At 67.6% G+C, this 55,885-nt stretch carries 58 protein-coding genes (1 of these 58 only partly in view); 25 read left to right on the forward strand and 33 right to left on the reverse strand.

Going from position 1 to position 55,885, the window contains the following annotated elements:
- Window positions 1-93: 93 nt before the first annotated feature.
- The 5 genes from fahA to NI2_RS00610 are packed head-to-tail and all read right to left on the reverse strand — an operon-like array spanning window position 94 to window position 4,922.
- Window positions 94-1,239 carry a fumarylacetoacetase gene (fahA, locus tag NI2_RS00590; protein WP_243749822.1) on the reverse strand — a complete coding sequence of 382 codons (1,146 nt, stop codon included), beginning with the start codon at window positions 1,237-1,239 and terminating at the stop codon, window positions 94-96.
- A 38-nt stretch (window positions 1,240-1,277) separates the two neighbouring features.
- On the reverse strand, window positions 1,278-2,471 hold the full coding sequence (locus NI2_RS00595; RefSeq protein WP_067484545.1) for a homogentisate 1,2-dioxygenase: 1,194 nt from the start codon (window positions 2,469-2,471) through the stop codon (window positions 1,278-1,280).
- A 57-nt stretch (window positions 2,472-2,528) separates the two neighbouring features.
- On the reverse strand, window positions 2,529-3,344 hold the full coding sequence (locus tag NI2_RS00600) for an exodeoxyribonuclease III (protein WP_067484548.1): 816 nt from the start codon (window positions 3,342-3,344) through the stop codon (window positions 2,529-2,531).
- Between the two features lie 44 nt (window positions 3,345-3,388).
- Complete coding sequence (locus NI2_RS00605) at window positions 3,389-4,342, reverse strand: N-acetylglutamate synthase, CG3035 family (protein WP_067484551.1); 954 nt, start codon at window positions 4,340-4,342, stop codon at window positions 3,389-3,391.
- Entirely contained in the window at window positions 4,335-4,922 is a 588-nt protein-coding gene (locus NI2_RS00610; RefSeq protein WP_067485806.1) for a peptide deformylase, read from the reverse strand. Before NI2_RS00610 ends, NI2_RS00605 begins: the two co-directional genes overlap by 8 nt.
- Before the next feature lie 181 nt (window positions 4,923-5,103).
- Between NI2_RS00610 and napA the strand changes: the two genes are divergently transcribed.
- The 5 genes from napA to NI2_RS00635 all read left to right on the forward strand — a co-directional run bounded on the left by napA (window position 5,104) and on the right by NI2_RS00635 (window position 9,348).
- Complete coding sequence (gene napA / locus NI2_RS00615; protein WP_067484553.1) at window positions 5,104-5,406, forward strand: nucleoid-associated protein NapA; 303 nt, start codon at window positions 5,104-5,106, stop codon at window positions 5,404-5,406.
- A 42-nt stretch (window positions 5,407-5,448) separates the two neighbouring features.
- Window positions 5,449-6,012: a LytR C-terminal domain-containing protein gene (locus tag NI2_RS00620; RefSeq protein WP_067484555.1), complete on the forward strand. Its 564-nt coding sequence runs from the start codon at window positions 5,449-5,451 to the stop codon at window positions 6,010-6,012.
- Between the two features lie 88 nt (window positions 6,013-6,100).
- Complete coding sequence (gene sodC / locus NI2_RS00625) at window positions 6,101-6,799, forward strand: superoxide dismutase[Cu-Zn] (protein ID WP_067484557.1); 699 nt, start codon at window positions 6,101-6,103, stop codon at window positions 6,797-6,799.
- A 12-nt stretch (window positions 6,800-6,811) separates the two neighbouring features.
- Window positions 6,812-7,954 (forward strand): glutamate--cysteine ligase, encoded by a 1,143-nt coding sequence (locus NI2_RS00630; protein WP_067484560.1) that lies wholly within the window; start codon window positions 6,812-6,814, stop codon window positions 7,952-7,954.
- Window positions 7,955-8,004: 50 nt separating this feature from the next.
- A complete protein-coding gene (locus NI2_RS00635) occupies window positions 8,005-9,348 on the forward strand; it encodes a phosphatase PAP2 family protein (RefSeq protein ID WP_067484563.1) in 1,344 nt (447 codons plus the stop codon).
- On the opposite strand, the gene mnhG is transcribed toward NI2_RS00635, so the two are convergent.
- The 8 genes from mnhG to NI2_RS00675 form a co-directional block, all read right to left on the reverse strand.
- The gene (gene mnhG, locus NI2_RS00640; RefSeq protein ID WP_067484566.1) at window positions 9,349-9,681 is read right to left on the reverse strand and encodes a monovalent cation/H(+) antiporter subunit G; all 333 of its coding nucleotides are present in this window, start codon (window positions 9,679-9,681) and stop codon (window positions 9,349-9,351) included.
- Window positions 9,678-9,938, reverse strand: a complete 261-nt coding sequence (locus NI2_RS00645; RefSeq protein ID WP_067484569.1) for a monovalent cation/H+ antiporter complex subunit F — start codon at window positions 9,936-9,938, stop codon at window positions 9,678-9,680. The genes mnhG and NI2_RS00645 overlap by 4 nt, the downstream gene beginning before the upstream one ends.
- Window positions 9,935-10,468, reverse strand: coding sequence for a Na+/H+ antiporter subunit E (locus NI2_RS00650; RefSeq protein ID WP_084475837.1), 534 nt, complete (start codon window positions 10,466-10,468; stop codon window positions 9,935-9,937). Before NI2_RS00650 ends, NI2_RS00645 begins: the two co-directional genes overlap by 4 nt.
- A 17-nt stretch (window positions 10,469-10,485) precedes the next feature.
- The gene (locus tag NI2_RS00655; RefSeq protein WP_067484574.1) at window positions 10,486-12,084 is read right to left on the reverse strand and encodes a Na+/H+ antiporter subunit D; all 1,599 of its coding nucleotides are present in this window, start codon (window positions 12,082-12,084) and stop codon (window positions 10,486-10,488) included.
- Window positions 12,081-12,467 carry a Na(+)/H(+) antiporter subunit C gene (locus tag NI2_RS00660; RefSeq protein ID WP_067484576.1) on the reverse strand — a complete coding sequence of 129 codons (387 nt, stop codon included), beginning with the start codon at window positions 12,465-12,467 and terminating at the stop codon, window positions 12,081-12,083. The genes NI2_RS00655 and NI2_RS00660 overlap by 4 nt, the downstream gene beginning before the upstream one ends.
- Window positions 12,464-15,247: a Na+/H+ antiporter subunit A gene (locus NI2_RS00665; RefSeq protein WP_067484578.1), complete on the reverse strand. Its 2,784-nt coding sequence runs from the start codon at window positions 15,245-15,247 to the stop codon at window positions 12,464-12,466. Before NI2_RS00665 ends, NI2_RS00660 begins: the two co-directional genes overlap by 4 nt.
- A gap of 108 nt (window positions 15,248-15,355) precedes the next feature.
- Entirely contained in the window at window positions 15,356-16,630 is a 1,275-nt protein-coding gene (locus tag NI2_RS00670) for a hypothetical protein (protein WP_133733865.1), read from the reverse strand.
- A 57-nt stretch (window positions 16,631-16,687) separates the two neighbouring features.
- Window positions 16,688-18,886 carry an AAA family ATPase gene (locus NI2_RS00675; RefSeq protein WP_067484584.1) on the reverse strand — a complete coding sequence of 733 codons (2,199 nt, stop codon included), beginning with the start codon at window positions 18,884-18,886 and terminating at the stop codon, window positions 16,688-16,690.
- 138 nt (window positions 18,887-19,024) lie between these two features.
- On the opposite strand from NI2_RS00675, the gene NI2_RS00680 reads away from it, so the two are divergent.
- On the forward strand, window positions 19,025-19,387 hold the full coding sequence (locus tag NI2_RS00680; protein ID WP_067484587.1) for a hypothetical protein: 363 nt from the start codon (window positions 19,025-19,027) through the stop codon (window positions 19,385-19,387).
- 2 nt (window positions 19,388-19,389) lie between these two features.
- On the opposite strand, the gene NI2_RS00685 is transcribed toward NI2_RS00680, so the two are convergent.
- The 5 genes from NI2_RS00685 to NI2_RS00705 all read right to left on the reverse strand — a co-directional run bounded on the left by NI2_RS00685 (window position 19,390) and on the right by NI2_RS00705 (window position 24,336).
- Window positions 19,390-19,734 carry a UBP-type zinc finger domain-containing protein gene (locus tag NI2_RS00685; RefSeq protein WP_067484589.1) on the reverse strand — a complete coding sequence of 115 codons (345 nt, stop codon included), beginning with the start codon at window positions 19,732-19,734 and terminating at the stop codon, window positions 19,390-19,392.
- A 59-nt stretch (window positions 19,735-19,793) separates the two neighbouring features.
- Window positions 19,794-21,233: an ATP-binding protein gene (locus NI2_RS00690; RefSeq protein ID WP_067484605.1), complete on the reverse strand. Its 1,440-nt coding sequence runs from the start codon at window positions 21,231-21,233 to the stop codon at window positions 19,794-19,796.
- Window positions 21,234-21,241: 8 nt separating this feature from the next.
- Window positions 21,242-22,909 (reverse strand): NAD(P)/FAD-dependent oxidoreductase, encoded by a 1,668-nt coding sequence (locus tag NI2_RS00695; RefSeq protein ID WP_067484608.1) that lies wholly within the window; start codon window positions 22,907-22,909, stop codon window positions 21,242-21,244.
- Between the two features lie 26 nt (window positions 22,910-22,935).
- Complete coding sequence (locus tag NI2_RS00700; protein WP_067484612.1) at window positions 22,936-23,115, reverse strand: hypothetical protein; 180 nt, start codon at window positions 23,113-23,115, stop codon at window positions 22,936-22,938.
- A gap of 189 nt (window positions 23,116-23,304) precedes the next feature.
- On the reverse strand, window positions 23,305-24,336 hold the full coding sequence (locus NI2_RS00705) for a beta-ketoacyl-ACP synthase III (RefSeq protein ID WP_067484615.1): 1,032 nt from the start codon (window positions 24,334-24,336) through the stop codon (window positions 23,305-23,307).
- Between the two features lie 240 nt (window positions 24,337-24,576).
- Between NI2_RS00705 and NI2_RS00710 the strand changes: the two genes are divergently transcribed.
- The 5 genes from NI2_RS00710 to NI2_RS00730 all read left to right on the forward strand — a co-directional run bounded on the left by NI2_RS00710 (window position 24,577) and on the right by NI2_RS00730 (window position 28,680).
- Window positions 24,577-24,849: a GlsB/YeaQ/YmgE family stress response membrane protein gene (locus tag NI2_RS00710; protein WP_067484617.1), complete on the forward strand. Its 273-nt coding sequence runs from the start codon at window positions 24,577-24,579 to the stop codon at window positions 24,847-24,849.
- Window positions 24,850-24,918: 69 nt separating this feature from the next.
- Window positions 24,919-25,632 (forward strand): phosphatidylserine decarboxylase, encoded by a 714-nt coding sequence (locus NI2_RS00715; RefSeq protein WP_067484619.1) that lies wholly within the window; start codon window positions 24,919-24,921, stop codon window positions 25,630-25,632.
- Window positions 25,629-26,507 carry a CDP-alcohol phosphatidyltransferase family protein gene (locus NI2_RS00720; RefSeq protein WP_067484621.1) on the forward strand — a complete coding sequence of 293 codons (879 nt, stop codon included), beginning with the start codon at window positions 25,629-25,631 and terminating at the stop codon, window positions 26,505-26,507. Before NI2_RS00715 ends, NI2_RS00720 begins: the two co-directional genes overlap by 4 nt.
- A gap of 85 nt (window positions 26,508-26,592) precedes the next feature.
- Complete coding sequence (locus NI2_RS00725; RefSeq protein ID WP_067484623.1) at window positions 26,593-27,465, forward strand: RNA polymerase sigma-70 factor; 873 nt, start codon at window positions 26,593-26,595, stop codon at window positions 27,463-27,465.
- Between the two features lie 81 nt (window positions 27,466-27,546).
- On the forward strand, window positions 27,547-28,680 hold the full coding sequence (locus tag NI2_RS00730) for an NAD(P)/FAD-dependent oxidoreductase (RefSeq protein WP_067484625.1): 1,134 nt from the start codon (window positions 27,547-27,549) through the stop codon (window positions 28,678-28,680).
- A gap of 3 nt (window positions 28,681-28,683) precedes the next feature.
- On the opposite strand, the gene NI2_RS00735 is transcribed toward NI2_RS00730, so the two are convergent.
- A complete protein-coding gene (locus NI2_RS00735) occupies window positions 28,684-29,922 on the reverse strand; it encodes a hypothetical protein (RefSeq protein ID WP_067484627.1) in 1,239 nt (412 codons plus the stop codon).
- A gap of 74 nt (window positions 29,923-29,996) precedes the next feature.
- On the opposite strand from NI2_RS00735, the gene NI2_RS00740 reads away from it, so the two are divergent.
- Window positions 29,997-30,725: a Clp protease N-terminal domain-containing protein gene (locus NI2_RS00740; RefSeq protein WP_067484629.1), complete on the forward strand. Its 729-nt coding sequence runs from the start codon at window positions 29,997-29,999 to the stop codon at window positions 30,723-30,725.
- Window positions 30,726-30,966: 241 nt separating this feature from the next.
- Complete coding sequence (gene groL / locus NI2_RS00745) at window positions 30,967-32,589, forward strand: chaperonin GroEL (RefSeq protein WP_067485808.1); 1,623 nt, start codon at window positions 30,967-30,969, stop codon at window positions 32,587-32,589.
- A gap of 195 nt (window positions 32,590-32,784) precedes the next feature.
- Here the strand turns inward: groL and NI2_RS00750 are convergent, their stop codons facing one another.
- The gene (locus tag NI2_RS00750) at window positions 32,785-33,582 is read right to left on the reverse strand and encodes a DUF6585 family protein (RefSeq protein WP_243749767.1); all 798 of its coding nucleotides are present in this window, start codon (window positions 33,580-33,582) and stop codon (window positions 32,785-32,787) included.
- A gap of 158 nt (window positions 33,583-33,740) precedes the next feature.
- On the opposite strand from NI2_RS00750, the gene NI2_RS00755 reads away from it, so the two are divergent.
- Window positions 33,741-34,232, forward strand: coding sequence for a hypothetical protein (locus NI2_RS00755; protein ID WP_067484633.1), 492 nt, complete (start codon window positions 33,741-33,743; stop codon window positions 34,230-34,232).
- Here NI2_RS00755 and NI2_RS00760 read toward each other — a convergent pair whose 3' ends face one another.
- Complete coding sequence (locus NI2_RS00760; RefSeq protein WP_208115321.1) at window positions 34,233-34,787, reverse strand: TetR/AcrR family transcriptional regulator; 555 nt, start codon at window positions 34,785-34,787, stop codon at window positions 34,233-34,235.
- Window positions 34,788-34,825: 38 nt separating this feature from the next.
- Between NI2_RS00760 and NI2_RS00765 the strand changes: the two genes are divergently transcribed.
- The gene (locus NI2_RS00765; protein ID WP_166655735.1) at window positions 34,826-35,599 is read left to right on the forward strand and encodes an alpha/beta fold hydrolase; all 774 of its coding nucleotides are present in this window, start codon (window positions 34,826-34,828) and stop codon (window positions 35,597-35,599) included.
- Here the strand turns inward: NI2_RS00765 and NI2_RS00770 are convergent.
- Complete coding sequence (locus NI2_RS00770) at window positions 35,579-36,538, reverse strand: SMP-30/gluconolactonase/LRE family protein (RefSeq protein WP_067484642.1); 960 nt, start codon at window positions 36,536-36,538, stop codon at window positions 35,579-35,581. The genes NI2_RS00765 and NI2_RS00770 overlap by 21 nt on opposite strands.
- Window positions 36,539-36,652: 114 nt before the next feature.
- On the opposite strand from NI2_RS00770, the gene NI2_RS00775 reads away from it, so the two are divergent.
- Window positions 36,653-37,102 (forward strand): MarR family winged helix-turn-helix transcriptional regulator, encoded by a 450-nt coding sequence (locus tag NI2_RS00775; RefSeq protein WP_133733863.1) that lies wholly within the window; start codon window positions 36,653-36,655, stop codon window positions 37,100-37,102.
- 51 nt (window positions 37,103-37,153) lie between these two features.
- On the opposite strand, the gene NI2_RS00780 is transcribed toward NI2_RS00775, so the two are convergent.
- The gene (locus NI2_RS00780) at window positions 37,154-37,603 is read right to left on the reverse strand and encodes an SRPBCC family protein (protein ID WP_067484645.1); all 450 of its coding nucleotides are present in this window, start codon (window positions 37,601-37,603) and stop codon (window positions 37,154-37,156) included.
- Between the two features lie 239 nt (window positions 37,604-37,842).
- On the opposite strand from NI2_RS00780, the gene NI2_RS34830 reads away from it, so the two are divergent.
- The 3 genes from NI2_RS34830 (at window position 37,843) to NI2_RS00790 (ending at window position 39,572) form a co-directional block, all read left to right on the forward strand.
- Window positions 37,843-37,965 (forward strand): hypothetical protein, encoded by a 123-nt coding sequence (locus tag NI2_RS34830; protein ID WP_255283991.1) that lies wholly within the window; start codon window positions 37,843-37,845, stop codon window positions 37,963-37,965.
- A 105-nt stretch (window positions 37,966-38,070) separates the two neighbouring features.
- Window positions 38,071-38,703 carry a TetR/AcrR family transcriptional regulator gene (locus tag NI2_RS00785; RefSeq protein ID WP_243749766.1) on the forward strand — a complete coding sequence of 211 codons (633 nt, stop codon included), beginning with the start codon at window positions 38,071-38,073 and terminating at the stop codon, window positions 38,701-38,703.
- Window positions 38,703-39,572 (forward strand): alpha/beta hydrolase family protein, encoded by an 870-nt coding sequence (locus NI2_RS00790; protein WP_067484651.1) that lies wholly within the window; start codon window positions 38,703-38,705, stop codon window positions 39,570-39,572. Before NI2_RS00785 ends, NI2_RS00790 begins: the two co-directional genes overlap by 1 nt.
- Before the next feature lie 18 nt (window positions 39,573-39,590).
- On the opposite strand, the gene NI2_RS00795 is transcribed toward NI2_RS00790, so the two are convergent.
- Both NI2_RS00795 and NI2_RS00800 read right to left on the reverse strand, forming a co-directional pair.
- Window positions 39,591-41,648: a prolyl oligopeptidase family serine peptidase gene (locus tag NI2_RS00795; RefSeq protein ID WP_067484653.1), complete on the reverse strand. Its 2,058-nt coding sequence runs from the start codon at window positions 41,646-41,648 to the stop codon at window positions 39,591-39,593.
- A gap of 23 nt (window positions 41,649-41,671) precedes the next feature.
- Complete coding sequence (locus NI2_RS00800) at window positions 41,672-42,202, reverse strand: AMIN-like domain-containing (lipo)protein (RefSeq protein WP_067484654.1); 531 nt, start codon at window positions 42,200-42,202, stop codon at window positions 41,672-41,674.
- A gap of 137 nt (window positions 42,203-42,339) precedes the next feature.
- Here NI2_RS00800 and NI2_RS00805 point away from each other — a divergent pair, with 137 nt between their 5' ends.
- On the forward strand, window positions 42,340-43,305 hold the full coding sequence (locus NI2_RS00805; RefSeq protein WP_084475768.1) for a dipeptidase: 966 nt from the start codon (window positions 42,340-42,342) through the stop codon (window positions 43,303-43,305).
- A 79-nt stretch (window positions 43,306-43,384) separates the two neighbouring features.
- Here the strand turns inward: NI2_RS00805 and NI2_RS00810 are convergent, their stop codons facing one another.
- Complete coding sequence (locus NI2_RS00810; protein WP_067484658.1) at window positions 43,385-44,392, reverse strand: NADP-dependent oxidoreductase; 1,008 nt, start codon at window positions 44,390-44,392, stop codon at window positions 43,385-43,387.
- Between the two features lie 236 nt (window positions 44,393-44,628).
- Between NI2_RS00810 and NI2_RS00815 the strand changes: the two genes are divergently transcribed.
- The gene (locus NI2_RS00815; RefSeq protein WP_067484659.1) at window positions 44,629-45,216 is read left to right on the forward strand and encodes a dihydrofolate reductase family protein; all 588 of its coding nucleotides are present in this window, start codon (window positions 44,629-44,631) and stop codon (window positions 45,214-45,216) included.
- A gap of 51 nt (window positions 45,217-45,267) precedes the next feature.
- On the opposite strand, the gene NI2_RS00820 is transcribed toward NI2_RS00815, so the two are convergent.
- Both NI2_RS00820 and NI2_RS00825 read right to left on the reverse strand, forming a co-directional pair.
- Complete coding sequence (locus NI2_RS00820) at window positions 45,268-45,972, reverse strand: YczE/YyaS/YitT family protein (RefSeq protein ID WP_067484660.1); 705 nt, start codon at window positions 45,970-45,972, stop codon at window positions 45,268-45,270.
- Window positions 45,973-46,005: 33 nt separating this feature from the next.
- Window positions 46,006-47,766 carry an adenine deaminase C-terminal domain-containing protein gene (locus tag NI2_RS00825; protein ID WP_133733862.1) on the reverse strand — a complete coding sequence of 587 codons (1,761 nt, stop codon included), beginning with the start codon at window positions 47,764-47,766 and terminating at the stop codon, window positions 46,006-46,008.
- A 123-nt stretch (window positions 47,767-47,889) separates the two neighbouring features.
- On the opposite strand from NI2_RS00825, the gene NI2_RS00830 reads away from it, so the two are divergent.
- A complete protein-coding gene (locus NI2_RS00830; protein ID WP_084475769.1) occupies window positions 47,890-48,879 on the forward strand; it encodes a LysR family transcriptional regulator in 990 nt (329 codons plus the stop codon).
- On the opposite strand, the gene NI2_RS00835 is transcribed toward NI2_RS00830, so the two are convergent.
- The 5 genes from NI2_RS00835 to NI2_RS00855 all read right to left on the reverse strand — a co-directional run bounded on the left by NI2_RS00835 (window position 48,784) and on the right by NI2_RS00855 (window position 52,779).
- Window positions 48,784-49,809: an AraC family transcriptional regulator gene (locus NI2_RS00835; protein ID WP_067484665.1), complete on the reverse strand. Its 1,026-nt coding sequence runs from the start codon at window positions 49,807-49,809 to the stop codon at window positions 48,784-48,786. The genes NI2_RS00830 and NI2_RS00835 overlap by 96 nt on opposite strands.
- A gap of 120 nt (window positions 49,810-49,929) precedes the next feature.
- Window positions 49,930-50,433 carry a hypothetical protein gene (locus NI2_RS00840; protein ID WP_133733861.1) on the reverse strand — a complete coding sequence of 168 codons (504 nt, stop codon included), beginning with the start codon at window positions 50,431-50,433 and terminating at the stop codon, window positions 49,930-49,932.
- A gap of 71 nt (window positions 50,434-50,504) precedes the next feature.
- Window positions 50,505-51,152: a hypothetical protein gene (locus NI2_RS00845; protein WP_067484673.1), complete on the reverse strand. Its 648-nt coding sequence runs from the start codon at window positions 51,150-51,152 to the stop codon at window positions 50,505-50,507.
- Window positions 51,153-51,172: 20 nt separating this feature from the next.
- Window positions 51,173-52,435, reverse strand: a complete 1,263-nt coding sequence (locus NI2_RS00850; RefSeq protein ID WP_067484678.1) for a hypothetical protein — start codon at window positions 52,433-52,435, stop codon at window positions 51,173-51,175.
- The gene (locus NI2_RS00855) at window positions 52,432-52,779 is read right to left on the reverse strand and encodes a DUF6317 family protein (protein ID WP_067484683.1); all 348 of its coding nucleotides are present in this window, start codon (window positions 52,777-52,779) and stop codon (window positions 52,432-52,434) included. The genes NI2_RS00850 and NI2_RS00855 overlap by 4 nt, the downstream gene beginning before the upstream one ends.
- Before the next feature lie 245 nt (window positions 52,780-53,024).
- On the opposite strand from NI2_RS00855, the gene lpdA reads away from it, so the two are divergent.
- The 3 genes from lpdA to NI2_RS00870 all read left to right on the forward strand — a co-directional run.
- Entirely contained in the window at window positions 53,025-54,428 is a 1,404-nt protein-coding gene (lpdA, locus tag NI2_RS00860; RefSeq protein ID WP_067484686.1) for a dihydrolipoyl dehydrogenase, read from the forward strand.
- Between the two features lie 432 nt (window positions 54,429-54,860).
- Window positions 54,861-55,175 carry a L,D-transpeptidase gene (locus tag NI2_RS00865; RefSeq protein WP_225278427.1) on the forward strand — a complete coding sequence of 105 codons (315 nt, stop codon included), beginning with the start codon at window positions 54,861-54,863 and terminating at the stop codon, window positions 55,173-55,175.
- Between the two features lie 151 nt (window positions 55,176-55,326).
- A protein-coding gene (locus tag NI2_RS00870) for a polysaccharide deacetylase family protein (RefSeq protein ID WP_067484689.1) crosses the window boundary here: on the forward strand, window positions 55,327-55,885 show its 5' portion. Its footprint extends 140 nt past the window's final position; 559 of the gene's 699 nt are visible here — the first part of the coding sequence; the start codon lies at window positions 55,327-55,329; its stop codon lies beyond the right edge, outside the window.

Raw genomic sequence — 55,885 nt, forward strand, 5'->3', positions numbered from 1 at the left:
CCCGATACCGCCTCAGGGCGGACGCCGACGGAGTACCATCTCCGCCCCTGGGTGGATGCCTCGGCCGCAGAGGTGCCGACTACCTGTCTCCCCTCATGCCTGGCGCGCGGGCAGGATCCGTCCGCTGACCTCGCCCAATCCGATGGGGCGCCCGGCGGTGCCGAGGGCGGTGGCGGTGATGGTGACTTCGTCGCCGTCGGCGAGGAACGTTCGGGTTTCCTCGACCACGGAGATGGGTTTTCTTCCGCCCCAGGACAATTCGATGAACGAGCCGCGCTGGGTCGGTTCCGGACCCGAGATGGTGCCGGAGGCGAACAGGTCGCCGGGGCGGATCGAAGCGCCGTTGGCGGTGAGGTGGGCCAGCATCTGCGCCGGTGACCAGTACATTCGTGCGTACGGCGGTCGGCTGACGACGTGCCCGTTCCACGACACCGCCAGGTCGATATCGAGCCCGTGGTCGGCGGTCCCCCGCAGGTACGGCAGCGGTTCCGGCTCCTGGGTCGGTAGCGGCATCCGCGCCTGTTCCAACGCGGCCAACGGGGTGACCCACGCCGACAGCGAAGTCGCGAAGGACTTCCCGAGGAACGGTCCGAGCGGCTGGTACTCCCAGGCCTGGATATCGCGCGCGGACCAGTCGTTCACCAGGGCGACCCCGAAGACGTGCTCGGTGAAATCGTCGACACCCACCGGAACGCCGAGTGTCGACCCGGTGCCGACCACGAACCCCAATTCCGCCTCGATATCGAGCCGCTGTGACGGGCCGAATTCCGGTGCACTCGAATCGGTCCGGCGTTGCCCCTGTGGCCGGATCACCGGGGTTCCGGAAACCACGACGGTGCCCGCCCGCCCGTGATATCCCACCGGCAGATGACGCCAATTCGGCAGCAACGGTTCACTGTCGGGCCGGAACAGCCTGCCAAGATTCGTCGCGTGGTCGATGCTCGCGTAGAAATCGACGTAATCGCCGATCGTCACCGGCAAGGCCATCCGCACCGAACGCATGGGATGCACGACCTCGACCGGCAACGCGGTATCGGCTGATTCGCGCAACCGCGCACGAACAGCGCCCCACCGAGCGGGCCCGGCGGCGAGAAAGGCATTGAGATCGGGGCGGGCGAAGACCGGATCGCCGAGCAGTGCGGCGAGATCCAGGACCATATCGCCGAGACGCACACCGACCCGGAAGGATTCACCCGGCGGGGCGAATACCCCGTAGGGCATGTTCTCCGGCCCGAACAGCGAGTCCGGCGCCACTTCGACGCGAAGCAACCGCCCGCTCACCGCGGCCCACGCCCCGACCAGGTCCACGCGTATCCGGGATCCTCGCAGGCCAGCGCACCTTCACCGAGCTGCAACGGCCGGAAGGTATCCACCATCACCGCCAACTCGTCGAAGAATTCGGCACCGATACTGCGCTCGTAGGCGCCGGGTTGCGGCCCGTGCGCGTAGCCGCCGGGATGCACCGACACCGAACCCTGCGCGATCCCGGAACCCTTGCGCGCCTCGTAGTTTCCGCCGCAATAGAACATGATTTCGTCGGAGTCCACATTCGAGTGGTAATAGGGCACCGGAATCGAGAGCGGGTGGTAATCCACCTTGCGCGGCACGAAATTGCAGATCACGAAATTGGCACCCTCGAATGCCTGATGCACCGGCGGTGGCTGATGCACCCGCCCGGTGATCGGCTCGAAATCGGCGATGTCGAAAGTGAACGGATACAGGCACCCGTCCCAGCCGACCACATCGAAAGGATGAGTGGCATAGGTCAACCTGGTGCCGATCACCTCCGCTCCGGCGCGATGTTTGACCAGCACCTCCACATCGGTGCCCTCGGCGAGCAACGGTGTGGTCGGTCCGTGCAGATCCCGCTCGCAGTACGGTGAGTTCTCCAGCAGCTGACCGAATTTCGACAGGTACCGCTTGGGCGGGGTGATGTGGCTCGACGCCTCGATCACATACGCGCGCAAGGGTGCTCCACCCGTCGGCAGCCAGCGGTGCGTCGTCGCTCGCGGCATGAGCAGCTGGTCGCCCTGGTGCACCGGCACCGTGCCGAACACGCTCTCCACCACCGCCGCACCGGATTCCACGTACACCAGTTCGTCGCCGATGGCATCGCGGTACAGCGGCGACGCCGCCTCGGCGACCACATACGAGATCCGCACATCGGCATTCGCCAGCAGCAGCCGCCGGCCCGTCACCGGATCGGTCGCGGCGGGTGTGTCGCCGGGGAACAGGTCGGGCAACCGCAGATGACGGTGGCGCAGTGGATGATTCGGTGTGAGCGACTGATCGCCCAGCTCCCACACCGTCGAGTCGACGATGGCGGGTGGCAGGCCCCGGTGATAGAGCAGCGAGGAGTCGCCGGAGAACCCCTCCTCGCCCATGAGCTCCTCGTAGTAGAGGTTGCCCCGCTCATCGCGATGCTGCGTGTGCCGCTTGGGCGGCACAGCCCCAACACACCGGTAGAACATGCACAACCTCCCGCGGGTCGGATATTCCTGACCCCACGGTACCGCTGTGGATAAGTCTCAGTCGGTGAACTCGGCGATCACGGGAGCGTGGTCGCTGGCGCCCTTGCCCTTGCGTTCCTCGCGGTCGACGAGGGCGTCCTTGGTGCGGTCCGCCAGCGCGGGCGAGGCGAGGACGAAGTCGATGCGCATGCCCTCCTTGCGGGGAAAACGCAGCTGGGTGTAGTCCCAATAGGTGTAGACGCCGGGGCCGGGCGCGAACGGGCGCATCACGTCACGGAAGCCGGTGTCGAGCATCGCCTGGAAGGCGGCGCGCTCGGGCGCGGAGGTGTGGGTCTTGCCCTCGAAGAGCTTCGGATCCCACACGTCGTCGTCGGTGGGCGCGATATTCCAGTCGCCGACCAGGGCGATCTGGGCCGAGGGGTCCTCGGTGAGCCAGCGGGCGGCATCGGCGCGCAGCGTCGAGAGCCATTCGAGTTTGTAGGCGTAGTGCGGGTCGCCGAGCGAGCGGCCGTTGGGGACGTAGAGGCTCCACACCCGCACCCCACCGCAGGTCGCGCCGATCGCCCGCGACTCGACCACCGGCGAGTCGAGCAGCGAGTCGCCCGCGTTCTTGTCGAAACCGGGCTGATCGGGGAACGCCACCTCCACGTCGTCGAGCCCGACCCGCGACACGATGGCCACACCGTTCCACTGATTGAGCCCGATATGGGCCACCTCGTACCCGGCCGCCTCGAACTGCTCGAACGGGAACTGATCGTCGCGGCACTTGGTTTCCTGCAGCGCGAGCACGTCGATGTCGTGGCGGTCGAGCAACGCCGTCGCCCGGTCGACGCGGGAGCGGATCGAGTTCACATTCCAGGTGGCCAGACGCACGTGCGAGGTCCTTTCCGGGTGGTATCTACCGAGGTTACCGGGGGTTATCCCTGCGGCGCGGCGTAGCGATACGAGTGGTGTTCGATGAAGCCGAGTTCGCGGTAGAGGGCCAGTGCGGTGGCGTTGCCGACTTCGACTTGGACGTAGGCGTGAGTGGCGCCCTGGTCGGCGCCCCAACGGATCAGCTCGGCGCAGACCAGGGTGGCCAGGCCGTTGCGGCGGTGCGCGGCGGCCACGGCGACGCAGGTGAGGCCGACCCAGCGCCGGCCGTCCGGCGCCGTCGTCACCGCGCCGCGCCCGATGGCGAGGGCTTCGGGCACGCCGAGGGTGGCGAAGCCGACGGTGCCGTCGAGGACGGAGGTGAGTACGTCACGGTCGGGTTCGCGAACGACCGGATCGAGCGGGATCTCGCCACGGTAGCGGTGGGTGCGCAACCAGCCCTCGTCCGGTCGCGCGGCGATGCGAACCATCGAAGGGCCCTGGGGCAGCACGAAGTTCGAGATGTCCAGGCCGAGCACCACGGTCTCGCTCCAGCTGTTCCAGCCGGGCGGAACCGGGGCGAGCCGGTCGGGTAGTTGCAGCAGCAGCGGCAGACCGCGCACGGTGTACCAGTCGGCGATCCGGTGCATCGTCTCGATCGACAAGGTGGCGGGCACGCCCGACTCACCGAGCGGCACAGCCGAATTCGCCCGGCCGGTGTATCCGTTGCCCGCGCGGACCAGCCAGCCGTCGATCCACGTGTGCTCGACACCGGGCCAGCCGCCTGCCGCCGCTGTCTCCAGCGAGCGGATCTCCTTGGTCCGAATCGGCCTCGGCCCCAACGCCTTCAGCGCGACGACCCGATCCGGCGCGACCGAAACCACCTCGCCCTCGGCGGTGCGCACCGAGGGCGGAGTCATCGACACCAGCTCGCCGATCACATCGGTGAGCGGTTGTGGATAACCCGCGGGCAGCTGATACCGCATCACCACCCGGCGGCCGAGAGGGATTTCAGTCATTGCCGAAGGGGTCCGGGACAGTGCCCGGCACCCAGCTCAAACCCGGCTTGCCCCAACCGTTTCGCTTGATCGCCTTCTTGGCGGCGCGGGCGTTGCGACCGATCAGCACGTCGACGTAGAGGAAGCCGTCGAGGTGGCCCACCTCGTGCTGCAGCATGCGCGCGAAGAACCCCGTGCCCTCGATGTCGACCGGTTCACCGTGCTCGTCGGTGCCCGTGACGCGCGCCCAGTCGGCGCGGCCGGTGGGGAACTGCTCACCGGGCACCGACAGGCAGCCCTCTTCGTCGTCGTCGGGATCGGGCATGGTCTCCGGGATCTCGGAGGTCTCGAGCACCGGGTTGACGACGGCGCCCTTGCGGCGGATCTGGTTGCCCTCGGCGTCGAAATCGGGGCAGTCGTAGACGAACAGCCGCTTGCCGACCCCGACCTGGTTGGCCGCGAGGCCGACACCCTTGGAGGCCTCGAGCGTTTCATACATGTCCGCGATCAGCCCGGCCAGCTCCGCCGGGGTCTCCGTCACCGGGGCGGTAGCGGTGTGGAGAACGGGGTCACCGACGATCACGATCGGGAGAATTGCCATGGTGGCCATTATCGCCGCAGGATCGCCCGCGCGAGCGGCGGCCCCTGTGCGCCGCGACACTCCTACTGGCCCGCAGTCAACACGCCGGGGCAGCGGTCGAAGGATCGGGCGGGCCCATGGTTGAATGATCCGCGACGTGCAAGCGTCATTTTCATCTCGTGATACTCGGCGAGGGAGCAAGATGGACGGCGCAGCGGCTCGGCACATCCCCCAGGATTCGGCCGACGATGGCTCCGGTCTCAGTCGGCGTGAACTCGACATCCTCGACTTCGAACGCAAATGGTGGAAGTACGCGGGCGCCAAGGAAGACGCGATCCGCGAACTGTTCTCGATGTCGGCCACCAGGTACTACCAGGTGCTCAATGCCGTCGTCGACAAGGAAGAAGCACTCGCGGCCGACCCGATGCTGGTCAAGCGACTGCGCCGGTTGCGCGCGAGCAGGCAGAAGGCCCGCGCCGCCCGCAAACTCGGGTTCCAGGTCTGAGATGCGAGCGACATCGCGGCCGATGCGACTAGGGTTGCGCGGGTGAGCAACCCGAATCCCACCCCCGGCGGCCCACCGCTGCGCGCGCTGGCGATGGTGTTGATCGCGCTGGCCATCGTCTTCGCCGGCCTGGGTGCGATGTCGTTGTCGAATTCCGGTGCCGAGGCGGCCGATCCGGTCGAGCAGACCGAGACCACCACCTCGAGCGCGGTGGCGCAGGCCCCGGCGACCACGGCCGCCCCGACCACCACCAGCGCGGCCGCCGCCCCGACGACGACAACCACCGTCGCGCCGACGACCACGACCACGACCACCACGCAGGCCGCGGCGACGAGCGACAAGGACATCCCCGTCCGCGTCCTGAACAACAGCCTCGTCGCGGGTCTGGCGGCGCGCACCGCGAGCGAACTCGGCGCGGCGGGCTGGACCAATGTGAGCACCGGCAACTACAGCGGTTCGAACCTCACGACGACCACGGTGTACTACGGCACCGCACCGGGCGAAGAGGCCGCGGCCGCCGAGATCGCCGCGCAGGTCGGCGGAACCGTTGCCCCGAAGACCGCCGACGCCACGCCCGGTGTCGTCGTCGTCCTGACAGGACGCTGAGCCGGCACGGCACGCGGTGCCGCAGGGCGTGTTCGCGCTGTGGCATCATCTTCAGCGGTACTGCCCCAGTCCGATAAGGAGTCCCCTGATGGCCACGTCGTCCACTCGTCGCCCGTCCTGGCGCATTGTGACCCCGGTTGTCGCGGTCGCCGCGTTCGGGCTCGCCGCCTGCACCAACAGCCAGGAGTCGAGTGACGTCAAGGGCACCACGCCGCCGGTGTGGACCGGCTCGTCCGCCCCCGCGGGCGGTGGCGAGGACCACGGCACCGGCCATCCGGCTCCCTCTGCCTCCGGCGAACCCGGCGCGCACGGTGGCGACCACGGCGCCTCGACCGGCGGTCTGAAGGCCGAGCTGAAGAACAGCGCGGGCGCCGGTGTCGGCACCGCGACCATCGTCGCCGAGGGCAACCACCTGGTCGTCACCATCGAGGCGCAGGGTCTGACCCCCGGTTTCCACGGCCTGCACTTCCACCAGAACGGCACCTGCGAGGGCGACTTCACCTCGGCCGGTGGGCATCTGCAGGTCGGCGGGGCCACCGCGCACCCGGCCAGCGGCGACCTCACCTCCCTGCAGGTCGGTGCCGACGGCTCGGCCAAGCTGGTCACCCGCACCGACAGCGTCACCCTCGACAACATCAAGGGCAAGGCCCTGATCGTGCACGCGGGTGCCGACAACTTCGGCAACATCCCGCCGCGCTACACCCGGGAAGGCGGCACCGGCCCGGACGAGACCACCCTGTCCACCGGTGACGCGGGTGCCCGAGTGGCCTGCGGCGTCGTCGGTTAGCGAGACCCGCTGATGGCCGGGGCAATTCAGCCGGTGCCGTTTCGCGGTTCGCCCCGGCCGACAATCGGCATCGAATGGGAGATCGCGCTCGTCGACAAGGTCACGCGCGATCTGTCCAACACCGCCTCGGCGGTGTTCGACGCCGTCGGCGACCTGCGCGCCCACGACGGGACGCAGCAGGTCACCAAGGAATTGCTGCGCAATACGGTGGAATTGGTCACCGGTGTGCACGAGACCGTCGGCGGCGCGGTCGAGGACCTGCGCACCACGATGGACGCCGTGCGGCGCGCGGCCGACCCGCTCGGTGTCGACCTGTTCTGCGCGGGCACGCATCCGTTCGCCCAGTGGTCGGCCCAACAGCTCACGCGCTCACCGCATTACGACGAGCTGATCGAGCGCACCCAGTGGTGGGGCCGTCAGATGCTCATCTGGGGTGTGCACGTGCACGTGGGAATCTCGCACCGCGACAAGGTCTTTCCCATCCTGAACTCGCTGCTGCTGTCGTACCCGCATCTGCTCGCGCTCTCGGCGTCCTCGCCGATGTGGTCCGGCGACGACACCGGTTACGCCAGCAACCGCGCGCTGATGTTCCAGCAGTTGCCCACCGCCGGACTGCCCTTCCAGTTCGAGAACTGGCGCCAGTTCGAGGGTTTCGTGCACGACCAGATGAAAACCGGTGTGTTCGAACAACTCGGCGGCATGCACTGGGATATCCGGCCCGCGCCCAAATGGGGCACCATCGAGATCCGGGTGTGCGACGGGCTGTCCAGCCGCGCCGAACTCGCCTCGGTGGCCGCGCTGATCCACTGCCTGGTCGTCGATCTGGAACGTAGGCTCGACGACGGCGAAGACCTGCCGACCCTGCCGCCCTGGCATGTGCAGGAGAACAAATGGCGGGCCGCGCGCTACGGACTCGACGCCATCGTGATCGTCGACGACGCGAGTAATGAGCGTTTGGTCACAGACGATCTGATGAACCTGCTCACCCGGTTGGAACCGACCGCGCGCCGTCTCGGCTGCGCCGACGAGCTCGCCGCCGTGGCCGAGATTCCCCGCCACGGTGCCTCCTACCAGCGTCAACGCCGGGTTGCCGCGCAATCTCAGGGTGATCTTGTCGCGGTGGTCGACTCGCTGGTACGCGAGCTCGATCAGTAGCGTTCAACTACCCAGCCCGGTGGCGTTAACCCGCCGTTTACGATGGGTGGATGCTTGTCGAACATCCGCGTGCTGCCGCAGGGGGTGCCACCCTCGGTTCCCGTCTGCGCGAACCGAGGACGCTCGCCGCGGTCGCGGTGTCGGCGGTCCTGCTGCTGCTGATCGGCCTGCAGATCGCGGCGTCGATCAGCGGCTTCGAAGGACCACTCGCCAGCTTGGCGCGCGACTATGTCGGCACGCCCAAGTCGATGTCGGTTCCGTGGGCCGGTCTCGTCCTCGCGCTGGTCGGGGTGTCGGCGCGCAGGCGGGTGTTCGCGGTGAGCGTCGCGATCGGGATCGATGCGGTGTTCGTCGCGCTGCGACTGCTCGACGGTAAACCGTTCACCGTCGGCAACGGGCCGACCATCGTGCTCACCGCCCTCGCGATCATCGCGGCGGTGCGCTGGCAGGGACGCGAACGTACCGACGCGCTGAAGGCAGCGGCACTGGGTGCCTTGCTCATCCTGGCGACGAAGGTCGGCGACGTATGGTTGCACGTCACCTCGGCGGTACACCCGACGGTGCTCGACGAATACCTGCTGCTCGCCGATCACGCGCTCGGCGACCCGTCGTGGGTGGTCGGCCGGGTGCTCGAGGTCCTCGGTCCCGAGGTGTACGCGGTGCTGCACTGGGTCTACATCGAGCTGCCGGTGGCGGCCATCGTTGTCGCGGTGTGGCAGTTGCGCCGCGTGGTCACCACGGGAATCTGGCCGGGGCACTATCTGGTTCGCACGTTCCTGGTGCTCGGGTTGGTCGGGCCGCTGTTCTATGTGCTGTTCCCCGTGGTCGGCCCGATGTTCGCCTTCGGCGCCGACGGCAACGGCTTCCAGCTCGGCAACTTCTGGCCCTCGGCGCTGCCGCCGATCGGGCAGAGCCCGGCACCGCTGCCGTTCGACGAATTCACCCCGCGAAACTGCATGCCCTCGATGCACACCGCCTGGGCGCTGTCGCTGTTCATCCACACGCGTCGCGATGTCGACGGCAGCCGCGCGCCCGCGTGGTTGCGGTGGGGCGGGGCGTTCTGGCTGGCCGCGACGGTCGCGGCGACGCTCGGGTTCGGTTACCACTACGGCGTGGATCTGGTGGCGGGTGTGGTGCTGTGCCTGACCGTCGAATCGGCGCTGCGCGAACCTGAACGAGGCTGGGACGCGGCGCGGATCCGCCTGGTCGCCCTCGGATCGGCCGTGTTCGGTGGTCTGCTGCTCGGTTACCGCTACCTGGCGGTCGAGATGGCGCAGTACCCGGTGCTGGCCGGCGCCGTCGTGATCGGGCTGCTCGCGGCGGTCGCCGTGGCCTTCCATCTCACCTGGTTCGCCGCCGCGCCCGACCGGGCACCGGCCGCGGTCCGGGTGTAGTCAGTCGACCTCGTCGCCGAGTTCGTTGACGCGCAACAGGCCGTCGCGGTGCCGTTGCTCGCGGTAGGCGGTGCGCCCGAGCAGATGCGCGACCACCGGTGCGGTGATGATCGTGAACAGCGCGGTGAGCACGAGCATCCACACATTCGCGTCGCCGCGCAGGTCGATCCCGGTGCCGATGAGAACCATGATCAGGCCGATCACCTGCGGTTTGGTCGCCGCGTGCATCCGGGTGAGGGTGTCGGGAAAGCGCACGATTCCCAGTGCCGCGGTGCACGCGAGGACACAGCCGAGCACGATCAGCGGCGCCGACACCCACTCCCAGCCGCTCATCGGTCGTCCCGCACGCGAAAGCGCGTCACCGCGGCCGAGCCGAGGAAACCGACGAGGGCCAGCGCGACGATCGCCGGAATGACGGTGGTGTCGTTGCTGTAGGCCGCCCACACCGCGAGCCCGGACGCGGCGATGGCCATCAGCGAGTCGATCCCGACCACCCGGTCGAGGGTGCTCGGTCCGGCGAGGACGCGGTAGGCGGTGCAGATGGCGGCGAACGACAGCAGCACCGCCGCGATGACGGCGACGACGGTCATACCTGAACCTCCGGTCCGTGATGCCGCTCGCCTGGTCGTTCGAAGGCGTCGATGATGAGATGTTCCAGGCGGCGGGTGGTGCGGTAGAAGTCGTCGACCGCCTTGTCGCTGCCCACATCGAGCACGTGGACGTACACCACGCAGCGCTGACGGTCGATCTCGAGCACCATGGTGCCGGGAATGAGATTGAGCAGATCGGTGCAGATCACCAGCACCAGATCCGACTGGATACCGAGGGCCACGCGCAGCACACCCGACACCGGCGGGCCCGCGGGCCGCAGTGCGAACCAGGCCACCTGCACGCTCGACTCGAGTGCGTAATAGGTTGCCGCGGCGATCAATTCGAGGAAGGACAGTGGGTGGAACCGGCCGGTCACCGGGATCCGTGGCAGCGGAAGCGCGAACACGACGATCAGCGCGACCGCTCCACCGGCGAGCACATTGGCCGCGCTGAGGTCGCCCCACAGGGCCACCCACACGGCGGTCAGCCAGGCGAGGACGCCGAGTCGTAGGACGTTCTGCCGGTTCACGAGCCGGCGCAACACGGTCATCGCGGCTCCTGCCCCCCGAGGACGGATTGGATATACACCGACGGGTCGTTCAGATCGGCCGCGGCGCGTTCGGCGATACCGAGCACGGGTCCGGCGAACACGGTGAGCGCGAGGCCCGCGGTGATCAGCCCGGCGGTGGCGAGCACCATCAGCGCGGGCATGCGGCCGGGGTCGGTGCGGTCCTCGTATTGCACGTCGGTCGAATCCTCCACCAGGGTGGGCGGTTTCGCGGCGCTGAGATGACCCTCGGGCGCTTCTTCGCGCGGGCGCCAGAACGCTTTGCCCCAGACCCGCGCCACCGCGTAGAGCGTGAGCAGGCTGGTGATCACCGAACCGGCGACCAGCACCCAGGCCAGCACGCTGCCGTCGGCCGCACCCGCCTCGAGCAGGGTCACCTTGCCGATGAAGCCCGAGAAGGGCGGAATACCACCGAGATTCAGTGCCGGTACTAGGAAAAGCAGTCCGAGTAGCGGACTCGCCGAGGCGAGCCCACCGAGGCGGCGCAGCGACACCGACCCGGCCTGGCGCTCGATCAGGCCGACGGCGAGGAACAGCGCCGTCTGCACCAGAATGTGGTGGGCCACATAGAACACCGCGCCGGTGAGCCCGGCCGACCCGGCCAGCCCGATACCGAAAACCATGTACCCGATGTGGCTCACGAGGGTGAACGACAGCAGACGCCGGATATCGGTCTGGGCGATCGCGCCGAGAATGCCGACGAGCATGGTCGCCAGCCCGCACACCAGCAGGATGTCGTCGAACGCGCCGTCCGGGAACCACAGCGTGTGCGTCCGGATGATCGCGTACACACCGACCTTGGTGAGCAGGCCCGCGAACACGGCGGTCACCGGCGCGGGCGCGGTGGGGTAGGAGTCGGGCAGCCAACTCGACAGCGGGAACACCGCCGCCTTGATCCCGAACGCCACAAGCAGCACGGCGTAGCAGGCCGTGCGCACCCCCTGCGGTGTCGCCTCGAGCCGGACGGCCAGTTGCGCGAGGTTCAGGGTGCCGGTGGCCGCGTAGGTGAGGCCGATGCCGATCAGGAAGATCATCGACGACACCATCGACACCATCACGTACGCGATGCCGGTGCGGATGCGTTCCTCGGTGGCGCCGACGGTGAGCAGCACGAACGAGGCGGCGAGCAGCAGCTCGAACCCGACGAACAAGTTGAACAGGTCACCGGCCAGGAACGCCATCGACACACCGGCCGTGAGCACCAGGTAGGTGGGCCGGTAGATGGAGGTGGGCTGGTTCTCGTCGCCGTCGGAGATGTTCTGCCCCGCACCGTAGATCGACACGAGGAGCAGGACGAACGCCGAGACCAGCAGCATCGCCGCGCTGAGCCGGTCGACGACGAGGGTGATCCCGATCGGGGTCGGCCAGCCGCCCACCTGCACCGCCGTCGTGCCGTCACGGTCGGCGAGATACAGCAGCAGCGCGCTGATGACGAGCACACCCGACAGCGCGACCATCGACACCAGCCGCTGGACGCGCGGTCGGCGTCCGAAGATCAGGGTGACCGCGGCGGCGAGCAGCGGGACGAGTACCGGCAGCGCGGCGAGGTCGGAAAGCAACTGCGGGGAAAGGATCATTCGGCCGGGTCCTCGCTCTCGCGTCGGGCCGCGACCTGGGTGTCCTCGGGGTCGTTGCGGACATCTTCGGTGGTGGTCAGCCGGTAGGCGCGGTAGGCGAGGGCGAGCACGAACGCGGCCAAGCCCATCGTGATGACGATGGCGGTGAGCACCATCGCCTGGGCCAGCGGATCGGCCATGCCGTCGGGCGAGGTGTCCGAGCCGGAAAGCACCGGTGGGTTCCCGTCCGGCCCGCCGCCGACGGTGAGGATCAGCAGGTTGACCGCGTTGCCGAGCAGGATGATCCCCAGCAGCATCTTCGACACCACCCGCTCGAGCACCAGATACACCCCACAGGCGGTGAGCGCGCCGATCGTGAGCAGCATGACGAGGTTGGCACTCATGAGATCTCCTTGTCCAGGCGGGCGCCGAGGCTGCGCAGGACGTCGAGGGTGAGGCCGACGATCACCAGGTACACGCCGAGATCGAAGAACATGGCGGTGACGAGTTTGATGTGGCCGAGCACCGGCACGGTGATCTCGACGATCGCCGAGGACAGTGGTGGGGCCCCGAGCAGCAGCGATGTGGTCGCCGTCCCGGCGGCGAGGACCAGGCCCGCGCCGAGGAGGTGCCCGGCGTCGACCGGGAGGGCCTCGCCGAGTTCGTAGCGTCCACCCGCCAGGTAGCGCAGGGTGAGGGCGAGCCCGGCGAGCAGGCCGCCGGCGAAGCCGCCGCCGGGCGCGTTGTGGCCGGAGAAGAAGAAGTACACCGACAGGACCATGATGGTCGGGAACAGCAGCCGGGTGGTGATCTGCAGGACCATCGACCGTTCGCGCCGGTCGAGCAGCCGGGCGGCGGGCAGCCAGCTCACCGCGTCGGGGTTGTAGTTCGGTGCGTCGGCGGCGCGGGGCGCGCTGCCGAAGCGGCGGCTGCGGAACACCAGCGAGGCCACACCGGTGGCGGCGACGACGAGGACCGAGATCTCGCCGAGGGTGTCCCAGGCGCGGATGTCGACGAGCAGCACGTTCACCGCGTTCTTGCCGCCACCCACCCGGTAGGCGGCGTCGGGGATGGTGCGCCAGATCGGTTCGCTGTGCCGGGCGGCGGAGGCGAACGCGGCGAGTACCGTCACGGTGACGCCGACCGCGATGGCGAGCAGCGCGCGACGGACCTTGAACGCGGCGGCGTAGCCGTCGGCGATCTCGGCCGGGAATCCGCGCAATACCAGCACGAAGATCACCAGAGTCAGTGTCTCGACCAGGAATTGGGTGAGCGCGAGGTCCGGTGCGCCGTGCAGCGCGAAGATCACGCCGCAGCCGTATCCGGTGACACCGACCACGAGCACACTGGCCAACCTGTTGCGCAGCACCGTCGCCGCGAGCGCCATGGCGATCATGATCGCGCCGATCACCGCCTGCAACGGTGAATCCCACAGGTGCAGGGTGATGCCCGTGCGGGTGCCGGTCGCGAGCATCACGGCGGGCAGCACGATGAGCGTGCAGAGGATGAAGGCCTGGCTGACGGGCAGCGAACCGGACTGCACCGTGCCGGTGAGGCGAAGCGAGAGCCGGTCCATCGCCCGCAGCGCGGCGTCGTAACCCCGGTCGGCATTGCCGAGTCGCGGGCGGGCCGGTTCCTGAATCCTGTTGCGCACCAGAAACAATGCGAAACCGACCAGCACGATGACGGCGGTGAGCGCGAGGGCGGGCGTGAAGCCGTGCCACAGCGCGAGCGCCCCGTCGAGGACGCCCGGCAGGGTCTTCGCGTACGGGCTCAGCCACTCGTCGACGACCCCGGCGCCGAATCCGCCCGCCAGCCCGGCCACCGCGAGCACGGCAGGCGGGCCGACCAGCAGCGGTCCCGGCGCATGCCAAGTTGTCGTGACGCCGGGGCTCGTGCCGAACGCGGCCCACAGGAACCGCGCGCTGTAGGCGACGGTGAGGGCCGAGCCGACGGCGATGCCGGTCAGCAGCAGCACCCGCACCAGCGGGCTGAAAACCTGCGCCGCCCACACCGCGCTCAAGGCGGATTCCTTGCCGACGAACCCGAGCATCGGCGGCAACCCCGCCATACTGATCGCCGCGGTCGCCGCCACCGCGCACAGCACCGGCGCGCGCCGCCCGAGCCCCGACAACCGGCGCAGATCACGAGTGCCCGCACCGTGATCGATGATGCCGACCACCATGAACAGGCACGCCTTGAACAGCCCGTGCGCCACCAGCAGAGCCAGCCCGGCGAGCGCGGCATCCGGGGTGCCGATGGCCATCATGGTGATGAGCAGTCCGAGCTGGCTCACCGTGCCGAACGCCAGCACCAGTTTCAGGTCGTGCACCTGCATAGCCCGCCATCCGGCCAGCAGCATCGACGCGATCCCCAGCGGCAGCACGAGCACATGCCACGGTGGAGTCTGGGCGAGAGCGGGTGCCAGGCGGGCGACCAGATAGATGCCCGCTTTCACCATCGCGGCGGCGTGCAGATACGCGCTCACGGGAGTCGGCGCGGCCATCGCACCGGGCAACCAGAAGTGCAGTGGCACGATCGCCGACTTGCTCAGCGCACCGACGAGCACGAGCACCACCGCCACCGACACCGCGATCCCGCCGGGCGGGGATTCGCGGGCGAGCACGACCGACAGCAGGAAACTGTCGTAGCGCAATCCGAGGATCACGATGCCGACCAGCATCGCCAGCCCACCCGCCGCCGTGACCAGCAGAGCCTGGATCGCGGCGCGGCGACTCGCGGCCTGCTCGGCGTAGTGGCCGACAAGCAGGAACGACAGCACCGTGGTGATTTCCCAGAACACGTAGAGCAACAGCATGTTGTCGCTGGTCACCAGGCCGAACATGGCACCGGAGAAGCCGACCAGCTCGGCCGCGAATATCCCGAGCCGCGCCTCGTCACGGTCGAAATAGCGCCCGCAATAGGCCAGGATCAGCGCGCCGATGCCGAGGACGAGCACACACATCACGGCGGCGAGGGAATCGAAGCGCAGGTCGATGTCCATCGAGATCTGCGGCGCCCACCGCACCCGGCTGGTGACGGTGACGCCCCAGTGCGCGATCACCCACCCGAGACTGCCGAGCGGAACCAGCGCCAGCAGGTAGAAAGCATTGCGGCCCAGCGCTCGCACGCACAGCGGGGCCGCGAGCGCGGCCATTGCGTGAGCGAGCAGGACAGCGAGCAACCGCGCCTCCGGGTCTCCTAGCGTGTGGCGAGCCCCGATCCTACGGGCGCGGAGACGATGCGCGTCGGCACCGAGGTTGTCGCGTCGGCCATGTCGGCACCGGTGTGGCTATGACCTGGGGGCCGGTTCGGCGGGCCTGATCCAGTAGAACAGCGCCAGCGCGACCGCGGCGCCGATCGTGATGGCCAGCGCCGTGAACCCGGGGACCTGGTCGTCGGCGTTCACCCCGCCCGCGGGCCAGTTGCGCAGGCGGGTGGGGATGGCCCAGAGGATCGACGGCAGATACAGCGCCCCGAGGGCCAGTACCGCGCTCGGCAGATAACTCACCCGCACCGAGGCGAAGCCGTACCCGGCGACGGCGGCGAGCAACCCGGTGCCGATCATCCAGGTGACAGTCCAGCCGAAATTGTCGGTGAACAGCGAGAAGACCGCGATCGCGGCCGCACCGAGCAGCACCGGCCACGGTGACGGCCGCGCCAGTCCGGCCAGCACGGTGATCACGACCACCGCGATCACCACAAGCAGGTTCCAGCCGAGGCTCGGCGCGTCACCGAGCGAATCGGCCACGGCGGCCAGGCTGACCGCGAGCAGCACGGCGGCGCCGTCACGATCGGGCAGCAGCAGGGCGGTGACGAAGGCGGCGGTGACGGTGAGGACAACCGCGAGACCCACCTGTGCGGTGCTGGCGCGTCGTCCGTCGAATTCGCCCGAGAGCCATTCGGTGGTGAGCAGCAGGGTCAGTGCGAGCAGGGTGGTCGCGATGATCGGGGAGATCGGCAGGTCGGCGGCCAGCCGGGGCGGGGCGCCGAGGATGATGCCGTGCTGGTGCCGTGCGGTGTTCACCGCGAGCAGGACCAGGGCGAACAGCACCAGCCAGGTGGGGCTGTGCGCGGACTTGTCGGCCTGGGTCGAATTCGAGGTGAAGATCGCGACCACCTCGCCGTACACGAACACCACGATCGTTCCGACCGCGAAACCGACCGCGGGCCAACGCATCCGCAACGAGCAGATCCCGAGCGCGCCGTAGGCCGCGCCGCCGCAGATGCTGTCGATGTAGTTCTGGGTGGTCAGCACATCGGCCGAGGTCATCAGGGTGCCGATGTAGTAGTTCACGGCCAGTGCCGCCGTCGCGCAGGTGGCGGTGAGCCACACCAGCCCCGGCCGGGTGAGCGGGCGGACAAGCACCGCGACGACCACGGCGACGATGAGCCCGAGCGCGGCGGCCCGGGGGACGCTGTTGACCAGGCTGGTGACCCGGTACGGCGAATCGAGCGCCGAGGCGGCGGTGGTGCGGAACGTGAACGGCAGGAACAGCGCCATGCCCGCGACCGCGGCACCCGCGAACGCTGTCACCGCATCCAGACCATCACCGATCCTGGGCACGGTTCCGACGATACCGGCGAAACACGCGCCACCTGGGAAATCAGCCCCCGGGGCGGTTCATCCCCGGTTGCGCGCGTACTCCCGCAACGATTCGACCTGTGCGGGGTCGAGCGAGGGACGTACGGTGCGGCGGGCGGTCGCCACGTCCTCGGCGGTGACGTCGGCGGCGGCCATGTCGCGGCGCAGCGCCGTGAGGGCGGCCTCGCGCAGCAGGGCGGCGCAGTCGGCGGCGGAGTAGCCGTCGAGGTCGTCGGCAAGGGCGGCGAGGTCGACGTCGTCGGCCAGCGGCACCGAGCGACCGGTGGTGCGCAGGATGTCGAGGCGCGCGGCCGCGTCGGGCGGCGGGACGAACACCAGCCGTTCCAATCTGCCCGGGCGAAGCAGCGCCGGGTCGATGAGTTCGGGCCGGTTGGTCGCCCCGAGCACCACCACATCGCGCAGCGGCTCCACCCCGTCGAGTTCGGTGAGCAGGGCGGCGACCACCCGGTCCGACACTCCCGAATCGCTGCTCTGTCCCCGGCGTGGGGCGAGCGCGTCGACCTCGTCGAGGAAGATCAGCGACGGCGCCGAATCGCGGGCCCGCTGGAACAGTTCGCGCACCGCGCGCTCCGACGAACCGACCCACTTGTCCATCAGCTCGGCACCTTTCACCGCGTGGACGCTGAGCTGTCCGGTCCCGGCCAAGGCGCGGACCAGGAAGGTTTTGCCGCAACCGGGCGGCCCGTAGAGCAGCACGCCGCGCGGCGGCTCGATGCCGAGCCGGGCGAACGAGTCGGGGTGGCGCAGCGGCCACAGCACAGCCTCGGTGAGTGCCTGTTTGGTTTCCACCATGTCGCCCACGTCGTCGAGATCGAGGGAGCCGATGGCCAATTCCTCGGTGCCCGAACGGGACAGCGGCCGGATGACGTCGAGCGCGCCGATGAGGTCGTCCTGGGTGAGTTCGGGGTCGGCCTGTTCCCGGCTGGCCCGACCGGCCGCGCGCACCGCCGCCTCCCGGCACACCGCGGCGAGGTCGGCGACGACGAAACCCGGTGTTCGCGAGGCGATCACATCGAGATCGAGCTTGCCCGACGGCACCTTGCGCAGCAGCTGTTCCAGCAGCGCGCGGCGCACGAGTGCGGTCGGCAGCGGCAGCGCCAGCTCGCGGTCGCACAGATCTGGTGCCCGCAGCCGCGAATCCACCTGTGCCGGATGCGCGGTGGTGGCCAGTAGCGCGACGCGTGGCGCACGGACGGCAGCCCGCAACTGGTCGAGGATGAGGGTGGCGACCGGTTCCGCCTCCACCGGCAGCAACGCGTCGATATCGGTGACGATCAGCACCCCGCCCTGGTCGGTGGCGATATCGGCGACCGCCGCGGCGACCTCACGCAACCGCGCGCCGCTCTCGCTCGCCCCGACGCTCGGCCCGTCGAGGACGACGACCCGGCGTGGCGCGGCGACCGCTTCGGCGAGGGTCGCCTTGCCCACGCCCGCCGGACCGGTGATGAGCACACCGAGATGTGCCGGTGCGCCGAGGACTTTCAGCAGTTCCGGTTCGTCGAGCGCCAGACTCAGCCATTCGGCGAGCTTGGCCGCCTGGCTCTGCACGCCCGCCAGATCCTCCACCGGCACCGGCTCGCCCACCGTAGTCACCGCCGGTGCCTCGAGCGGGGTGTCGATGGCGCTGGCGTCGCGCTCCAGCGCGTGCTGCACCGCCGCCGCGCCGCTGCCCCAGCCGACCGCCGAATTCGGCTGCACACTCACCGGACCGGGCCGGGGGTCGATCGCGGTGACCGTGAGCAACTCGGTGGTCCAGGCGATCCCGAATGTGCGCGCCAGCGCCTGAGTGGTTGCCGCGGAGCTGATATCGGGGCCTAGGTCGCGTGGCAGCAACGACACCGTGTCGCCGACGGTCACCACCTTGCCGAGCAGGGCCTGGCGCAGCGTCGCGGCGGGAATGCTCGCCATCGCCTGCGCCGAACCGCTCAGCGAGATCTGCTTCGCGCCGAACACCGTCACCGGGGCGACGGTCACCGCCGCGTTCTCCCGCAGCCCGACATTCGACAGGGTCACGTCGTCGAGCAGCGCGACGCCGGGCGGGCTGCCCGCGGGCGCCTTGGCCACCACCGCGGCCGTGCGCCGCGCGCCGATCAGCGCGATACCGTCCCATTCCCGCAGGCCGAGCGCCGTGAGCGTCTCCGGATGCAGACGAACCACCCCGCGACGGGCGTCGGCGGCCGAGGGATTGAGACGAGCGGTCAGCGAAAGTTCAGCCACCGTGCCATTCTGCCCGCTGCCCGGACCGAGCGCTGTGGACGATCAGCGATCGATTGGCTCATCCCAAGGTCGGAGTCTGTACGCTGCACCCGACGCGCCGGACGTGCCGGCGCCGCGATCCACCGGGGAAACCAGCAGATGAACCGAATCTCTTCCGTCGTCGCGACTGCCGGGGCACTCACCCTGATCCTGGCAGGCTGCGGTTCCGCCGACGAAGCCACCGACGCCTCCGGCCTGCGCAAGGGCACGCCCGCGAGCACCACGGCACCGGCCACGACCACGTCCAAGGCGGCCGCGAGCGGTTCGCAGGTCACCTGCTCGGAATTCAAGTCGCTCGACAACGACGCGCAGACGCGGGTCATCGAGCAGATCCTGGCCGACAACCCCGGCGGCCCGTTCGAGGGCAGCCCGAACGTGGCGCTCGGCACCGCCAAACTGGTGTGCCTGGCACCGGGCAATGCCGACAAGACGGTGGCCGAGGCCGCCGGGATGACGCCCTGACCTCAGTGGATCAGTGATTGCCAGTTCTCGGGAACCCGGCCCGCCGGACCGGGAGCGGGCTGATCGGCGGGATGACTGGTCGGCGCCGCGAGTTCGGGTCCGCCCTCGTACATCTCGTTGGTCGCGAAGTTCCAGAACCAGTCCTCGCCGGGCTCGTAGCTCTGCGTGAACGGGTGACCGGTGCTGCCGTAGTGCCGGGTGGCGTGCTGGCTGGGGGAACTGTCGCAGCAGCCGATGTGCCCGCACTGCGCGCACCGGCGCAGGTGCACCCACCAGCCTCCGGCCTCGGTGCACTCGGCACACCCCGGCCCACTGGGCGGCACCGTTGGATCGATTCCTTCTGGCATTCGCTGACCTCCGTTTCCAGGCGGCTGGCGCCGCGGGGGTTCTCGGCGTGCTTGGAACCCTACGACCCGGCGGGTGCCTGCTGTGCGGGTTGCAGGGGCAGGCGCACGGTGAACCGCGTGTCGCCGGGAACGGAATCGACGCGGATGTCACCGTCGTGTTTGTTCACCACGATGCGGAACGAGATGTCCAGGCCGAGACCGGTGCCCTCACCGACCGGTTTGGTCGTGAAGAACGGTTCGAAGATGCGGTTGCGTGACTCCTCGGGGATCCCGGGACCCGTATCGCCGATTTCGACTGCCACACAATCGTTCTCACGATAGGTGCGCACGGTGAGGGTGCCCTCGCCGCCCATCGCGTACACCGCGTTGTCGATCAGATTCGTCCACACCTGGTTGAGTTCGGCGGCGAAGCACGGCACCGGCGGCAGGGCGCGGTCGTAGTCCTTGACCACCCGCACACCGTCACCGAGCTTGCGGTTGAGCATCACCAGGGTGGAATCGAGCAGTTCGTGCAAGTCGACGACCTGGTACGGCGCCCGGTCCATCTGCGAGTACTGCTTGGCCGCGCCGACGAGAGTGGAGATGCGGCCGGTGGAGTCGACGATCTCGTTCAGCAGCAGCTCGGTCTCGATGGTGTAGTTCAGCCAGCGCACCGCGCCCTCGAACACGTCGGCATGGCAGGCCTGCAGGGTCGCCTTCACCCCTTCGAGCCAGTCGACGTCGAGACCGGCCTGCACGAAGGTGGGCGCCAGGTTCCAGCCGTCGGCGATGCCCTCGTCGGTGAACCAGTCGGCGAGGGCGTCCTCGCGGTCGGCCGCCTCGAGCGGCGACAGATCCGGCGCCTTGGCCACCTGCTCAGCGGCCTGTTCCTGCAGCTCCACCAGGTGCACGAGGGCCTCGGTGGGGAACTTGCCCTCGGCCATCATCTTGAGCTTGTGCCGCATCCCGGCCACCCGCTCACGCAACCCGGCGGTGGCGCGCACGGCAGCGGCGGCGGGATTGTTGAGCTCGTGGGTGAGCCCCGCCGACAGCGAACCGAGCGCGACGAGCCGCTCGCGCTCGGCAATGCGCTGATTGGACCGCCGCCCACCGAAGAACGCGCCCTCGAGCAGGTGCACCGCCATCGGGAACCACGCGTGCATCATCCGGGAGAAGTCGGCCGCGTCGAGCACCAGGAACCGGGACCGGCGCAGCACATACATCGACCCGTTGTAGTTCGGCTCGGCCTTGTCGCCCAGGTACGCCGTCCACGCGCCCGCGTACACACCGCGCTGGTCGGTGCGGTTGGTTTCCACCTCCACCCCGCCCGAGAGCTTGGTCAGCTTCACCTCGCCGTCGATGAGCACGTAGAAGCAGGTCGCGGGTTGACCCTCGAGGAAAACCGGCCCCGGATCGACGTATTCGATGCGACCGGCCGCGCACAGCTCGGAAAGCTGTGCGTCGTCGAGCTTTTCGAACAGGAACAGAGTTCGCAGTTCTTCGGGATCACAGACCGACATCACGCCTCCTACGACAGGTACCGGTGCACGAACATCACGGCCATGGCGCCTTCGCCGACCGCCGAGGCGACCCGCTTGGCCGACTCCGCGTGCACGTCACCGGCCACGAACACCCCGGGCACGCTGGTTTCGAGGTGGTGCGGTGGGCGCGGCAGCTCCCAGCCTGCCGGGCGCGCGCCGTCGACGAGCAGGTCGGGGCCCGCCAGCACGTAGCCGGCGTCGTCACGGGCGACGACACCGTCGAGCCAGCCGGTCTGCGGTGCGGCGCCGATGAACAAGAACAATCGTTGCGCGTCGACCTTGTCCTCGGTGCCGTTGCGGTTGTCGCGCAGGACGATCCGTTCCAGATGCTGGTCGCCGTCGGCGCCGGTCACCTCGGTTTCGGTGTGCACGGTGATGTTCGGGATCTGCGCGATCTGCTGAATCAGGTAGTGCGACATCGACTTCTCCAGCGAGTCGCCACGCACCACCAGGTGCACGCCACGCGCGTGCCGCGACAGGAACACCGCGGCCTGCCCGGCGGAGTTCGCGCCGCCCACGATGTACACCTCCTGCTCGGCGCATTCGGTGGCCTCGGTCATCGCCGAGCCGTAATACACGCCGCGCCCCGTGAATTCGTCGACACCCGGCGCCGGATGACGTCGGTAGTCCACGCCGGTGGCGATGAGAACCGTGTGCGCGCACAGTGATCCGCCGTCGGCGAAGCGCACGGTGCGCGCCGAGCCGTTCACCTCCAGGCCCACGACCTCGCGGGTGGTGACGATCTCGGCTCCGAACTTGGCGGCCTGCCTGCGTGCGCGGTCGGCCAGTTGCGCGCCCGAAAGCCCGTCGGGGAACCCGAGATAGTTCTCGATGCGTGAGCTCTGCCCGGCCTGCCCGCCGGTCGCGGTGCGTTCCACCAGCACGGTGCGCAAACCCTCGGACGCTCCGTAGACGGCGGCGCCGAGCCCGGCCGGACCACCGCCGACGACGATCAGGTCGTAGAACTCGTCGCTGGCCTGCACGGTGAGACCGCAGCTTTCGGCGAGTTCGCTGTCGGTCGGCTGGATCAGTGCCTCACCGGCCTGGGTGATGACCACCGGACACGACTGCGGGTCGGCACCCGCCGCCTCGAGCAGCCGGGCGCCCTCGGGTTCGTCGCGCGGGTACCAGCGGTACGGCAACTGGTTGCGCGCCAAGAACTCTCGCACCTGCGAGGATCGCGGTGACCAGCGGTCACCGACCACCTTGGTCTCGTAGACGGGTCGCTGTTCGGCGCTGCGCCAGGCGTCGAGGAGCCCATCGATCACCGGATACAGCTTCTCCTCCGGCGGATCCCACGGCTTGAGCAGATAGTGGTCGAGGTCGACGACGTTGATCGCGTTGATCGCCGCATCGGTGTCGGCGTAGGCGGTGAGCAATACGCGGCGTGCGTAGGGATGCAGGTCCATCGCCTGCTCGAGGAATTCGATGCCGTCCATACCCGGCATGCGGTAGTCGGCGATCAATACGGCCACCGGCTGACCGCGCAGCTTCATCTCACGCAGGGCCTCGAGGGCCTGCGGACCCGATTCGGCGCGCAGAATGCGGTAGTCGGCGCCGAAGCGGCGGCGCAGGTCGCGCACCACCGCCCGCGATACGCCGGGATCGTCGTCGACGCTCAGAATGGCCGGTTTGGTCATGGCGGGATTGCTCACCCCGCAAGTATCCCCCGTGCGCGGAATCAGAGCTGGCGCTGCAGTACCAAGTCGAGCTCGGTGGGGGTGAGCAGGCGTTCGAGGCGTTCGTCGCGTTTGCGGCGGGTGAAGGCGCTGCGCAGGGCGAAGCTGTCATCCGGCTCGATGGTGGGGAGCAGCGGGACCTCGTTGATGTACCTGCGTGGCAGGAGTGAGCGCAGTTTCACGGCCGATCACCTCGGGGTCGACGACGGGTATGCCGGGCGGCTGAGCCTCTTCGATCAGCTACTTCGATTAGCGAAGAGTTTGCCAGCATGTCCGAGTCGGTGCAAGCGGGACGGTGTGGCCACGGCCGGAGGGCCGGTCGGTGACCTGCTTCGGTGCAGGTCACCGCCGTCGTGGTGGGATTTGCCGAGTCAGGACTTCCAGGCGGGCATGGTGATCACCTGTGCGGCATAGGACAACCCTGCGCCGAAGGCGATGAGCAGGGCCGTATCGCCCGGCTTCGATTCGCCCTTGCGCAGCAGCGCCTCCATGGCCAGCGGGATCGAGGCTGCCGAGGTGTTGCCCGACTCCTCGATGTCGTTGGCCAGCGCGCAGCTCTCCGGCAGCTTCAGCACCCGGGCCATGATCTCGATGATGCGGCCGTTGGCCTGGTGCGGGATCATCGCGTCGAGTTCGTCGGTGGTCAGGCCCGCGCGATCGATCGCCTCCCGGCACACCTTCTCCAGCGAGTGCGCCGCCCAGCGGAACACCGCCGTGCCCTCCATCGTGAGATAGGGCCGCACCGCCTCGACGCCCTTCTCCTCGATCTCGGCGAAGAACTCCATCCAGTCCTTGCTCTGGCGGATGGCGTGGTGCTGGGTGCCGTCCGAACCCCACACCGTCGGGCCGATGCCCTGCTCCGGTGCGGGCCCGACGATCACCGCGCCGGCGCCGTCGGCGAACAGGAAGGCGGTGGAACGGTCGGTGAAATCGATGGTGTCGGTGAGCTTTTCGACGCCGATCACCAGCACGTGCTGCGAGGTGCCCGCGCGCACGAGGTCCGAGGCCATGCCGACGGCGTGACAGAAACCGGCACAGCCCGCGGAGATGTCGAAGGCGGCGGCGCCGGTCATGTCCAGGTCGGTGGCGATGCGCGGCCCGATGGCCGGGGTGAGCAGCAGGTGGGTGGACGTCGCGACGATGACGCAGTCGACCTGATCGGCGGCGACACCCGCGGCGGCCATCGCGTCACGCGCGGCGGCAACGCTCATGGACTGCACGGTCTCGGAGTCCGAGGCGAAGCGGCGGGTCTTGATGCCGGATCGGGTCTGGATCCACTCGTCGCTCGAGTTGATCGGGCCCGCGACCTCGTCGTTGGTGACCACCCGGGCGGGGCGGTACACGCCCAGCCCGAGGATCGCGGTGTGCTCCGCGCCAGTCGTCTGGGCGATTCGAGCAGCCATGCGTATCTCCTCTGTACCTGGCAACCTGCGGGTTGCACCGCTGGGTGTACCTGAAGCATCGAAATCTGTCCCTCATCGCCCGTGACCCCTACGTGGACAAGATGTGAACGCGTAGACATGAGGCGTCCTCATATTAGCGCGAAAATCTGTCCGAAGAGTGTCGATTGTCACAAGAGGCGAGGGGTATAACTGTGAGACGAGGCGATAGCTAGCCGACCCTTCGAGGGAACGAGGTACACAATGCTCGGACTCGGGATCATTGGTTGGATCATCATCGGCGGACTCGCCGGATGGATAGCCAGCAAGTTCATGAAGACCGACGCCCAGCAGGGCATCCTGCTCAACATCGTCGTCGGTATCGTCGGCGGTCTGCTCGGCGGCTTCATCTTGAAGCTGTTCGGCGTCGACGTCGAGGGCGCGGGCTGGATCTTCAGCTTCATCACCTGTCTTGCCGGTGCCTGCCTGCTGTTGTTCCTGGTCGGACTCTTCACCGGGCGCAGATCAGCGCACTGACGGCCACTGCGGGCGACGGGCTTCCCGTAAGGTGTGATCGCTGTTGTCATCACACGAAAGAGGGAGCCCGTGGCACGCCGCCCCACCCCGCCCGGCACGCCCGAGACCACCGGCGTCGGCCATGTCGTCGACCTGGTCCGGGCCGCTGTACCTCCGCTGCACCCCGCAGGCCTGCCGTTCGTGGCGGCGCCGCTGGCGGTGGCGGTCGTCGGCGGACGCAACAAGTGGGTTCGGCGGGCCGGTTTAGCCGCCGCGGCGGCCTGCGCAGCCTTCTTCCGGCACCCGCACCGGGTGCCGCCCAACCGCGCGGGCATCGTCGTCGCACCCGCCGACGGTGAGATCGCCCTCGTCGACACGGCCGTGCCGCCCGCCGAACTCGGCCTGGGTGAGCAGCCGTTGCCGCGGGTGAGCATCTTCCTGTCCGTGCTCGACGTGCACGTGCAGCGCGTGCCCGTGTCCGGCACGGTGCGCGAGGTGCTGCACCAGCCGGGCAAATTCCTCTCCGCCGACCTGGCCGAGGCCTCCGACGCCAACGAGCGCAACAGCATGCTCATCGAGACGGCCGAGGGCAAGCAGGTCGTCGTCGTGCAGATCGCCGGCCTGCTCGCGCGCCGGATCGTCTGCGACGCCCGCGTCGGCGATCAGCTCACCATCGGTGACACCTACGGACTCATCCGTTTCGGTTCCCGCGTGGACACCTACTTCCCGGCGGGCACCGAACTGCTGGTGACCCCCGGTCAGCGCACGATCGGAGCCGAAACCGTGCTGGCTGTGCTGGGATGATCGAACAGGCGCATTCGGCTCGCCGCCGTCGGCCGCGTTCGGTCCGGTTGCTGCCGAGCATCGTCACCATCCTCGCGCTGTGCTCGGGGTTGTCGGCGGTGAAGTTCGGGCTCGACGGTGAACTCGGCATCGCGCTGGCCATGGTCGGTGCCGCCGCCGTGCTCGACACCCTCGACGGCCGCTTGGCGCGCATGCTCGACGCCACCTCCAAGATGGGCGCCGAACTCGACTCGCTCTCCGACGCCATCTCCTTCGGCGTCGCGCCCGCGCTCGTCCTCTACGTCACGCTCCTCGACGGGTACAGCGCGGGCTGGATCATCGCCCTGATGTACGCGGTGAGCCTGGTGCTTCGCTTGGCCAGGTTCAACACCCTGCTCGACGACGATTCCCGCCCGAACTGGGCGCGTGAGTACTTCACCGGTGTGCCCGCGCCCGCGGGTGCCCTGATCGCGCTGGTCCCGATCGCGCTGAAGGTGCAGTTCGGCGACGGCTGGTGGGACAGCTTCACCTTCGTCGCCGTGTGGACGACCTTCGCCGCGCTGCTGTGCGTGAGCACCATCCCGACGCTCGCCATGAAGTCGGTGTCGGTGGCACCGCAGGCCGCGGCCGGTCTGCTGGTGCTCGTCGCGGTCGCGGCCGCGCTGCTGGTGACCTACCCGATCGTGCTGCTGCTGATCCTCGTCGCGCTGTATCTGGGTCACATCCCGTTCGCCTGGCGCTCGGCACGCTGGGTGGCGGCGCGACCGGAGACCTGGCAGCACAAACCCGCCGAGCGGCGGGCCCAGCGGCGTGCGCAGCGGCGGATGCCGCAGATCCGCCGTCCGGCGATTCGCGGGTCGGCGCGGTTGCGGTTACGTCGTCCACGCGAGGACTAGCTTCCCGGCGAGACGCCGCCCACATCCTGCTGATCGCGGGGCCGGGTGGGCGGTACCGTAGCGCCACTACGGCAAGGGAGCGCGGGTGGAATCGGACGGGATCACGGAGTTCTCGCGGCATCGGCCGAGGCTGTTCGCGCTTGCCTACCGCATGTTCGGTGCCGCGAGCGAGGCCGAGGACATCGTGCAGGAGGCCTACCTGCGCTGGGCAGCCGCCGACCGGTCCGCGATCGACAATCCCGAGGCGTGGCTCACCACCGTCACCGTGAACCTGTGCCGCACCGAGCTGGCGTCGGCGCGTGCCCGGCGCGAGACCTACGTCGGCCCGTGGTTGCCCGAGCCGGTGCCCTCCGGGGAATTCGGTCCGCTGGAAACCGTCGAGGAACGCGAATCGGTATCGCTGGCGCTGCTCACCGCGATGGAACGGCTCAACCCGGTGGAGCGTGCGGTGTTCGTGCTGCGCGAGGCGTTCGGCTACCCGCACGCCGAGATCGCGGCGATGCTCGACCTCACCGAGGCCAACTCGCAGCAGATCCTGCACCGGGCCACCACCCGGGTGCGCGGCGGGAAGCGGCGCTACCCGGCGCCGAACGAGCAGGTGCGTGCCCTGTTCGAGCGATTCATGTCCGCCGCCGCAACCGGTGATGTCGCCGGTCTGCGCGCCATGCTCGCCGCCGACGTGGTGAGCATGGCCGACGGCGGCGGCAAGGTGACCGCCGCCCGCCGCCCGGTGACGGGCGCCGACCAGGTGTCGCGTTACCTCGTCGGGCTCACCAAGTTCCTCACCCCGGCAACGACTTTCGCCTTCGACGAGGTGAACGGCGAGCTGGCGTTGATCGTGCGGGCCGACGGTGTGCAGCCCAGTTCGGTCATGTTCTTCGAGATCGACGACGCGGGCTTGGTCGACGAGGTACTCATCGTGGTGAACCCGGACAAACTGGACCGATTCGCGGTGTGAGCCGGATCACCGGTACGACCTGTCAGGAAAGCGGGGGCTGTCCGGTCTGGAGGGTGTCGGCACATCGAGAGGAGCCACACCATGACCGGTCAGCATCGGATCGTCGTTCTCGGCGCGGGGTACGCGGGTCTCGCGGCGGCCCGCCGTCTGGCCCGCACATCGCGTGACACGACGATCACCGTGGTCGATTCCCGCGCCGAGTTCGTCGAGCGTGTGCGGTTGCACCAGGAGGCGGCGGGGCAGCGAATCAAGCGCTGGGAGCTGCGGAAGTTGTTAGAGCGCAAGGGGGCAGAGTTCGTTCAGGCGAGAGTCTCGGGTCTCGACCCGGTGACCAAGCAGGTTCACCTCGAGGAGCTTGCCGGCTCACCGGAAGGCGCTGGTCGTCGGCCCTCGAACATCGGTGAATGGTCACTCGCGTACGACACGTTGGTCTACGCGCTCGGTAGCGCGGCCGATCGGTCGGGTGCGCCGGGCGTGGCCGAATACGCGCGGTCTGTCGCGACGCCCGAGGATGTACGTGCCCTGCCCGAGGGGCGGGTCATTGTGGTCGGCTCCGGATCGACGGGCATCGAGCTGGCGGCGGAACTCGCCGAATCGCAAAGCTATTCGGCAGTGACTCTGGTCGGTGCCGATGAGCCGGGCGCCTGGTTGTCGACGCGGGCCGTCGAGAGCATCCGTGCCACGCTCACCCGGCTCGGGGTGGAAATCCGGTCGTCGGCGAAGGTCGTCGAGGTGCTGCCGACGGGTGTGCGGCTCGCCGACGACACCGTCATCGAAGCCGAATCAGTGGTCTGGACAGCAGGTTTCACCGTTCCCGACCTGGCCCGGAGCGCCGGTCTCGCGGTCGACGATCACGGCCGCATCCGCACCGACGCGACCCTGCGCTCGATCTCCCATCCCGACATCTACGCCGCCGGCGATGCGGCGCTGATCGCAGGGCCGGGCGATCGTCCGCTCCGAATGGCTTGTGCCACGGCTATTCCGGCGGGTGGTTACGTGGCCCGGGCGATTGTCGCCCGGGCCAAGGGCGACGAGCCGGAGCCGATGAACTTCCGCTACCAGCTCCAATGCCTCAGTCTCGGCCGCCGCGATGCCGTCATACAGGTGCTCAATGCCGACGACACTCCCGGAGCGCGCGTGATCCGGGGCCGTACGGGTGCGCTGGTGAAGGAATTGATCGTTCGCGGCGCGGGAATGACAGTCGGCTTGCGCTGACGGTCAGCACCGATTGCGCCGGGCGGGGCTTCTCACGGCTGCGGTGATCTGCCCGGCCCACGGGGCGAGGGCGATCAGGGTGAGCACCGTGAGCCACGGGAGGCGCCACCACCAGCGCAATTCGTAGGTGGCAGAAGGTGGTTCGGCGGTCAGGAGCCGGGCTGTCGACGACCACGCGACGAAGGCGTCACCGATCGGAACAAGGCCGAGCGCATAGCGTTTCGAGCCGGGCAGGTCGATCGGCAGGCCGAGCAGTTCGCCTTCGGCGGCCAAGGCGCGGGCCAGGGTGTCGTCACCGTTGACGCGGGCGGCACCCTGGGCGACCACCGTGGCCGACAGGCTCACACCCGCGATCAGCGGCCCCGAGTCCACGTCGCCGCTGCCCTCCACCCCCTTCGGGTATTCGCGAAGTGCGGGACCGAAACTGCCTGGGTAAGCCACGAATCGGTCGCGATACAGCGCGTATTGCGCCTGGGCGAATGCCGGGTCGATCTCGGGCAGGAATCGATGGATCATCGTCTGCGAGGTCGCCCTCGACCCTTCGACCAGCGAGCCGTCCGAAGCGGAAACCTGGTGGGGGAGCAGCCCTGTGGACGGATCGAGCCGCGCCTCGGCTTGGTTCACCCAGCGTTCGATCACCGCCGAATACCGCGCACCGAACAGCTTGTCGTGCAACCGCAACGAGGCGTTGGCGACGGTGGAGTCCACCGGCCACGCCTGCCCGCGATACGCCTGCAGAAACGGTGTCTCCGAGGCCGCGAATGCCTGCGCGATTTCCTCTGTTTGCGCGGAAAACCGTTGTACTGCAACTGAATCAGAGCGGTCGAGAGTCAGGATCGCCCCGCGCAACCAATTCGTCCATCCCGCCCAGAAGATCCCGTACGCGGGTTGCAATTGCGGATCGAATACCGCCCGCCCCTCCTCGGACTCCATTCGTGCCAGCGCCCACCGTGATTCGCGCACCGCCTCGTCACGGAGATCGGAATCGGCATGCGCCGCCTGCACCCAGCTGAGTCCGTAGAGCACGTTCGAGAACAGATGCCCTTCCGGAAACAGTTGCTGCGCTGCGGAATCGGAGCCGTCGTCCAATGCCGAACGCAGAAACGCCAGCTGCCGTTCCGTGGCACCGGGTATCTCCCCGATGCCCGGTTGCGAAAACAGGAAACGACCCGCCGCGACCAGACAAACCATAGTCACCAGCACGCCCGCGCAGCGCAGGCCCCACCCCAGGATTCTCCCCATGCCCACACTCTGCCACCGATTTAATCGTCAACTAGCAGTTGACGCATAGGTGATCGTCAACTTAGAGTTGACGCATGAGCACACCGAACATCCGCCTCGACGATCTGATCGACGGCATCAAGAAGGCCCGCCCCGACAACGTCCTCGAACAACTCACCGACGCCGTCGTCGTCGGCGATCACATGGGCGAGGTCGCCGACCACCTCATCGGCCACTTCGTCGACCAGGCACGCCGCTCCGGCGCCTCCTGGACCGAGATCGGCGCCAGCATGGGCGTCAGCAAGCAGGCCGCGCAGAAGCGCTTCGTTCCCAAGCGGCCCGGCGACGCCGCCGCGATGGACCCGCAGGCCGGGTTCGCCAAGTTCACCCCGCGTGCGCGGCAGGTCGTCGTCGACGCGCAGGAGTCGGCGCGGGCGGCGAACAACGACCAGATCACTCTCGGCCATCTGATCCTGGCCCTGATCGGTCAGCGAGAAGGTCTCGCGGCCAAGGAAATCGAGGCCAGGGGTGTCGAACTCGACGCTGTTCGCGCGGCGGCCACCGCGGGGCTACCCGGTGCCGCCGACGAGGTGCCCGCGCTCATCCCGTTCGACGGGGAAACCAAGAAGGTGCTGGAACTGACTTTTCGCGAGGCGCTTCGCCTCGGCCACAACTACATCGGCACCGAGCACATCCTGCTCGCGCTGCTCGAGCACGAGAACGGCTCGGGTGTGCTCAGTGACCTCGGCCTGGACAAGGCTGTTGTAGAAGCCGAACTCGTCGAACTGCTGAGCCAGTTCCTCGCCGCGCAGGAAGAATCCTGATCCCGTCGCCTCCGGCGCGGCGGTTCGTGCCGGAGGCGACCTTGCACTCTCGTCACTCGAGTGCTAAAAATGGCCTTGGCACTCACGTCTGTTGAGTGCCAGGTCGGGACGGTGAGATCGGGTTCCATCGACACCCTCGGTCGTCCGTCGCGGGCACCGCACCTGGCCAGCGTACTTGGGGACGATCCAACCTGTGGTCGTCTCGTGTGTCAGCCATAGACATGTGGAGGATCTCAACGCAATGGCCAAGACAATTGCGTACGACGAAGAGGCCCGTCGCGGTCTCGAGCGGGGTCTGAACGCCCTCGCCGACGCTGTCAAGGTGACGCTGGGCCCGAAGGGTCGCAACGTCGTGCTCGAGAAGAAGTGGGGCGCCCCCACGATCACCAACGATGGTGTGTCCATCGCCAAGGAGATCGACCTCGAGGACCCGTACGAGAAGATCGGCGCCGAGCTGGTCAAGGAAGTCGCCAAGAAGACGGACGACGTCGCCGGCGACGGTACGACCACCGCTACCGTGCTCGCCCAGGCGCTCGTGCGTGAAGGTCTGCGCAACGTCGCGGCCGGCGCGAACCCGCTGGGCCTGAAGCGCGGCATCGAGAAGGCCGTCGAGGCCGTCACCGCCAAGCTGCTCGACTCCGCCAAGGAGATCGACACCAAGGAGCAGATCGCCGCCACCGCGGGTATCTCCGCCGGTGACCCGGCCATCGGCCAGCTCATCGCCGAGGCGATGGACAAGGTCGGCAAGGAAGGTGTCATCACCGTCGAGGAGAGCAACACCTTCGGGCTCCAGCTGGAGCTCACCGAGGGTATGCGCTTCGACAAGGGCTACATCTCCGGTTACTTCGTCACCGACCCCGAGCGTCAGGAAGCGGTCCTCGAGGACCCGTACATCCTGCTCGTGTCGTCGAAGATCTCGACCGTCAAGGACCTGCTGCCGCTGCTGGAGAAGGTCATCCAGGCCGGCAAGCCGCTGCTGATCATCGCCGAGGACGTCGAGGGCGAGGCCCTGTCGACCCTGGTCGTGAACAAGATCCGTGGCACCTTCAAGTCCGTCGCCGTCAAGGCCCCGGGCTTCGGTGACCGTCGCAAGGCCCAGCTGGCCGACATCGCCATCCTCACCGGTGGCGAGGTCATCAGCGAAGAGGTCGGCCTGTCGCTGGAGACCGCCGGTCTCGAGCTGCTCGGCCAGGCGCGCAAGGTCGTCGTCACCAAGGACGAGACCACCATCGTCGAGGGCGCGGGCGACGCGGAGGCCATCAAGGGCCGCGTGGCGCAGATCCGCACCGAGATCGAGAACTCGGACTCGGACTACGACCGTGAGAAGCTGCAGGAACGTCTGGCCAAGCTGGCCGGCGGCGTCGCGGTGATCAAGGCCGGTGCCGCTACCGAGGTCGAGCTCAAGGAGCGCAAGCACCGCATCGAAGATGCCGTGCGCAACGCCAAGGCCGCCGTCGAAGAGGGCATCGTCGCCGGTGGTGGCGTGGCCCTGCTGCAGTCGGCGCCCGCACTGGACGACCTGAAGCTGACCGGCGACGAAGCAACCGGTGCCAACATCGTGCGCGTCGCGCTGTCGGCCCCGCTGAAGCAGATCGCCTTCAACGCCGGCCTCGAGCCCGGCGTGGTCGCCGAGAAGGTCTCGAACCTGCCCGCGGGTTCCGGCCTGAACGCCGACTCCGGCGAGTACGAGGACCTGCTGGCCGCCGGCGTCGCCGACCCGGTCAAGGTCACCCGTTCGGCCCTGCAGAACGCGGCCTCCATCGCGGCCCTGTTCCTCACCACCGAGGCCGTCGTCGCCGACAAGCCGGAAAAGGCGGCCCCCGCGGCCGACCCCACCGGCGGCATGGGCGGCATGGACTTCTGATCCCCTGATCAGCTAGTTCAACAAGTCCACGAAGGCCGGTCCACTCTCGAGTGGACCGGCCTTCGGTCTGTCCGACAGGAGCGTGAAGTGGCGTTCGCCCGCACTGTCCGCAAGTACACCGTCACCCGGCGAGTAGTCGGGCGCAACCGATGAGCAGGCGAAGGCAAACGCGATCGTGCCTGAGGGCAGTCCGATCTAGCCGACGGGCGTCAGGCGCAGGCGTTCGGCTAGTTCGTTGAAGATGTAGAAGTTGGGGATGGTGTTGACGGGGGCCAGGGACATCCACATGCCTGCGACTTTGAGGCGGATGTGGCCGCTGCGGGCGTCGATGAGTTGGATGTTGGTCCAGGGGAAGGGTTCGCCCTTGTAGGTGAGGGCGTCGAGGGAGAGGCCGAGGTCGCCGAAGTTCACGGTTTCGCCGTTGTCGATGGCGGCGACGGCGAGGGGGAGTTGGGTTGCGGTGACGGCGGATTGGATGGCGCGTGCCCATTCGCGGGCGCGGGCGAATCCCTCTTCGTCGATTTCGGCGCGGCCCGCGGGACCGGTGAGTTCGAGGCGGTAGACGACGGGAACCGTGTCGTGGAAGGGGATTTCCTCCTGCCGCACCTCGGTGGTGTCCCACCGGAATCCGGCGACGCGCTGACCCGAGTGGTACACCGTGACCCCGTATTCGAACAGGTCGATGCGGGCGGCGCGGTTCTGCCGGTTGATGATTCCGCGCCGGAAGGCGAGCATCACCGGGACCGCCGCGATCATGAGCAGCGCGACGGCACCGGGCCACGCGCCGACGATCAGGCAGATCACCCCGATGAACGCGATGCAGCCCGCGACGATGCCGCACCCGCGCACGAAGGTGTCGTCGGCCGGAGTGGCCAGGAAGGTGTCGCGGTGCGCACCGAGTTGCTGGTACTCCGCCATGAGGTGTATCAGCTGGGTCAGCGGCACGGGGTGGCGAGCCTCGGCTACGGTCTCCGGCCTGTTCGGAGTGATCACTTGTCCCTCCATGAGGCGTTTCATCCGCGGCGAAGCGTATTCGACCGGCGCAGATAACGCCACCTGTGGGGCGCTCGAAATCCGCCCACGACCGGCCTGGACACGCTCCATACGCATGCGTATGGTTTGCGCAGGGGCACCGCTGAGAGGTTGGATGAATGATCCGCAACATTCACGAGCGAACAATTCAGGCACCGGCCGCACAGGTCGGCGAACTGCTCGACAACGTGGCGATTGCGGGAAACCCGTTGTGGCCCAGCGAGAAATGGCCACCGCTGGAGCTGGACGGCCCACTGGCCGAAGGCGCGACGGGCGGCCACGGTTCGACTCTCTACACCTGCACCGCCTACCGCCCAGGTGAATTCGTCGAGTTCACCTTCACGCCCGGTTTCATGCTCGAGGGCACCCACACCTTCGAGGTGATCGGCAAAGACGCGTCAAGCGCCCTGCGCCATGTGATCTCGGCCGAAACCCGAGGCGTATCCGGATTCCTGGGCTGGCACCTCGCCATCCGACCACTGCACGACGCCTTGCTCGAGGAACTGCTGGACAACGCCGAAACCGCCGTCGGCGCACCGCCCGCACCGTACCGATGGCCGCTGCGCGCCCGGCTGCTCTACTGGACTTTCGTCAAGCTCGGCCTCGACTGATTACACCAGCCGTTCGAGAATCGAATCGACCAATTCGCTGGTCGCGGGCAAGCTTTCGGGCGACACCCGCGCCAGCTGATTGATCCCGTGATAGATGCCGACGGCCACCGCCGCCCGCGTATCCGCCTGCTGTGCGGCCACTCCGAGCAGACGCAACTGCGCGGCCACGTACTCGATCCGCCGCGCCGCGACCCGTCGCATGGCAGCGGCGACCGCCGGCTGGTCGATGGCGGCCAGCAACGCCAGTTCCTCGCGGCCTTCGGTGGCGTAGTCGATGACATCGGTGAACAGCACCCGTAGCCGCTGCGCCGGGTCGGTGAGCTTGTCCAGCGCGGCGATCACCGCGTCGGTGCCCTCGCGTTCCCAGTGCGCGAGGACGGCGTCGACGAGGGCCGGGCGGTCCTTGAAATGCCAGTAGAAGCTGCCCTTGGTGGCGCCGAGACGTTTGGCGAGCGGCTCGACGGCCACACCGGCCAGACCGTTCTCGCCGAGGGCGACGATCGCGGCGGCGACCCAGTCGTCGGCACTGAGCCTGCGAGCGGAGGGTGACTTCACAGCCATACGCTATCGAATGGCCGCGCTAGGCTCGAGTGGTGGAGTTTCTCGACGAAGGCGCGGGCCCGGCGATTGTGTGCGTGCACGGGATCCCGGGTTCGGTCGAATGGTTCGGCGCCGCCGCCGAGCGGCTGACTCCCCGTTTCCGGGTGATCCGGGTGGACCTTCGCGCCGCTCCGGCGGATTTCGCCGCCCCGGCCAGATCGGCGCCCATCGCGGCCCTGCTCGCGGAGCTCGATCTGTCCGATGTGACGGTGGTCGGCCATTCGTTCGGCGCGGAGATCGCGCTCGAGCTGGCAACGCTGCCCCGTGTGACACGGGCGGTGGTGGTCGGGCAGAGCCCGGACTACACGGCCGCGCGGATTCCGGGGTTCGCCCGGCGGGTGGTCCGCCCGTGGTCGGTGCGGCTCGCGCAGCGCTGGACGCCGGGTTTCGTGATCCGCCAAGGCAATCGGACCTTGTTCGCGCCGCGGTTCCGCTACGCGTCGGTGCCCGGTCTCGCGGAGGCGGTCGTGCGCGACTTCCGTTCGGCGGCGCCGACGGGCCTGGCCTATGCCGTCGGTGCCCGCGCCGACGACTTCGCCGCCCGGCCGCTCGATGCCAGGGTGGCGGCGCTGGACGTACCGGTGCTCGCCGTGCACGGCCGCCACGACCACCTCTACGACGCCACCGCCACCCTCGCCCGGTTCGCCGCCGCCGGGGCGCGCACGCATCTGGTCGAGCACGCCGGGCATTCCCCGCAGGTCGAACAGCCCGACGAATTCGTCACTGTGCTGGAGGAATTCGTGCGGTCAGAACCCGTCGATCGCTGACACCACGAACGGCCCCGGCTTCTCGTCGCTGCCCATCGGTCCGCCCTTGTCGAATTGCGACGACACGATCAGCGCCCGGTCCCCGGAATGCACCATCGTGGTGGGGGTGCTCAGGGCCGGATCGTGGAATTCGCGTTCCCGCGTGGCCGCACCGCCGTGGTCGGTGACGGTCCAGCGGCTGATGGTGTTGTCGGTGTTGTGCACCACCCACAGCGTGTCGCCGCGCAGTTCCAGGCCGTCGCCGTTGCGCACGGTGCCGCCGGTCAGTGTCACCTCGCGGATCGGCTCGGCGCCGGTGAGGTCGATCCGGTACAGCTCGCCCGCCGACATCGCGACGACGAGCAGGTAGGTGCCCGCCTCGTCGGCGACGATCCCGTTGAGCTCGAAGGTCTTCGGGTCGCGTGGTCCGAGGACCGGTGCGAGGTCGGCGGCGACGGTGAGCTCGCCCCGGCCTTCCGTGGCGTTCGCGAGGGTGGCGCGGTAGACGACATTGCGGATGCTGTCGGTGAGGTAGGCGCTGCCGTCGGCGCCGAAGGCGAGGTCGTTGACGAAGCGCGGGCGGTCGTCCGGGACGTCGAACCGGGCGAGCAGGGCACGAGAACCAATGTCGTACACCATGACTCCCGCGGTCGAGTCGATCACCCACAGCCTGCCGTCGCGGTCCACCTGTAGTCCGTTGGTTGTCTTACGGCCGTCGGCGCCTGCCGGGAGGAACACCTCGGCCGTCGCCGCGTCCGCTCCCGCGCGGAAGACGGTGCCGTCGGCGTAGGAGCCGACATAGCTGGTTCCGGTGCGTGGATCGAGCGCGATGCCCTCGGGGTAGACGGCCGCCCCCGGCAGTCCATATGCGGTGCTCAGGACCGGTGACGGGGCCGGGGCGTCGGTGCCGCAGGCGGTGAGGGCGAGGCAGGTGACGGCCATCGCGAGGGTCCTGATCATGGTTAAGCCTCTCGTTCATGTAACGCAACACCTCATGGAACGAGCAGAAATGTAGATTAGAGTTCTAATGTTCGTCAAGGGTGATACTTCGAAATGGGCGGATACCATGCAGCCATGACGTCCATGCCCTCGACCGAGAGGCTGGGCACGTTCCTCAAGCGTGCCGAGCAAGCCATGATCGCGGCGAAAACAGCCGCGCTCAAACCGGCCGGGCTGACGGTTCCGCAGTTCAGCGCACTGATGTACCTCGCCGAGAACCCCGGCATCTCGGCTGCCGCTCTTGCCCGGCTGGCAGGGGTGACGCCGCCGACGATGAACACCGTCCTGACCAATCTGGTGGACCGTGGCCTGGTCGAACGCTCACCGCACGAGTGGCACAGGAACGTCCTCGAGACGCGGCTGACCGAGGCGGGCCGAGAGGTCACCGAGGCGGCCGACGCGCGCGCGATCGCGGTGGAACGCGCCGCGGCCGCCCACTTCACCGCCGAGGAGTTCGCCACGCTGACCGCACTGCTGACCCGCACGGCACAGGCTTTCGAGGAAGTCCGCCAGGATCTTCCGTAGCAAACGCGAAGAGCCCGCCGGAGGGGTCCGGCGGGCTCTTGGTCGAGCGGGTCAGCGTTCGGCCGCGGCCTTGATCTTGCGCAGCGTCTCGTGCATGCCCGAGACGAGATCGGCCTCGAACTTCTCCTCGCCACCGGCGAGCTTGATCACCGGGCCCATCCAGCCGGGAATTCCCTTGGGGTCGAGGGTGCGTCGCTCGACGAGGCGGGTGCCCGCGGCGGTCGGCGCGAGCTCGTAGCTCCACACGGTGTGGTTCTCGTTCATCCGGAACGCCAGCGCGGTGTTGGGGACGAACCGCACGATGCGCGAGCTGGTCGGCCAGACCTTCCAGCCGTCGCGGTTGAAGTTGATGGTGCGCGCCCCTTCGCGAACCCCGCCGATCGCCAGCATCTTGACCGTGGTCGGGCTGAACTCCGACATCCGGTTCAGGTCCGCGAGAATCGACCAGACCTTCTCCGGCGATGCGGCGATGTCGATACTTGCTTCGAGATTGTTCGGCAACGGTGCCTCCGGGGTGTGCGTGACGTACGGTCACACCGAGCATAGGGTCGCCACCCGCCTGAGCCCTCCGCCCACAGTCGGATTTTCCGCCGCCCTGGTTTTCGGGGGCTTGTGGGTCCTCACAGAAAAGTGGGGGAAATTCCTTTAAAACACCTCCTATTCACATTCGCCTTCGGTATCGTCCGAGACGGCAAATCGCCAGTGACAGAAGGTCACAGAGTGTCAACTTGGAGTGCACCATGCTTTACAACATCACCGAGTCCAACTCCGGCAGCAGCGGCGACGGCGGCATCCTCGCCCTGCTGATGAGTCTGCTCACCAGCTCGATGAGCACCGGTTCGGCCCAGACCTCCGGTAACTGAGCGCATCTGAAGCAAACTTCCGGCTAACGCGCGGTAAGCCGGGAGGGCTGTCGTTGGGCCCGATCCATGACGAGGGGATCGGGCCCTTCGGTATTGTCAGCGACAATGTCACAGGATGCGAATACGGGACGAATGTATGCCGGGCAGCCCGTAGAGGACCGGCAACGCCAGCGGCGTGCGCGTTTTCTGGAGTCAGGCCTGACGGTCTTCGCGCGCGACGGGTACGCCAACAGTTCGGTCGGTGCCATCTGTAAGGACGCCGGACTGTCGTCGCGGCAGTTCTACGAGGAGTTCACCGGCCGCGAATCGCTGCTACTCGAGCTGTACGAGCAGATCGACCGCGAATCCCGCGAGGCGGTGGCTACCGCCCTCGCGGCGAAGAGCGACGCCAGCGCGATCGACCAGATCGACGCGGCCGTGCGCGCTTACGTCGAGACCATCGGCACCGATCCGCGCAAGGCGCGGGTGGCGCTGGTCGAGGTGGTCGGCGCCGGACCCAAGGTCGAGAAGTTCCGCCTCGAGCTACGCCGGGTGTGGGGTTCGCTGCTGGCGGGCGCCGCCGAGGACGCGGCCATGCACGGCGAAATCCCCCCGGGCGACTACGAATTGCGGGTGCTCGCCATCATCGGCGCGGTGAACTATGTGGTCGACGGCTGGAGCGGTGCCGATCCTCGTCCGCCGCTCGACGATGTGATCCAGGTGCTGAGCCGGGTGATTCTCGGCGCGGTCGGGGCTTGATGGCGCGGGTCGAGACCGTCCCGATCCAGGTGCCCGACGGCACCACCCTGCCCGTGCGGCTGATTCCGGCGCGCGGGCCGCACCGCCATCCGGTGACCCCCGACGCCCCGCGTCCGGTGATCGTGATCGTGCCCGGCCTCGCCGTGCCCGGTGAGTTCTACGAATACTTCGCCCACCAGCTGGCCGGGCGCGGATTCGATGTGGCCATCGGCGAATTGCGTGGTCAGGGCGGTAGTACTCACCGTCCCGGTGCCGAAAGTACCTACGGTTACCACGAATTGGTCGCCGTGGATTTTCCGGCGATGCTGCAGGTGGTGCGGCACCGTTTCCCCAGCAGCACCCCGTACCTGCTCGGGCACAGCATGGGCGGCCAGCTGTCGGTGCTCTACGCGGCCCGGGTGCGCGGCAGGCTCGGCGGACTGATCCTGATCGCCTCCGGCACACCGTATTACCGCGGCTACCGAGGCGTGCTCGGCCCGGGGATGCTCGTCGGCACGGCCGCGGTGGCGGTCGCGTCGAATCTCGCCGGCTTCTGGCCGGGTGACATGCTGGGCAAACGGGCATACGGCCGCCAGTCCAAGGTGCTCATGTCGGACTGGGCCCGCCTGGCCCGGACCGGCCGCTTCGTTCCGGTCGGCGCCGATATCGATTACGAGGAACGTGTCGCGCGGCTGAAGTTCCCGGTGCTGTCGATCACCATCGAGGGCGACGAGATGACGCCGCAGACCTCCGCCGACCATCTGCTGAGCAAGATGCCCGCCGCCGAGATCACTCGCCGGTTCGAGCCGGAACCGCTGGGCCACAACGGCTGGATCACCAACCCGGACTCGACCGTCGACGCCGTCGAGAAGTGGCTGCGCGACCGCTGAGCGGCACCGCCGGTTCGCCTACCGTCCGCGACTCTCCATCAGCATCTGCGTGAAGAACTCGTACACCAGCGCCGACAGGTACGCCGACTGCTTGTTGTCGGCCGCGCCGCCGTGTCCGCCCTCGATGTTCTCGTAGTACCAGACGGTGCGGTCCTGAGACTCCAGCAGCGCGGCCATCTTTCGCGCATGCCCCGGGTGGACCCGGTCGTCGCGGGTGGAGGTGGCGAGCAGGATCGGCGGGTACTGCTTGCCGGGGTCGGTGTTCTGGTACGGCGAGTACTCGCTGATGAACGCCCACTCTTCGGGCTTGTCCGGGTCGCCGTACTCCGCGATCCAGGAGGCGCCTGCCAGCAGCAGGTGGTAGCGCTTCATGTCCAGCAGCGGCACCTGGCACACGATGGCGCCGAACAGTTCCGGGTAGCGGGTGAGCATCACGCCCATCAGCAGACCGCCGTTGCTGCCGCCGATCGCACCGAGCCGGTCGGCGGTGGTGATGCCGCGGGTCACCAGGTCGCGGGCTACCGCCGCGAAGTCCTCGAAGGCGCGGTGGCGGTGCTCTTTCAGTGCGGCCGTGTGCCATTCGGGCCCGTACTCGCCGCCGCCACGGATATTGGCCAGCACGTAGGTGCCGCCCTTTTCGAGCCACGCCATGCCCGCCGTGCCCAGGTACACCGGGGTTCTGGAGACTTCGAAGCCGCCGTAGCCGTTCATGATCGTCGGGCCGGGGGTGCCGCGGCGATCACGGTGGCGGATCACGAAGTAGGGGACCGCGGTTCCGTCGTCGGAGGTGGCAAAAAACTGCTCGGTTTCGATGCCGTCGGCGTCGAAGTACGCGGGTGCCTGCTTCAACAGCGCGGGAGTTTCGCCGACCGCGCTGTTCAGGAGGGTGGTCGGGGTGGTGAAACCGGTAGTGGTGAGCATGAATTCGTCGCCACCTTCCACCGGGTCGAGATTGCTCACGGAGGTGCTCGACATGGCGGGGGTGTCGGGGAGGTCCGCGCTCGCCCAGCCGTCGGGGCCGGGGGTGAGGACGCGCAGGCCCGTCTGCACATCGCGCAGGGTGGTGAGGATCAGGTGGTTCTCGGTCCAGCCCCACGATTCCAGCGAGGTGTGCGGATCGGGGGCGAACAGTACCTCGAACTGCCTTCCACCCGCGAGGAAGTCATTGATATCGGTGACCAGCAAGCTGCCCGCCGGGAAGGTGGTGTCGGCGGGGGCCCACTCGGTCTTCAGTCGCACCAGCAGCCAGTCGCGGTACCAGTCGACGTCGGCGTCGGTCGGTGTTTCCACCAGTCGCCATTCACCGTCGATGAGCAGGGAGACCTCGGAATTGAAGAAGTCCGTCGATCGATACAGGTAGTGCCGTTCGTAACCGGGGTGCCTGTCGTATCCGGCGCCGATCGACACATCACTCGGCTTGCCCTCGAAAACCGTTTCGGCGGCCGATAGTTCGGTGCCGCGCCGCCAGCGCTTCGCGATGCGGGGGTAGCCCGAATCGGTGAGTGACGCCGGTCCGAAATCAGTGCCGACGTAGACGGTGTCGGCGTCGATCCAGCCGATTCTTGACTTGGCCTCGGGCAGAAAGAACCCGCCGTCCTCAGGGGCGATGAATTCTCTTGTGGTCATGTCGAATTCGCGTTCGACCGTGGCATCGGCACCACCGCGCGACAGGTGGATGATGGCGCGTTCCTGCGACGGCCGAAGCACCGCGGCCCCACCCCACACCCAGTTCTCCCCATCGGCCTCGGCGAGCGCGTCGACATCGATCAGCACATCCCACTCGGGATTCTCGGTGGCATACGACTCGAACGTCGTCCGCCGCCACAGCCCGCGCGGGTGCTCGGCGTCGCGCCAGAAGTTGTACAGCCACGGTCCGCGCCGCGCGGGATAGGCGATCTTGGTGTCGTCGTCGAGCATCGCGAGGATGCGCTGCTCGAGGTCGGCGAACCGTTCGGTGTTCGCGAATCGGTCCGCGACCACCTCGTTGCGGGCACGGGCCCAGTCCAGCGCCGGTTCGGCGGTTACGTCTTCGAGCCAGAGGTAGGGATCGGTCACATTCTGCTCAACGCCGCTCATCCCCACATTGTTGCCGACGTGACTCACCAATAGTGCGCGACGTCTATCACCACACGGGACGGGCCTTCGAGGGTGAACACACGGAATGGCAGCCGGGCGCGCACGCCGAGCCCGAGGGTGGTCTGGCCCTCGAACGAACCGGCCCAGGCGACCTGACGGAAGGTCTGGTAGCCGTTCACGTTCACGAGGTCGCTGCGGTTACTCGGCAGGTAGGTGCTCGCGCCTGCGTCGTCGTGTGCGGGTGCCAGTACGGTGACCTGCAGGAACGCGCCGCCGCGCAGCGGGACGCCCGCACCGGAACCGTCCTGGGCGACGGTGCCGACGTAGCCCACCCGGTATCCGGCCTGCGGTCCGGTGAGGTCGATCACGAGACGGTCGTAGCAATCGTGTCGGCCCGCGCGCACATCGCGCACGACACCCGAGGAGTAGTTCGGACTCGACTTGTCGAGCGAGCCCCACGCGAGACCGCAGTAGGAGGGGGTCGCCGCGGCGGGCAGTGTCGAAAGGCCGACAGCCGCCGCGAAGCAAGCGAGCAGGACGAGGAAGCGACGCATGTCGCACCGCCTTCGAGCAAAGGGACGCAGTACTGATCAATCGGACGAATCAGACATCGCGTTAGCGTCGGTCCGGTGCCGATAGCGTTGCGAAACGTAGGATCGCAGGTCACGGATAACGATGGGGAGGTGTGTCCATGCTCTGGGAGCAGCATTGCTGTCTGCCGTTGTTGCCGACGGCACGGGTCGCGGATCTGGCGCGCTACCCGCTCGGGTCGTATCTGTCGGTGAATGTCGGGTATTCGGGGGAGACCAAGGCCGGCTCGCTCGCCCTGCTGCGGTTGTTCCGTGAGCAGGCCGCCGCCGACCCACGGTTCCGGCTGGTCGATCGGGTGAGGGATATCGGTGCGCCCGAAGTGATTTCACTGGCCTTCGACCTTGAGGATTCCGCACCGCTCGACGGTGACCTCGACAACGTCGCGGTCTTCTATGAACTCGGCGTGCGCTCCCTGCTGCCCACTTACAACCACGCCAACGCGGCCGGCTGCGGCTGCCTCGACACTGTCGACACCGGCCTCACCGCGTACGGAAAAGACCTGGTGCGCAAGCTCAACGAGGTCGGCATGTTCGTCGACGGCTCGCACTGCTCCCGCCGCACCGGCCTCGACCTGGCCACCCACACCGCCGCCCCCATGATCTACTCTCACTCCAATTTCGCTGCCCTGTGGGCACATCCGCGCAATATCACCGACGACCAGGCTCGCGCCTGTGCCGCGACGGGCGGGGTGATCGGCATCAACGGTGTCGGCATCTTCCTCGGCGAGAACGCCCCCGAAGCGCGAGCCGAGCGCCTCGCCGCCATGGCCGACCACATCCGCTACGGCGTCGACCTGGTCGGCATCGACCACATCGGCATCGGCTCCGACTACTCCTTCGACGGCGACCAATTCAACGCCGAGATCCACGAGAACCCCGCCGCCTTCTCCGCGGACTACACCGCCTGGGGCCCGTTGCAGTGGACCCCACCCGAAGACCTCCTCGGCGAAACCCCCGGCATCCCCAGCCTCGACGACCTCCTCGCAGCCCGAGGCTTCACCCCCGTCGAACGCACCGCCCTCTTCAGCGGCAACTTCACCCGCGTAGCCACCCAGGTCTGGCGCTGACCTGGACAGTCGATCACCACGCTCCGGTGGCGGACGGCACTCGGCCGATGCCGCCGCCAGCGCGTGGTGATCTTGGTCCTCACGCGAGGTGGACGAGCATCTTGCCGGTGTTGGCGCCGGTGAGGACGCCGAGGAGGGCGGCGGGGGCTTGGTCGAGGCCCTCGTAGGTGGTTTCGGCGGTGCGGAGGGTGCCGTCGGCGAGCCAGGCGGCGGCCTTCGGGATGTACTCGGCGAAGAGGGGGAGGTAGCTGGTCACGAGCATGCCGCGCAGGGTGATTTCCTTGGTCGCCGCGAGGTAGAGGTCGGGGGTGGAATGGGTGGTCGCGCCGTTGTAGCCGCTGATGGCGCCGACCAGGGCGATGCGGCCGTGCTGGTTGAGCGCCTCGATCGCGACCTTGAGGTGTTCACCGCCGACGCTGTCGAGGTACACATCGATGCCGTCCGGTGCGGCTTCGGTGAGCTGTCCGGCGAGGTCACCGGCGCGGTGGTCGATCGCCGCGTCGAAACCGAACTCGTCGAGCACCTTTCGCGTCTTGACCGGGCCACCCGCGGAACCGATCACTCTTTTCGCACCGAGGGCCTTGGCGATCTGGCCCGCCACACTGCCGACCGCGCCCGCGGCCGCCGAGATGAACACCGTGTCGCCCGGCTCCACCTTCGCCACCTCGGTCAGGGCGGCGTAGGCGGTGAGGCCGGTAGTGCCGAGAGCGCCGAGGAAGTGCTGTGGGGCAGCGAGTTCGGGGTCGATGGGAGTGACCGATGCCGCATCGACGACGGAGTGTTCGCGCCATCCGGCGAAGTGCGTCACCGTGGTGCCGACCGCGATATCCGCTTTCGACGCGATCACCTCACCGATCGCCGAACCTTCCAGTGCCGCACCGATTTCGAACGGCGCGATGTAGGACGGCTTGTCGTCCATCCGGCCGCGCATGTACGGGTCGACCGACATCCAGGTGTTGCGCATCAGGATCTGTCCGTCGGCGAGTTCGGGCAGCTCCCGCTCCACGAGGGCGAAGTCGGTGGCGACCGGTGCACCGTTCGGGCGGGCGGCGAGGTGGATTTCGCGGGTATGCGTCGGAATGGTCATGATCTAGCCTTCTTTCGAGGTCAGCCGGTGTTTTCTGACCGGTGAAGACCACGTTATGGCGGTCCGGTCGCCGTTCCCAGGTCCGCGCACGCCACCACCCGGTCCTTACGCGCCAGGGCCCGACAGGCGCGTGCCATGGTCGCCACACCTGGCGATCGAAAGGATTTCGCACCGATGAGTTCCGTGCGCACGGTGCGTCTATATCGATGACAACCGTTTCGCCAGGAGGCGCGAGCATGGGCAAAGTATTCACGCATATGACGATGTCGCTGGACGGATTCGTCGCCGACCCCGACGACGGGATCGGCGAACTGTTCGAGTGGTACGAGGGCGGCGAGGTGACCGTGCCGAGCGCGAGCAGCGAGCGGTCGCTGCAGGTCGACGAGGCAGGCGCACAGGTGCTGCGCGAGTGGATCGACAACACGGGCGCTCTCATCGCGGGCCGCCGTCTGTTCGACATGACCAACGGTTGGGGCGACAAGCACCCGGTGGGCGCGCCCGTTGTCGTCGTCACCCATCACGCCCCGGACGACGCCGCGCAGCGCTGGCCGAACACCACATTCGTCGGCGATGTGGCCGCCGCCGTCACCGAGGCCAAGCGGATCGCGGGCGACAAGAACGTCACCATCGCCAGCTCGACGATCATCCAGCAGGCCCTCGACCTCGGCCTGGTCGACGAGGTGTGCGTGAGCCTCGTGCCGGTGCTGTTCGGCGAGGGCGTCTCCTACTTCGGCAAGCTCGCGAAAGGACACCTGCTGCTCGACGACCCGGTCGTCGTCCCGGGCCGCCGCGCCACCCACCTGAGCTACAAGGTCCGTCGCTGAACGACCACTGCCCGGCCCCTGCGCGACAGGACCGGGCGGTGGCGATTCGGGCTAGTCGGCCACGGGTGCAGGCACGAACTGCGCGGGCCGCTTTCGGGCCGCGAACTTCTCGTACAGGAAGAAATATCCCTTCACGTATTGCCCCACGAGAATCGCGTTGATGATCGTCCCTTCGCGAATGAAATGCGGTGCGCCGAGGAACACGAGCCCGATGCCTACCGAAAGCGCGAGCAGGGTGCAGTCGAAGACCGTCTTGATATTGCCCCATTTCCGGCCGGTCATCTGCTGGATGGTGTTCACGAACAGATCGATCGGCATCAGGATCAGATTCGCGCGGATCATCAGGAACAGACCGAGCGCCAGCATCGCATCGGCGAAGACCAGCAGGACCAGGTTGGCCGTGTACGGCTCGAGATGGATCCACTCGGTGAGCCACAGGTTGAGATCGAGGAGCAGGGCCAGCACCAGCGCCGGGATCATCGAGAGCAGATAACTCGCCTTGAAGGCCTTCGGGCGGACCAGGAAGGTCAGCACGAGCATGATGACCTCGAGGATGAGATTGTAATTACCCTGACTCAACGGTGTGAAGACCAGCGTCATGGTGCGGGTGAGGCTGCTCTGCGGGGAAATGCCGATCGCCGCCCTGATGGCCAGGCTGAGACCGAGGGTGAGGATGTATATCCCGGCCACGTAGGTGATCCAGCGGCGCACCTTGTTCCCGTTGTCGATGACTGCCGCGTCTTTGTCGTGTTGCATAACGGTGGATCCCTTGCTCTGCGGTAGCCGAGGCTATTTCATGAAGCCGAAGCGGTCGAGCGAGATGAACAGCGTCAGCAATTTGTTGACCACCGGCTCACCTTCGTTCTTGTTGCCGAGAACGGCCAGGGCGTTGTCGATCGCGCGGGTGGCTTCGACGAGTTCGGCGAGGTCCATATCGGCCATCACGCCGTAGAAGTCGAGCGGCAGCACAGCTTTTACCGCACCACCCTCGGTGACGACGCAACCGCCGACGAGACCGTCCAGGTGCTGGACGCTGCCGCACATCTCGGCGCTGTCTGCACCTACGACCACGAAATAGGCCTTCGGCGCGGGCCAGAACGTGGCGACCGCACCGCCCTCGATAGAGACGCCTTTGAACAAGCCGTTCACGATGTGCCGCTCCCCGTCGGCATAGCGCTGCACGAGCGAGATCCGGTTGAGCCGCACACCCTCGTGCTCGGGCACGATCGAACCGTCGCGCACAGGAACCCAGACTTCCTGGGCGAACTTGAGATGCCCGCGGCCGTAGACGTCGAAGAGCAGGACTTTCGCCCGCGTGCCGTCGTCGGAGAGCTCGAGCGGTGTGAGGTCGAGCTGCTCGGGACGCAGGTCGTCGAGACCGGGACGCGGTTGTTTGGCGAGCACCGAATAGTCGATGCGGATTGGATCGAGCAGCCGGCGGTCCTTCGCCATCAGCTTGCCGCCCTTGAAGACATAGCGCGGATTGATGCGCGAAAGGCTGTCGGTGAGCACGATGTCGGCGAATCGACCCGGGCTCAGCGAACCGAGATCACGATCCTTGTGGAAGGAACGCGCGGCATACAGGGTGCCCATCTTGATCGCCTGAATCGGCGGCATCCCCATTTCGACGGCCAGCGAGATCACCCAGTCGATATGGCCCTGCCGCAATACCCGGTCCACCGAGATATTGTCGGCGCAGAGCTGGAAATTCTCGGCGGGCCAGCGACGTTTGACGATGGCGCGCAACATGGTTCGAATCACCTCCGGACTGCCGACCCCGAATTTGATCTGGGTGTTCAGGCCGTAGCGGATGCTCTTCTCGATATCGTCTTCGTTCCAGACATCGTGGTTGTTGTCGACGCCGATGGCGGGCATGTAATTCAGCAGGGTGTCCGACAGCGCCGTCACGCCCCAGTGGCAGTTCACGAATCCCGCGTTGGCCCGGCCGAGTGCGGACTTGCGGAAATCCTCGGCATTGCCGGTCATATACGACAGGTGGGCGAGTTCACCCAGGCCGATGACCGGATCCATCTCCAGCATCGCCTCGGTGACTTCCGGTGGGGTCTTCTTCCCCGGTGCGAACGCGTAGAGCCGGTACGGGAGCTTGTCGTGGTCGGCGAACAGTGCCCGCGCCGCGTCGACGGCCTCCTTGCCCGCCGCACTGGCGAAGTCGAGCGTCTCCCCGAAAACCGTCGTGGTTCCGCTCGGGACGAGCGCCTCGCCGAACGCTGCCGGATGTGCCAGCTGGGACTCGAAGTGCAGATGCACATCGATCAGTCCGGGAATCGCGTAAAGACCACCGCCGTCGAAGGATTCGCGGTAACGAATGGTGTCGTCGGGATTCAGCGCGATGATGCGTTCGCCGTGCACCAGAAGCGAACCGGGATAAACGGTTTCGCTGTGTACGTCGAGTATGTGCAGATTGTGGACCAGCAGGTCGGCTTCCCGCCTGCCCTCCAGGATGTCGAAAATCGTCCGGACATGGTTTTCCTGATCAGCGACCGCGGCGGATCCGGCGAAGGAGTCGGTTGTCGAATTCGATCGGGGCATCGGCGTCCTCATCTCGATATGTGTGCCTGTATTGATTGGACGCGACCGGCACTGTTGCCCACAAGCATTCGTTTTCGCACGAGGTGTACTCAATTCTCGTACACTCTGCCGAGGAGGTGCGTGATGCTCCATTCACGATTGCTGCACTACATCGACGAGGTAGCACGGCTCGGGTCGATTCGTGCGGCAGGCGCCCGGCTGCACGTCGCGCCCTCGGCGATCAACCGGCAGATCCTGCTGCTCGAGGCGGAGCTGGAACAGCCGCTGTTCGAGCGGTTGCCTCGCGGTATGCGCCTCACCCCGGCCGGCGAGGCGCTGGTCGCCCATATCCGGCAGACGCTGCGCCAATACCGGGAAACGGTCACCGATATCCGGGACCTGCGCGCCCTCGGCAGCGGCGAGGTGGTCATCGCCACCATGACGGGCCTGGCCAGCAGCGTCGTCGCCACCGCCGCCGCGAGCTTCCGGGCTCGGCATCCGCAGATCCGGATCTCGATCCGCACCATGTCGACCCTCGACATCGTGGGGGCCATCGAGAACAGCGAAGCCGACCTCGGCCTCGGCTTCAACATCCCCGCCTCGGCCCAGCTGGAAGTCTGCTGGCAGATGAACACCCGGCTGGGAGTTGTTGTCTCACCGCATCATCCGCTCGCGCCGATGGACACTGTCCCGCTCGCCCAGTGCACGCCGTTTCCGCTGATCTTCGCCGACCGGTCCATGGTGATCCACGGCATCGTCGCCGAAGCCTTCACCAATGCGGGCCTCGATATCCAACCGGCTTTCCACACCAATTCGATCGAGACGATGAAACGGCTCGCCATGTCCGGGGAGGCGATCGCCTTTCTCAGCGAATTCGACATCGCCGAGGAACTCCGCGACGGGCGGCTGCTCTTCCGTCAGGTTCGAGACGCGTTCAGCCTCAACATCATCTCCCTCGTGCGCCGCGAGAAGCACGCGCACGGGCTGGCCGGCTTTCTGCTCGCCGACGAGATCGGGAAGACCTTGCGGCCCGGTGCGTCAGCGCGCGACGGTGGGCGGGGTTCCGGTCCAGCGGTGGAAGGCCTTGCGGAGGGCGCGGTCGTCGGTGAAGGCCAGGTGGCGGGCGATGGTTGAGGTGGTGAGGCCCTGGGAGAGCAGGGTTTTCGCGCGCTCGTAGCGGAGGCGGTCCAGTTCCTCGCGCCAGGTGGTGCCCTGTTCGGCGAGGTGGCGTTGCAGGGAGCGTTCGCTCATGGCCAGGGCTTTCGCGACGCGGGCGAGGGTGGGGTCGGCGGCATCGAGGGCGGAGGCGAGGGCGATACGGAACGCGTCGAGGGGGTCGGCGACGGTGCGTGCGGACGCGAGGACGAGGTCGGCGTGGCTGCGCATCAGGTCGGCGAGCATCGGGTCGGCGCGGGGGAGTGGGGCGTTGGCATCGTCGGCACGGAACGTGATCGAGTCGGCGCTGGCACCGAATTCGATGGCGTGCGTGCCGAATACATCGATCAGGTGGTGGTGGTCCGGTGGTGCCGGATGCCCGAAGGTCACCTTCGCCGGGACAAGTGGGCGGCCGGTCGCCTCGCGGGCGCGGCGCAGGTAATAAGCCAGAACGTATTCGTTGACCGTCGACGCGACCACCGGGTCGCTCGCCGATGTGCGATAGCCGATAGTGAGATCGGGTTCGCCGGACAGGTCGAAACCTTCGGCAGCCGCGGTGACCAGGCGGTGGTACGGCTGGGCAGCGCGCAACGAATCCGCCAGTGTCGCACCGGTTGTCACCAGGTAATCCCAGGTGTTCAAAGTGCCGAGCGGTGCGGCCTCGGCTACTGCGGCGCCCGCGCCGGGCCGCGCGATCAACTCCCACAGCCTGAGCAGCGAACTCATCGGCAGCCGGTTCAGCTCACCACGCAGCACCACGTCGTCGGTGCCGGGTACGCGCACCAGCTGTTCCTCGGCCACCCCGAACCGCCGCGCCGACTGAACCAGCAGACGCACCAGATGGACCGAAACGGTGCCGTCGACCCGGCTGCCGATCTCCGCTCGGCCCCCTGATCCCGCGCCGCTCACCCCGCTGACAGTACCGTTCGGTCCGCCTCGATCGAGGTCGGGCGCGGCCAGTTGTGGCCCGCCGAACGCTCGAGCGCAACCCGCGCCACCACGTCCGCCGAGGTCACGTGGAGTCCGCGGTCAGTCTTTGGAGTGTCGACCCCCGTCAGGGACGGGCGGCGCACCGGGTTCACGAAAGGTCAAGCGTGGCGGCTTGTAGATGCGGGATACATACGCGTAGCGCATGTCTCGTCCACCCGGACGGGACACGACGCCATACTTGGCCGGATCACCGGCGAACCAGATCTCGCGAGTGCCATGGTTGACCAGTTTTCCCCTGTCCCACGCCCACGTGCTGAGCAGGAGTGTGCTCACTGTTTCGCCGTGCGGGCCGAGCAGGTCCACCCACTCGTAGCGGGTACCGGACAGGTACCGGATCCGCCACACAGTCCACGGGTTCCGCAGGGCTTTGCGGCGGCGCCGATTGATCCACAGGAAGCACCCACCGAACATCGTCCCGATGATGAAGTACTGCGAGACCAAGATCGCCACGTCGTTGTCTTTGCTGATCAATACGACGGTCAGTGGTCCGCTGGCCAGCGCGGTGAGTAGCAACGGCCACCGAATCCACCAATTGTGGCGCAACGCTCGCCTGGTCGGTGGAAACTTCCGAGCCGGTCCTGGGGGCGGTGGAACGTCCATCGCGGGTGGCCGGTTCACAGGTCGAGACTTGGGGTCGTCGAGGAGGCTACGAATTCGAGGCTGGCCGCCATTCCGAACAGCATGGGGCCGAATTCGGGCCCTCGATCGACTTCGGCGGTAGCCACCTCGACCACCGCAACGGTTGTCCCGTCCGGTGACGGAATCACCGCTTCCATCTGGTAGGTGTGCGCGGCATCATCGGATTTCCGCAGCGCGGGCAGGTCCGGGGAGGGATAGTGGCCGATGCCCTCGCTGAACAGCAGTGGTCGCTCGCCGACATCGACACCTTCTACCCGCCAGCCGATCTCGTCGCGGGTCTTGTGCTGCGCGATATCGGCCAGGGTGAGGCGAGGATTACGGGGTGCGCCTGCGTCGAGGCACGAGATTGTCAGCCAGGACACGACCGGATGCCCGTCGGCACTTCGGTGCGTGCCGATACCGCAGTACACGGCATTGCGCTTGGCCAGCGCCTCCAGCATGAATTCGAGTGTGCCGAGGGTTTTCGGCACACTCTCGCGCAGTGTTCCTGTGGTCTGCTGCGACAGCAGTGGGTCGGCGGCTGAGATCGCGGTGGCGACACCGGCCAGCGGGAGTTCGTGGTAGCCGGGCGGGATTTCCACAGCCACGGCGTAGCGCGGCGGTCGCGTCGGATTGCTCGTCATCGTTCGATACCCTCGATCGCTCAGTCTCCGAAGATGCTTCCCAGGGCCACACCGGCCACTGATCCGACCGCGCCCTCTGTCCGCTTGAGTACCGTGAGCGCCACGGCGGGATCGGCCACACTGTGCGCGCCCTCCACGCCGGTGGCTTGCAGCAGCCGATTGACCCCGTTGGTGACGCCGGTATTGGCCATGATGTCCGTTACGCCCCCGACGTTGTGGTCGGTCATGAATTTGTTGACCAGCCCAGGATTGTGGGCTGCCTCCGACCAGGCGCGTGCCATGCCCTCGAAGCGGCCGACATCGCCCGCCGCGTCACCGAGCATGGCTACCTTGCCGACCTTGCCGAGTGCTCCGACACCGGGAATCAGCCCGAGCGCGTCGCCCGAGAGTTGCATGCCTGCGCTGAATTTCTCGCTCAGAGTGCCGTGCAGCAGGTCGTCGCGTAGTTCGTCGTCGGTGAGGGTCAGACCGAGTGCTCCGACGCCGGCCACCAGGGAGATGCCCAGTGCAATTGCGCTGACCGGGGGCGGGGTGATCACCGCCAGTAGGCCGGTGATGGCCGCAGTGGTGGAGAGGATGTTGTGGAGGAGTTCGCGGTTCTCCTCGATCCAGTCGCCGAGCGCGTTCACTGCGTCGACGATCTTGTCCCAGAGGCTCTCGTCGGGCTTGCTCGGCGCGTTCTTAGCGGCGTCTACGAGTGCTGCGGCGATGCGCGCGGCGAGGGCGTTGTGCACACCCTCGAGGTCGGTTGCGCGCCGGATGATCGCATCCAGCTTGGTTTGACAATCCGACACCGCCGTCACCGCGGCGTTCACCCGCGCGACCGCCGCGTCGAGGCGGGACTGGGCCGCCCTCAACTCGTCGGCGTCGGAGAACCGCGTATTGGCCAGGCCGAGGTCGGGATGTGCGCGCGCCTGAGTGAGTGTGGTGTTCGCGGTGGCGAGCTCGGCACGGGCCGCAGCCGCCTCCTGCTCGAGTCCCTGCGCGGTGTTCTGGAAATCGACCAGGTTGGTGTGCCATTCGACGACGAGACCGACGGCCGATTCCAGCGACGTCTGGGCCAAGCCCAGGTCGGTGGACAGCGTGGCGTCGAAATTCGCCCGGAAGGCGTCTCCCGCCTCGCCTTTCCACACATCACCGCTGTCGAGTAGGCGGTTGAGCAGCGTCCTGGTCTCCGTCACGCCCTGGCGTGCCGCATCGATTCGCTGCCGGAGGTTCGCCACTTCGGCTGTGCTGCCGACAACTGGGTTGAACCCCAGGTTGGGGTAGGGGTTCGCGCTCACCGTGGTACCCCTGTGGCGTTGCCATCGGCTGTACCCTGCGCGTCGATCACCTGTGTGGCCTGATCCAACGCCGTAGCGAACGCGGAGTCGGCGGACACGTAGGCGTCATGGCATTTCGAGACACCTTCGGCAGTGGTGGCCGCGGCCTCGATGATCCGTTCGATACCGAATTTCCAGCTGCGCTGAAAATTTGCGGCGGCGTCGTTCAGGCCGGTGGTGCCGATATCGCCGTCGCCCGCACTCTCCAAGGCCTTCATCGCATCACCGAGTACCTGTTCGGAGTTCTTCAGTGACTGCACCGTGCTCGCGAGCACGTCGATATCCACCTGGAAGTATCCGGCCATTTCTCCCCTCCCGCCCGATGTCTCGCAGCACGATATAGCCGGTCCGGGATCCCGGCAAACCTCCAGCCCGGCACCTTCCTCTGCTCGCCCGTGCCTGTGTGGGGCGCCCGGCATCCGTACGAGAGCTGCACTCGCACGCCGCTCGGTCTTCTCGGCTGAGCTCGGGCGGGTGAGTGCGCGAGCGCATCTCACCGAAGTGGGGGACGGGTGGGTGAACTCCCCGAAACAGAGTTAGGCTCGGTGACGTGACTTCCCACTACGATGTCGTCGTTCTCGGCGCTGGTCCCGGCGGATATGTCGCCGCGATCCGTGCCGCTCAACTCGGCCTGCGAACAGCGATTGTCGAGCAGAAATACTGGGGTGGCGTGTGCCTGAACGTGGGCTGCATCCCGTCCAAGGCACTGCTGCGCAACGCCGAACTGGCCCACATTTTCCACAAGGAAGCCAAGACCTTCGGCATCTCCGGTGAGGTCAGCTTCGACTTCGGCGCCGCCTTCGACCGCAGCCGCAAGGTGGCCGACGGTCGCGTCAAGGGCGTGCACTTCCTGATGAAGAAGAACAAGATCGACGAGTTCGACGGTCTCGGCACCTTCACCGGCCCGAACTCCCTCGACGTCGCCCTCACCAAGGGCGGCAACGAGTCGATCAGCTTCGACAACGTCATCATCGCCACCGGCACCACGACCAAGCTGCTGCCCGGCACCCAGCTGTCGGAGAACGTGGTCACCTACGAGGAGCAGATCCTCACCCGCGACCTGCCGGGTTCGATCCTCATCGTCGGTGCGGGCGCCATCGGCATGGAGTTCGCCTACGTCCTGAAGAACTACGGCGTCGACGTGCGGATCGTCGAATTCCTCGACCGGGCCCTGCCCAACGAGGACGTCGACGTCTCCAAGGAGATCACCAAGCAGTACAAGAAGCTCGGCATCACCATCACCACCGGTGCGGCCGTGCAGTCGATCGACGACGACGGGTCCAAGGTCACCGTCCAGATCAAGGACAACAAGTCCGGCAACGTCGAGACCGTCACCGTCGACAAGGTGCTGCAGGCCGTCGGCTTCGCGCCGCGGGTGGAGGGCTACGGCCTCGAGACCACCGGCGTCGAGCTCACCGATCGCGGCGCCATCGCGATCGACGACTACATGCGCACCAACGTGGGGCACATCTACGCCATCGGTGACGTCACCGCCAAGCTGCAGCTGGCCCACGTGGCCGAGGCGCAGGGCGTGGTCGCGGCCGAGACCATCGGCGGCGCCGAGACGATGCCGCTGGGCGACTACCGGATGATGCCGCGCGCCACCTTCTGCCAGCCGCAGGTCGCCAGCTTCGGCCTCACCGAGCAGCAGGCCCGCGATGAGGGCTACGACGTGAAGGTGGCGACTTTCCCGTTCACCGCCAACGGCAAGGCCCACGGCCTCGGCGATCCGACGGGTTTCGTGAAGCTCATTTCCGACAACACCCACGGCGAACTCATCGGCGGCCACCTCATCGGCCCCGATGTCTCCGAGCTGCTGCCGGAGCTCACGCTGGCCCAGAAGTGGGACCTCACGGTCAACGAGCTGGCCCGCAACGTGCACACCCACCCGACGCTCAGCGAGGCGTTGCAGGAGGCGATCCATGGCCTCGCCGGCCACATGATCAACTTCTGAGTAGCAGATACCGAGGGGCGGTTCGCGCAGCGGCCGCCCCTCGCTCATGCCCGGAACTACCGGATTTTTATTTCTTTTCGGCCGAATCGCGGAGTTTGATTTGGTGAATCTTCTTTTGTGGTCGATGATGCGTTAGCACCTTCTGGTAGTTGTTCCTGGCTCGTGTTCGAACTGTTCGTGTTCCATGAGATGGTCCCCTCGCCCCGGTCGACTCGCGGGTGGCGGGCACGGTTGAGAGGCAACTGAGAACCCATGAGCAAGCGCATTCTCGGATGGATGGCACGTGTGGCGGCTATTGTCGCGGCGGCTGGATCGGTTGCCGTGGCTCCCGCAGCGGCGGAACCTCTTTTCCCTGGTGGACCCGATATTCCGGGTGTCCCCTCCGTGATTCCGACGGCGTCACCCTGCCCGGTGGTCGAGGCGAGGGCGTGCATGCGGCTGTCGACGAACGAGGCATGGCTGGTCGACAACGGGCGGGTGGTCTTCGGGCCGACACCGATCTCGCACGGAATGGCGGGCTTCGAAACTCCGCCCGCGGTGACCCGCATTTCCTTCAAGCGGGAATTCCACTGGAGCACCATGCACGACGCACCGATGCGGTGGGCGACATTCTTCAACGGTGACATGGCATTCCACGTCGGCCCGGTCACCTCGAAGTCCCACGGTTGCGTCCGCATGACCGAAGACGGCGCCCACCGCTTCTTCGACTACCTGAACCCAGGCGACATCACCCAGGTAATACCGTAGCCGCCTCTCCGGGACTTCAGGCCGGACTCGGGTACGTGGGGACTGCGGACGCGGCAAGCTTTTGGATGTGGTCGCGTCCGCCCGTCCCCGGTGAGTTACCCATGTTCTCGCCTTGGGTCGTCGGCGCGAGATATCTGCGGTATACACCACTATGCGCAAATGGTTGACGGGTGGGGCCGCGGTGCTTGTGGTCGCGGTCGCGATGGTGGCGGGTCTTTATGTGCTGATGAATTCGCGCACCTACCAGCTCACCGGCGAACTCGTGAACCGCGTCGAAACCCAGGACAAGGTCGTCGCGCTCACCTTCGACGACGGACCGACCGAACGCACCCCGGAAATCCTGCGCACGCTGGCCGAATTGCAGGTGCCTGCCACGTTCTATCTCGTCGGTGACGATCTCGCCGCGCGCCCCGCATTGGGGCGGGCGATCGCGGCGGCGGGGCACGAAATCGGCAATCACACCTACACCCATCGCCGCATGGTGCTGGTTTCGGGAGACACCGTGCGTGACGAAATCGAACGCACCGACACCGAGATCCGCCGCACCGGCTATCAGGGACCGATCACCTTCCGCCCGCCCTACGGCAAGAAGCTCTACGGGCTGCCGAAATACCTCGCCGACCACGACCGCACTACGGTGACCTGGGATGTCGAACCCGATTCCGCGGGCGGCGTGGACCGTGACACCGTGCTCGCCACGACCCTCGAAC

The sequence above is a fragment of the Nocardia ignorata NBRC 108230 genome (assembly GCF_001612905.1).
Taxonomy (GTDB): Bacteria; Actinomycetota; Actinomycetes; order Mycobacteriales; family Mycobacteriaceae; genus Nocardia; species Nocardia ignorata.

Coding starts and splice junctions, on each gene's coding strand:
- NI2_RS00595 (WP_067484545.1), bottom strand. CDS start 2,471: ATGTTCTACCGGTGTGTTGGGGCTGTGCCGCCCAAGCGGCACACGCAG.
- NI2_RS00605 (WP_067484551.1), bottom strand. CDS start 4,342: ATGACTGAAATCCCTCTCGGCCGCCGGGTGGTGATGCGGTATCAGCTG.
- NI2_RS00610 (WP_067485806.1), bottom strand. CDS start 4,922: ATGGCAATTCTCCCGATCGTGATCGTCGGTGACCCCGTTCTCCACACC.
- napA (WP_067484553.1), top strand. CDS start 5,104: ATGGACGGCGCAGCGGCTCGGCACATCCCCCAGGATTCGGCCGACGAT.
- sodC (WP_067484557.1), top strand. CDS start 6,101: ATGGCCACGTCGTCCACTCGTCGCCCGTCCTGGCGCATTGTGACCCCG.
- NI2_RS00630 (WP_067484560.1), top strand. CDS start 6,812: ATGGCCGGGGCAATTCAGCCGGTGCCGTTTCGCGGTTCGCCCCGGCCG.
- NI2_RS00635 (WP_067484563.1), top strand. CDS start 8,005: ATGCTTGTCGAACATCCGCGTGCTGCCGCAGGGGGTGCCACCCTCGGT.
- mnhG (WP_067484566.1), bottom strand. CDS start 9,681: ATGAGCGGCTGGGAGTGGGTGTCGGCGCCGCTGATCGTGCTCGGCTGT.
- NI2_RS00645 (WP_067484569.1), bottom strand. CDS start 9,938: ATGACCGTCGTCGCCGTCATCGCGGCGGTGCTGCTGTCGTTCGCCGCC.
- NI2_RS00655 (WP_067484574.1), bottom strand. CDS start 12,084: ATGATCCTTTCCCCGCAGTTGCTTTCCGACCTCGCCGCGCTGCCGGTA.
- NI2_RS00660 (WP_067484576.1), bottom strand. CDS start 12,467: ATGAGTGCCAACCTCGTCATGCTGCTCACGATCGGCGCGCTCACCGCC.
- NI2_RS00680 (WP_067484587.1), top strand. CDS start 19,025: ATGAACCGAATCTCTTCCGTCGTCGCGACTGCCGGGGCACTCACCCTG.
- NI2_RS00685 (WP_067484589.1), bottom strand. CDS start 19,734: ATGCCAGAAGGAATCGATCCAACGGTGCCGCCCAGTGGGCCGGGGTGT.
- NI2_RS00690 (WP_067484605.1), bottom strand. CDS start 21,233: ATGTCGGTCTGTGATCCCGAAGAACTGCGAACTCTGTTCCTGTTCGAA.
- NI2_RS00705 (WP_067484615.1), bottom strand. CDS start 24,336: ATGGCTGCTCGAATCGCCCAGACGACTGGCGCGGAGCACACCGCGATC.
- NI2_RS00710 (WP_067484617.1), top strand. CDS start 24,577: ATGCTCGGACTCGGGATCATTGGTTGGATCATCATCGGCGGACTCGCC.
- NI2_RS00720 (WP_067484621.1), top strand. CDS start 25,629: ATGATCGAACAGGCGCATTCGGCTCGCCGCCGTCGGCCGCGTTCGGTC.
- NI2_RS00730 (WP_067484625.1), top strand. CDS start 27,547: ATGACCGGTCAGCATCGGATCGTCGTTCTCGGCGCGGGGTACGCGGGT.
- NI2_RS00735 (WP_067484627.1), bottom strand. CDS start 29,922: ATGGGGAGAATCCTGGGGTGGGGCCTGCGCTGCGCGGGCGTGCTGGTG.
- NI2_RS00740 (WP_067484629.1), top strand. CDS start 29,997: ATGAGCACACCGAACATCCGCCTCGACGATCTGATCGACGGCATCAAG.
- groL (WP_067485808.1), top strand. CDS start 30,967: ATGGCCAAGACAATTGCGTACGACGAAGAGGCCCGTCGCGGTCTCGAG.
- NI2_RS00755 (WP_067484633.1), top strand. CDS start 33,741: ATGATCCGCAACATTCACGAGCGAACAATTCAGGCACCGGCCGCACAG.
- NI2_RS00770 (WP_067484642.1), bottom strand. CDS start 36,538: ATGATCAGGACCCTCGCGATGGCCGTCACCTGCCTCGCCCTCACCGCC.
- NI2_RS00775 (WP_133733863.1), top strand. CDS start 36,653: ATGACGTCCATGCCCTCGACCGAGAGGCTGGGCACGTTCCTCAAGCGT.
- NI2_RS34830 (WP_255283991.1), top strand. CDS start 37,843: ATGCTTTACAACATCACCGAGTCCAACTCCGGCAGCAGCGGCGACGGC.
- NI2_RS00785 (WP_243749766.1), top strand. CDS start 38,071: ATGTCACAGGATGCGAATACGGGACGAATGTATGCCGGGCAGCCCGTA.
- NI2_RS00790 (WP_067484651.1), top strand. CDS start 38,703: ATGGCGCGGGTCGAGACCGTCCCGATCCAGGTGCCCGACGGCACCACC.
- NI2_RS00795 (WP_067484653.1), bottom strand. CDS start 41,648: ATGAGCGGCGTTGAGCAGAATGTGACCGATCCCTACCTCTGGCTCGAA.
- NI2_RS00800 (WP_067484654.1), bottom strand. CDS start 42,202: ATGCGTCGCTTCCTCGTCCTGCTCGCTTGCTTCGCGGCGGCTGTCGGC.
- NI2_RS00805 (WP_084475768.1), top strand. CDS start 42,340: ATGCTCTGGGAGCAGCATTGCTGTCTGCCGTTGTTGCCGACGGCACGG.
- NI2_RS00810 (WP_067484658.1), bottom strand. CDS start 44,392: ATGACCATTCCGACGCATACCCGCGAAATCCACCTCGCCGCCCGCCCG.
- NI2_RS00815 (WP_067484659.1), top strand. CDS start 44,629: ATGGGCAAAGTATTCACGCATATGACGATGTCGCTGGACGGATTCGTC.
- NI2_RS00820 (WP_067484660.1), bottom strand. CDS start 45,972: ATGCAACACGACAAAGACGCGGCAGTCATCGACAACGGGAACAAGGTG.
- NI2_RS00825 (WP_133733862.1), bottom strand. CDS start 47,766: ATGCCCCGATCGAATTCGACAACCGACTCCTTCGCCGGATCCGCCGCG.
- NI2_RS00830 (WP_084475769.1), top strand. CDS start 47,890: ATGCTCCATTCACGATTGCTGCACTACATCGACGAGGTAGCACGGCTC.
- NI2_RS00845 (WP_067484673.1), bottom strand. CDS start 51,152: ATGACGAGCAATCCGACGCGACCGCCGCGCTACGCCGTGGCTGTGGAA.
- NI2_RS00855 (WP_067484683.1), bottom strand. CDS start 52,779: ATGGCCGGATACTTCCAGGTGGATATCGACGTGCTCGCGAGCACGGTG.
- NI2_RS00865 (WP_225278427.1), top strand. CDS start 54,861: ATGCGGCTGTCGACGAACGAGGCATGGCTGGTCGACAACGGGCGGGTG.